Below are 57,671 nucleotides of genomic sequence, written 5' to 3'. Positions count from 1 at the left end.
ACAGCGGGGCGCGCTCAGGAAGAACCAGCACGGCGGCCCAAGCCAAGGCTGTAGCCAACGCAATCAGCAGGACCATGGCGGATCTTCGCATGGGATGTTTAGAGACGAACCGGCCAAAACCAGGGCCGGCAACGATCGCCGTCGCAACAAATAGTGCCATGAGCCCGGAGACGGTCCCTGCATCGAGCCCTTGGGCAGACAACAGGAAGGGATAGCCCCATGTCATGGCAAACAGGTTCCCGCTGAACTGCACTGTGAAGTGGCTCCAGAGGCCGAGCCGGGTGCCGGGCTGTTTCCACGCTCGGGACAGCGAGATACCGGTGGCGCGGAGGCCCTGGCCGGTGTCCCGGGGCGGGTGCCCGGGTGGTGCGTCCCGAAGCACTGCGAGCACGAGGACTACTGCCAGTACGGACATGGCTGCCAGGGTGAGGAACGCGGGTGTCCATCCGGCCGAGTGAAGAAGCAGCGCGAACGGAACAACGCTGAATAGTTGGCCGAGCTGGCCGCACATGCCAGTCAGTTGAGTGACCAGCGGAACCTTGGCAGGAGCGAACCACAACGGGACCAGGCGGATCACCGAAATGAAGGTCATCGCATCGCCGGCTCCCACCAGGACGCGGCCCAGGACGCCACCGGGCACACTGTCCGCAAAGGCCAACTGCAACTGCCCCAGTCCCATGAGCACGGCACCACCTGCCACCATGGCCCGCGAACCGAACCTGTCCACCAGAACACCGACGGGGATCTGCAGCCCTGCATAGACCAGGAGTTGAAGCACCGTGAAGAAGGAGATGGCAGCGGCGCTGGCGTGGAACCGCTCAGTAGCTTCCAGCCCTGCGACGCCAAACGAGGTTCTCTGCGCCACCGCCACCAGGTAGGCGAACACGCCGATCGTCCAGATGAGCCAGGCGCGGGGAGCATTCACCCAACAATTATGCCTGCCGGCAACTCAAAGCTGATTTATTGAGGCGAGTCTTTACGCGCCAAATAGGCCTCTACCGCAGCTCCAATATCCTCGGCGTTAGGCAGCTCATCATTCTCATCTGCCAGCAGCGAGCGGCGGACGACGCCCTCGGATTTCTCGTCATAGCGCGTCTCGAGATTTGTGACTACTGCCTGGACTTCTTCAGAAGCCTCGATCTGCTCCGCGATCTGGCGGCCCACTTCACGCCCGGCTTCCCGGAGCCTGTCCGTTGGCAGCATGAGGGAGGTTGCCGCCCCCAGGTATTCCAAGCCGGCGACGGCGGCCGGCGGGTACTCAGCTTCAGACAGGTAATGCGGGACATGGATGACGTAGCCGGCCACATTGCGTTCCGCTTCGGTGAGCCGGAGTTCCAGGATGTGTCCAATGGCAGCAGGAACATCCACCGTGGGCTTCCAACTTGAAATTCCCTCGATGAGCTCAGGCATGTTGCCATGAACCGTCACTCCAACGGGCCGCGTGTGCGGGACGGGCATGGGGATGGAATGGATCCAGGTCACCAAGTTGACGTCGAGCTCTTCAACTATTCCGACGACGGCCCTCGAGAAGCGCTCCCACTGCAGGTCAGGTTCGAAGCCGGCGAGCAGTAGGAACGGCTGGCCGAGGCCGTCGTTCAGCTTGTACAGGCCGAGCTTTGGCGCCTGGTAGTCCTGCAGGTGATCCTCCACGAAGCTGATGTGGGGCCGCCTCGAACGGTAGTCGATGAGCTGGTCGGCGTCGAACATGGCCACTACCTCGGCGCCCAGTTCGTCCAACAGTTCCGCGTTGATCTGCCGGACCACGTGACCGGCATCGGCAAAGCCCGTGAATCCCATGACCATGTTCAGCCCGCGAAGCCCGGGACTGTGGAAGGTCTCAATGTTTCGCGCGTACAGCGATTCGGGGTCCAGGAGAGAGCCGGATATCCGTTCAAACACGGCGTGTTCCTTTCGCAATGACAAAGTTAGGGGATGTCCCGGGCGCCAACCAGACGACCAGCGACATGACAACACCGGGCACCATTGATTGGCTGGGGGACTCTATTAATCCATACAACGCTCCACGCCATGTGGGCATTCCTGCCCCCGATGTGCCGCAGCTCTCATTTAATTGCCGTCCGTAGCGTTCAAGAGACTACGATCGAAGCGGGCCGGCGTCCTTTTGCGACGCTGGACCTGAAGACCAAGGCCGCCGTCGAAGGAAGACGTCGGGCGCGTACCGGGGCAGGCCGCCAAACATGCGGCCCCGCCATGCAATGCAGAGAGAAGTGAGGACACATCCTCGTGGTCAAGACTACTGACATCACCCTGGGCATCATCGCCAAGGACCTGAAAAAGTCCCCCAGCGACGCACTTGTGATTGGCGTTGCCCAAGGTGCGGACGGGCCCGTACTGCTGTCCAACCCGTTGAGCGCGAAAGCCGCCGAGTCCGTTGCGGGCTCCCTGCAGCTTTTGGGGATTACCGGCGCCGCGGACCAGGTTCACCGACTTCCGGGCCTGTCGGAAACAGGCTCGGGGATTCTTGTCCTTGCAGGCGTAGGCAAGCTGTCCGATGGCGGCCTCAACGAAGAAGCACTGCGGCGCGCCGCAGGATCCGCTGTTCGCCAGCTTGCCGGAGCCTCTTCAGTCACTTTGGCCTTCCCGACGGCGTCCCTCGCCGATGTTGCGGCGGTCGCCGAAGGAGCCGCCCTGGGCGCTTACTCCTACACGGAGCACCGATCCACCAAGGATGGGCTGAAGGCCCCAGTGGCCAAGGCCTTTATTTTCTCGGATGTCGACGCCAAGTCCGCCCAGCCCGCACTGGACCGGGCAATTGTGCTCGCCCGTGCGGTCAACGCGACCCGCACCTTGGTCAACCAGCCCCCGAGCCACCTGTACCCCGAATCGTTCGCTGAGTCCGCCAAGGAACTCGCCAAGGGCCTCCCTGTCAAAATCACGGTCTGGGATGAAAAGCGCCTGGAAAAGGAAGGCTTCGGAGGCATCCTCGGCGTCGGCAAGGGCTCTACCCGACAGCCCCGCCTCGTCAAGGTGGAATATGCTCCCACGAAGGCGACGAAGAAAATTGCCCTCGTTGGCAAAGGCATCACGTTCGACACCGGAGGCATCTCCATCAAGCCGGCCCTCGGCATGGGTGACATGAAGAGCGACATGGCGGGCGCCGCCGTCGTACTTAACACCGTTCTGGCCATCGCCTCACTCGGCCTGCCGCTCAAGGCCACCGCTTGGCTCTGCATCGCGGAGAACATGCCCTCGGGCGCCGCAGCGCGGCCTGCTGACGTGTTTACCATCTACGGCGGGAAGACCGTTGAGGTTCTGAACACGGACGCCGAGGGGCGCTTGGTGATGGCGGACGGCATCGTCGCTGCCAGCATGGAGAAACCGGATGCCATCATTGACGTCGCTACACTGACCGGCGCACAGCTGATAGCCCTGGGCCTGCGTACTGCCGGCGTCATGGGATCGGATTCAGTCACGGCAGCGCTGAAGTCGGCGGCCGACAGGGCGGGCGAGCTGGTTTGGCCAATGCCGCTGCCGGAAGAACTCCGCCCGAGCCTGGACTCGCAGGTGGCAGACCTCGCCAACATCGGTGAACGCAACGGTGGCATGATGACCGCAGCAGTCTTCCTTCGTGAGTTCGTGGGCAAGAACGGCGACGGCCAGCAGATCCCGTGGGCTCACGTGGACATCGCCGGTCCCTCGTTCAACAACGGCGCCCCGTATGGTTACACGCCCAAGCAGGGAACCGGATGCACCGTCCGCACCCTGGTTGCCTACGCCGAGGATCTCTTGGCGGTCTCCGCCTAGCACCACTCCCCCACGCCCTTCCGGGTTGCGCAGGGCCCTGACGATCGTCGCCCAGGGCCCGCGCAACCCCGGAATTATGCGGGGTGTAGCGCTGTGTCACAAGTGAACGTGAGTCTCGACACAAGCGCTCCACAAACGCCCGCAGAGGGTGGAGCATGGGTAGGTGGTTCGCTAAGGTGAACTCGATAGTCACAAATGCAAGAGAACTTAGGTGCTGGCATAATCACGGCAGAACAAGTTCCAAAGACCAGATGGCACGCAGTCCCGTGTCATCATTCACGCGAGGGAGCGTTTTAGTGGCCGATCAGGCAACTGCGCAAGAATTCGACATCCTGGTACTCGGTGGCGGCAGCGGCGGCTACGCCACTGCCCTGCGGGCCGTACAGCTTGGGTTCACCGTTGGCCTTGTGGAAAAGGCAAAGCTCGGCGGAACCTGCCTGCACAACGGCTGTATCCCCACCAAGGCACTCCTGCACTCGGCCGAACTGGCCGACCATGCACGCGATTCCGCCAAGTATGGCGTGAACGTCACGCTCGACAGCATCGACATGTCTGCCGTGAACGCGTACAAGGACGGCATCATCGCCGGTAAGTTCAAGGGCCTCCAGGGACTTATCAAGTCCAAGGGCATCACCGTCATCGAGGGTGAAGGCAAGCTCCAGGGCAACAACACTGTCGTCGTGAACGGCACCTCCTACACGGGCAAGAACATTGTCCTGGCCACGGGTTCCTACTCCCGTTCACTCCCCGGCCTGGAGATCGGCGGCAAGGTCATCACCTCGGACCAGGCCCTCACCATGGACTACATCCCCAAGAGCGCAATCGTCCTGGGCGGCGGCGTCATCGGCGTCGAGTTCGCTTCCGTCTGGAAGTCCTTCGGCGTGGACGTCACCATCATCGAAGGCCTCCCCTCCTTGGTTCCCAACGAGGACGCCTCAATCGTCAAGAACCTTGAGCGTGCCTTCAAGAAGCGCGGCATCAAGTTCACCACAGGCATCTTCTTCCAGGGCGTTGAGCAGAACGACGACGGCGTCAAGGTCACCTTGGTTGACGGCCAGACGTTCGAAGCCGACCTCCTGCTCGTAGCCGTTGGCCGCGGTCCAGTGACCGCCAACCTTGGCTACGAAGAAGCCGGCATCACCGTCGACCGCGGCTTCGTCATCACCAACGAACGCCTCCACACCGGCGTTGGCAACATCTACGCTGTTGGCGACATCGTCCCCGGCGTCCAGCTCGCTCACCGCGGCTACCAGCAGGGCATCTTCGTCGCCGAGGAAATCGCCGGCCTGAACCCGGCAATCGTCGAGGACATCAACATCCCCAAGGTCACCTACTGCGAGCCTGAAATCGCCACGGTCGGCTATACCGAAAAGGCCGCCAAGGAGAAGTTCGGCGACGACCAGGTGCAGACCCAGGAATACAACCTTGCCGGCAACGGCAAAAGCTCGATTCTTGGCACTGGTGGCCTCGTCAAGCTCGTTCGTCAGAAGGATGGCCCCGTGGTGGGCATCCACATGATCGGCTCCCGCATGGGCGAGCAGATCGGTGAGGCCCAGCTGATCGTGAACTGGGAAGCCTACCCGGAGGACGTGGCCCAGCTGGTCCACGCCCACCCCACCCAGAACGAAAGCCTGGGCGAAGCCCACCTTGCCCTCGCGGGCAAGGCCCTCCACGGCTAAGTCTTACCAAGACCCACGGATCGGGTGCATGCGGCGGAATATGCCGCATGCACCCGCTCCGGACCAGCAGAATTCATCCGCACAAAGATCAATAAGGAGAACGGGGACGACATGTCTGAATCCGTTAACTTGCCCGCCCTCGGTGAGAGTGTCACCGAAGGAACCGTCACCCGCTGGCTCAAGCAGGTTGGTGACCGGGTGGAGATCGACGAGCCGTTGCTCGAGGTTTCAACCGACAAAGTAGACACCGAAATCCCTTCTCCGATCTCAGGCGTCATCGAAGAAATCCTCGTCGCTGAAGACGAGACGGCCGAAGTCGGCGCCCCCTTGGTCAGGATCGGCGACGGTTCCGGCTCCGCCGCCCCGGCCGCTGAGTCCGCACCGGCCGAGGAAGCCCCCGCCGCAGCCCCGGCAGAGCAGGCCGCACCAGCCGAGGAAGCTCCTGCCGCACCCGCTGCTGAAGAAGCACCGGCAGCTGAAGCACCCGCCGCTTCGGGCGAAGGCCACGAAGTAACCCTCCCCGCATTGGGCGAGAGCGTCACCGAAGGTACGGTCACCCGCTGGCTCAAGGCTGTAGGCGACACCGTTGAGGTGGACGAACCCCTCCTCGAGGTTTCCACCGACAAGGTAGACACCGAAATTCCTTCCCCGGTTGCCGGCACCCTGCAGGAAATCCGCGTCAGCGAGGACGAAACAGCAGAGGTTGGCTCCGTTCTTGCCATCATCGGTTCCGGCGCAGCTGCTCCTGCATCGGCTCCCGCTCCTGCTGCAGCGCCTGCCACCGAGGCTCCGGCTGCTCCCGCTGCTGCTCCGGCACCCGAGGCTCCGGCACCCGCCGCTGCGCCTGCCGCTCCCGCTGCTGCCCCCGCGCCGGCATCGGCACCTGCACCCGCCGAAGCTCCAGCTGCTCCTGCCGGTGAAGGTTCTTCGGAATCCGGCTACGTCACTCCCTTGGTCCGCAAGCTTGCCAACCAGCACGGCGTAGACATTGCGTCGGTCTCCGGCACCGGCGTTGGTGGCCGCATCCGCAAGCAGGATGTTCTAGCCGCCGCAGAAGCAAAGCAGGCAGCCGAAGCCCCCGCTGCAGCCGCTCCGGCCGCAGCTCCTGCAGCCAAGGCCGCTGCCCCCGTGGTCGCATCATCCCTGCGTGGTACCACGGAGAAGGCCCCTCGGATCCGACAGGTCATTGCCCGCCGTATGCGCGAGTCCCTTGAGGTCTCCACTCAGCTGACCCAGGTGCACGAGGTCGACATGACCAAGGTTGCGAAGCTCCGCCTCAAGGCCAAGAACTCGTTCCAGGCCCAGAACGGCGTCAAGCTGACCTTCCTGCCGTTCATCGCCAAGGCCGTAGCCGAGGCCCTGAAGCAGCACCCCAAGCTGAATGCTGCTTACGATGAATCCAAGCAGGAAATCACGTACCACAACGCCGAGCACCTGGCGATCGCAGTGGATACTGACAAGGGCCTTCTTGTACCTGTCATTTCCGACGCCGGCAACCTTAACCTCGCCGGCTTGGCCAGCAAGATCGCCGATGTCGCAGGCCGTACCCGCGACGGCAAGATCGGCCCGGATGAACTGTCCGGTGGCACATTCAGCATCACCAACATCGGTTCCGTTGGTGCACTGTTTGATACCCCGATCATCAACCAGCCCCAGGTTGGCATCCTCGGAACCGGTGCCATCGTCAAGCGCGCTGTAGTGGTTGCCGACGAAAACGGCGACGATTCGATCGCTATCCGCTCCATGATGTACCTGTCCCTCACGTATGACCACCGCCTGGTGGATGGCGCGGATGCCGGCCGCTTCCTCCAGACCCTCAAGGCCCGCCTTGAAGAAGGCGCTTTCGAAGCAGACCTCGGTCTCTAGGACCCTGCTTCACTAAGCACGCTTGCAAAAGCACAAGGGCGGGTTACCGGGAAACCGGTAACCCGCCCTTCTGCTTTGCCTGCGGCAGGCATCCACGCACCTAACGGCGTCCGCGTGGCTTTGCTACGGGACGTAGAACGAACTGGATAAGCTTGGGCCATGAGTATTCTCTTCAACATTCTGGTGTTCTTGCACATCGTCGGCGCAGCCATGATTGTGGGCTACTGGATCGCCACCCTCAAGGAGCCAACCGTTCACCCGCGCCAGCGTGACGGTGCCTTCCTCCAGCTCCTCACGGGGATCGCCATGATGGGTGTGATCCCCTTGCTGCCCGACGCCGATCCCAACTATTTCAAGCTCGGCGTTAAGTTCGCCATCGGCGTGGCAGTTGCGGTTCTCGCAGTTATCGGCACACGCAAGGTGAAGAAAGGCGAGCCGGTCTCAACCGGCCTGGCCCACGGCGTTGGTGGCCTGGCTTTGATCAACATCGCCATCGCAACCCTCTGGAACTAATCCAGGCAACACGTCCCAATGACAAGTTCTTCGGTATCCGCTTCGCCGGACCAAGAGTCACAATCCACTGTCAGCGGAATGGCCGTGCGGTCCGGCAGGCAAATCCCTAGGATTGATCCCGATGGCACCTGCCGACGGCTGGTGCCGACTCACAACGACCCCAAGGAGTGGACATGGCAGCAACACGCACCGCACACACGGTTTGGAACGGCAACCTGATCGAAGGCGCCGGCAACACAACGCTGGACAGCTCAGGACTGGGCACGTTCGATGTCACCTGGAAGGCACGCACCGAGCAGTCCGGTGGCAAAACCAGCCCCGAAGAACTGATTGCTGCTGCCCACTCCGCTTGCTTCTCCATGGCATTCAGCCACGCTCTTGCCGGTGAAGGTTTCACCGCTGAAGAGGTCCAGACCAAGGCTGACGTTACCTTCGTTCCGGGCACAGGCATCACGGGCAGCCACCTGACCATGACCGCCAAAGTTCCGGGCCTGTCCGAAGAGGACTTCCGTCGTATTTCGGAAGATGCAAAGACGGGCTGCCCCGTTTCCGGTGCACTGGCCAGCATCGAAATCACCTTGGATGCCACCCTCGCGCAGTAATACCACCTTCAAAGCGCAAAAGAGCCCCGCCACTCCCCTCAGGGACGTGGCGGGGCTCTTCTGCACTCACCTGCTGTTAGCCCTTTTGGGGACGCGAGGGTAGTGGTGACGGCCGAACCTTGCGGTAGCCCTCACGCATTGGAGGGCGATCGGTGGGCAGCTCCTGGATCATTTCCTTGAGCGCACCAATTCCGTACTCCAGTTGCGGATCTGTCCCGGCTGCGTAGGCGTGCGGTGGGAACAGTACCTCGATGTCAGGCTCAACGCCACGGTTTTCCACATCCCAACCAATCCCGCCACTGAACCATGTGGCGTATCGAGGCTGAGTGACACCGGTGCCATCGGCTAGTGAGAAGCGGTTGTCTATGCCCACTACGCCACCCCAGGTCCGCGTACCGATGACAGGGCCAATGCCCCGCAACTTGGACACTTGGGTAATGATGTCGCCATCGGATCCCGCGAATTCATCCGCGAGGATGATCACGGGTCCACGTGGCGCGTGATGCGGGTATGTCCTCGGCTTTTCACCGCGAGGCATACTCCAACCTGTGACCTTGCGCCCGATCAGTTCGGCAACCAACTGGGATGTGTGTCCGCCACGGTTGCGCCGCACATCCACAATCAGGCCGTCCAGTGCAGTCTCAGTATCCAAGTCGCGGTGAAGCTGCGCCCAGCCGTTGGCCATCATGTCCGGGACGTGCAGGTAACCGAACTTGCCGTCAGAGGCCTCACGGACTGTACGTCGGTTAGCCCGGACCCAGTCCTGGTACCGCAGCCGCTCCTCATCACGAACGGGAACCACCGCAACGCGCCGTTGGATACCTTCAGCGCTCCCATGGCCATCGCCGTTCAAGAGCGTCAGCTCCACGGTCCTGCCTGCAGAACCCACCAGCTGCATTGCCGGCGTCAACACCGCGGAAAGCTCGACGCCGTCGATCGCCAAAAGCACGTCGCCCACCTTGGCGTCTGCGCCGGGACTGGTCAAGGGTGAAGTAGCCAGCGGATCGGAAGACTCGCCTGCAAGGATGCGAGTGATTTCCCAACCATTGGTGCCGAGCTGGAACTCAGCTCCGAGCCTGCCCTGGCCGTTTCGTCCGGGCTCCGTAACAGCCGCCGGCTTGACGTAGGCATGCGACGTTCCCAGCTCGCCGTGGATTTCCCACAGCAGATCAACCAGGTCATCGTGGGAACCGAGCCGGTTCACGATGGGACGGTAGCGCTTATACACGGAGTCCCAATCCTGTCCTGCCATGTCGGCGGTCCAGAAGAAGTCCCGCTGCAGCCTCCAGGCCTCGTCGAATGCCTGGCCCCAAGCGGCCACGGGATCCAAAATGACGCGGACCCTGTTGAGCTCCACCTTCACAAGTTCTGCAGAGTCCTCCTCCACTTTGTTGTCAGCGGGGACGGACGTGATTTGTTTGTCGTGCACGTAGATAATGCGGCTTAGGTCACCCGACAAACGGTAGCTGTCCACTGCTTTGACGAGGATGGCCTGCTTGCGCTTGGCAAGGTCATACCGGACCAAGGACGGTGCAGTCTTCTTGTCCTGAAGGGTGCCTCGCCCATCACCCATAACACCCGATAGTTCAGTATCGAGCCACAGCAGTGCACCATCGCCTACTGCAAGGTCTGAGTAGTTCCCCTGCGGTACGGGGACTGCGATAACCCTGTGGGCAAGCCCCTCGGGGTTAACGCGCACTGCTGGCGCTTCGCCGTCGTCGGACATTGTCCCGGTGGCCGATGCGTCCTCCAGCGTGTCCACGGAAGGGCCAAACGGCGAGGGTGTGTCCGCTGCCAAGGCAACCAAGTACGGCTTGATGGGGCTCGGGAAGGACAGATCTAACGAGTGACCGTCGTACACGGGGTCGAAGCTCCTGTTGGACAGGAATGCCAGGAATTTGCCGTCGGGAGTGAAGCGCGGCGACTCGTCGCAGAAGCGGCCATCGGTGACATCGATGATGACTGACTCAGGCTCTGCCGGGCGCGCGATCCTGAGCTTGCTTCGCGAGCCGAAGGACGTTACCGGCTCGGACCAGGCAAGCCACTGAGAGTCGCTGGACCACGACAACTGCTCTATGCTGCCTTCGCCCACGCTGACGAGCCGTGTCAGCGTACCGGCTGCGGTGTCGGCGACGAAGACGTCGCCGAAGGACGTGCCGACAGCAAGCCATCGACCATCCGGGCTGGCTTCCAACGCGCTTGTCCGGGTAGGGGCAGGAAATTCAAGGCGGAGATCAGCGGATTCTTCGGCTTGCGCGGGAACTGTGGTTGGCGTCGCGCCACCCGCGGTGTCTGCCGATGGCTCGGCATTGACCGTCTCCGCCGCCGTGGGCCGGGCTTCGTCTTCGGACGCCCGCGTGACACTGGTGCCCGCCTGCGCGGAAGCGGTTCCTTGTCCCAGCACGTTCGACGCCGAGACCGGCTTGGGAAGCGGAGCTGATTCTTCGGTGGCAGGGGCGGGTTCTTCAACAACAATTTTGGGAATCTCCACCACGGCCGAAAGGCGGGCAGCGATGCGCTTGATATACAGCGCTTCCACTCCGCCATGATCCGCGACGTAGGCTATCCGGCCGTCAGTAAGTGGTCGGGGCAGGCGGGCGCGGACGCCCGGTGTCGCTTCAACCACACGTGAAGGTCCATCCTTGTGCCGGAGCCAGTGGATAGTGCCGTGCGATTCCACTGCACTGGCCGTACCGGTGACGTTGGGGACGACATCCTCCAAATGGGCGGAAGCCTTAAGCGGTGCGGGGCGACGGCCCGGTGATGCCGACCCAAGAGTGATGTTCACTTTGATCGGCTCAGCATCTGCGTCAAGTGACGGGAGCATCCAGATCTCGCCTGCCGATTCAAAGACCACCCGTGTGCCATCCGTGCTTGCGTGCCGGACGTAGAAGTCCTCGTGGTCCGTGTGGCGGCGTAGTCCGGAACCATCAGGAAGCACGGAGTAAAGGTTGCCGTAGCCCTCGTGGTCCGACAGGAAGGCAATCCGTCCTTGAATCCACAGTGGGTCGGTAAGGTTTCCGTCGAGCTCCGCCACCAGCCGCTCGAACTCTCCGTTGCCGTCGGCGTCGATCCAAAGCTTCCCGGCGGTTCCGCCGCGGTAGCGCTTCCACCAGGCGGGCTCCCGGGAGAGGACGCTTGCCAGGACTACAGGCTTCTCGTCGCCAATTTCGGGACCAAAGGCAACTGCCTCCACCGGGCCGAACGGAAGTTCGACGGCGGCGCCACCGTCCAGCGGAAGGCTGTAGGCGTACGTGTGACGGCTTTCGGCTTGTTGGAAGGCGCTAGTTACAACCACGTTCCCTGACGGCGTGAAGCCTTTGACCTTAGTGGTGCTGTGCCCGAAGTAACTCAGCTGCCTGTACCCGCCGCCGTCGACGCCAGCCGTGACCACCTCCGGTGAGGTGCCCACCACCGCGGTCCACACCAGCCCCTTGCCGTCCGGGGTGAATCGTGGGTTCCTGGCCGGCAGGTGCTGGGAGGATACCCGCCAGGCGCGGCCTCCTGAAAGGGGCGCGATCCAGATGTCGTCTTCGGCCACAAAGGTGACCAGATCGCCATGCACATGCGGGAAACGGAGGTAGCTGGAGGAGGTCATTGTTCGATCATAGTCAAGAGGCACCCTGCAGTTGCGGCATCTGCTGTCGTTTCCACCACAAGCGTTCGCCATGGTGAGATGGGTCATGAGAATCGTGATGTCCGGAGCTTCGGGAATGATCGGGACAGCCCTGTCCGAGCAGCTGGTTGCTGACGGCAATGAGGTCATCCGGCTGGTGCGGCGACCAGCCACGTCGGCGCTTGAATGGACGTGGGACCCAACCAAGGGCGAGCTGGATGAGGCCGTCCTGGACGGTGCCGACGCCGTGGTCAACCTTTCGGGCGCAGGCATCGGCGACCGTGCATGGACAAAACGCCGGATCCAGGTGCTCACAGAATCCCGTCTCCGGACCACGCAAACGCTGACTGTTGCCATGGGACGACTCGGCAAACCGCCCGCCACCTTCATCAGCCAATCCGCTTCCGGCTACTACGGCGCCTCACGTGATGAGGCCCTGAGGGAGGACTCGAGTCCAGGCCACGGCGTGTTAGGGCGCCTGTCCGTTGAGTGGGAGCGCATGGCAAGGACTGCTCCGGCCGGCGTTCGGGTGGTGACGCCCCGGACAGGCGTCGTGCTCAGCGCATCAGGTGGCGCGCTCGGGCCACTGCTCCCCCTGTTGAAGCTCGGCCTGGGTGGACCTTTTGGGAACGGCCGCCAATACTGGCCGTGGATCACTTTGGCCGACGAAGCCAGCGCCCTCGCGTACCTCCTTACAGCACAAATTGACGGTCCGGTGAATGTCTGCGCCCCGGAGAGCGCGGATGTGAACACGATTGTCGCGGGCCTCGCCAAAGCATTCAACAGGCCGGCCTTCTTCCGTGTTCCCCGCCCCGCCCTGCGACTGGTTCTAGGTGGCTTGGCGGATGAACTAGTGATGGCCAACCAGCGAATGGTGCCCGCGCGGTTGCACGAAGCCGGCTTCCGTTGGCTGCACCCGTCCCTCCCTGATGCGATGGCATGGCTACGCCAGGAAAAGGCCGTCTGATAATGTGCCGGCCGCCATTGGCCATCACCCGGCCGCAGCGGCTCCGAGAATTCCGGAAATCCGCCAGCGCCCGTCCGAACGAACCAGGTCCAGTCGAAGCTGCTGCGGTGTCCCGGCAGCCACGGCCCCGACCACTGCCCCGGTTGTCAGGCGCTCCTGATAACCGGACGTGGTGGCTGTAACAGCAACCAGCACACGATCTGACTGCAGGGATGCTTCCACGGAGAGGGCAGTCAACTCGGTATGAAATCCATCAAATGCTGTTCCAGCGCCCCTGAGGTAATCGCTCAGTTCCTTGTCGGTGGCTTCGGCCGGCGAACCAGGCGTGTTGACCAAGTACAAAAGGTCGAGGCGCCGTTCCCCCAAGGCGATGTCACGCACGGCAGAGAGTGCAGGCACGGCTACTAAGGGATCCTCTGACTGAAGCTCCTCGGCTATTTCGTTCGGCAGATCCCGTACATCCGCTTGATCCAGGTTAGGTGGGAGTATCGCCGCCTCACCGGGGTCGGCAGCGCCGCTTTCGATCGCCGCCGGCTGGACCATCGCCGTCGTCGTACGGTTCTGCTGCCACAGAATCCATGATGCGGCACCAATCAGCGCGCCCAACACTGCCAAAAGGACCAGCCGGTGGGCAAGCCCGCCGCCGGACCTGCCGCGCCGGCGATGCCCACGGTTTGCTGTTGGAAGCGCCCGCCCAGGTAGGAACGGGGGCAATTTCCACCAACTTGCCAACCACCGGGTTACGCGGCTTAAGGAACGGGTTGCGCGGCGCGGTGAACGGCCCAGTATCTCGCGCCGGGTCAGCAATTCAGGAATAACGGAGGAATGCACGGCGCCCGATAAGTCCAAAGCCTCCGCAGCGGCACTCCTGAAGATCGCCGTACCAAGTTCCCTTGCCGGCGGTCGATGACGAGGATCCGCACTCAGCGCAGCTTCCAAGGCTGCGGCCAGGGCTTTAGGTACCTCCGGAACCAAAAGTGACAGCGGTGGACGGTCCTGTTCCTGCTCCGGCGTTGTCCCGGTCAGGCAGTACCAGCCCACCGCGCCGAGTGCATAAACGTCCCGCTGCGGTTGCAGGGTGTCCCGGGAAATAACGCCGTTCACCGTTGACTCAGATAAGGGTTCCATGAATCCGGGCGTTCCGACGCCAAGGCGTGGATTGTCGCCTACCTTGGCGGCGACGCCAAAGTCCGCCAGCAACGGCATCCCGACGGCTGTAAACAAGATGTTTCCAGGTGACACATCTCCGTGTTCCGTGCCGTTGACGTGCAAGTAGTCCAAGGCTTGGGCGATGGGAGTCAGAATAGTCACGACTTCTCCGACAGTGAGCTTCCCCCTCACGGATATCAGGTTGGCCAGGGAGCCTCCCGCCGCATAATCCATGACAATCCCCAGTGTTCCCTTGGCCGCACCACCCATGGGGAGGATCTCGTGAACACCTACGAGGTGCTTGTGCCTAAGCTCGAAAAGGATCCTCATCTCGCGGTTTGCGTCCTCGAGAACTTCGGCTTTGGCACATTTGACCGCGAACCTGGCACCGTCCTTGTCCCTCGTGGCAAGCCAAACGGTAGAACTACTGCCGTGGCCCAGTGGGCGGGATATCCCGTATCCCGGAAGGTGGGGAGCCACGGCGGCGGGAGTGTCCAGAGTTTCCATAAACAAGGTGTACCCGACTGCCGGATTTTCCGCAGAAGTTATCCACAGGCAGTGTCGGGATCACAACCGGATCCAAGGACCCGGGATGCGACTGAGAGCTTCACCACAAAACCATGGCCAGTCTCCTGCTGGGTCTAAGCTTGAACCCATGACTCTTGAGTTTTCACAACTGGGTCTTGCCCCGGATTTCGTTGATTACATGCAGGGCTGGGACCTGCAGCGCGAAATACACAACAAAGTTGTTGCGGGCGAGAAGAACAGCACCGTCTTGATCCTTGAGCACGCCGCCGTCTACACGGCCGGCAAACTCACTGAGGACCACGAGCGACCCTTTGACGGCACTCCCGTTGTTCCCGTGGACCGCGGCGGGAAACTGACGTGGCACGGCCCAGGGCAGCTCATCGCCTATCCCATCCTCAAACTCAAGAACCGTGCCGGTATCCGCGACTACGTGGAACGGCTTGAGGCCATCATGATCGCCGTCATGCAGGACTACGGCATCAAGGCCGTCACCGTGAAGGGCCGGGCCGGAGTCTGGATCCTTGCCGATGACAAAGGACCTGACCGCAAGATTGCCGCCATCGGCATTCGTGTCCTGGACGGCGTCACCATGCACGGCGTGGCCATCAACTGCAGCAATGACCTCGCGCCCTATGCGCAGATCATCGCCTGTGGCATCACCGACGCCAGCGTCACCACCATGTCGCTGGAAACCGGCCGGACCATCAACCCCGCCGACATCGTCGACCGCTTCGTTGAAGAATTCAGCAAGCACGAAGAAGCACTCGTTTCCACACCCGAAGGAGCACTCCAGTGACCTTGGCACCTGAAGGCCGTAAGTTGCTGCGCGTTGAGCAGCGTAACTCGGCGGTCCCGGTTGAACGTAAGCCTGAGTGGATCAAGGCCAAGGTCCAGATGGGGCCGGAGTTCGTCCAGCTCAAGAACCTGGTGAAGAAGGAAGGCCTGCACACGGTGTGTGAAGAGGCCGGTTGCCCGAACATTTTCGAGTGCTGGGAAGACAAGGAAGCGACGTTCCTGATCGGCGGGTCCGAGTGCACCCGTCGCTGTGATTTCTGCCAGATCGACACCGGCAAACCCTCCCCGGTGGACATGTTCGAACCCACCAAGGTGGCCCGCAGTGTGCAGGCGATGCAGCTGCGCTACGCGACCGTGACCGGGGTGGCCCGTGATGACCTGGCCGATGAGGGTGTGTGGTTGTACGCCGAAACGGTCCGGAAAATCCATGAACTGAACCCGGGCACCGGCGTGGAGTTGTTGATCCCTGATTTTTCCGGCAAGCCCGAGCACATCGCGGCGATCTGTGATTCCAAGCCCGAGGTGTTCGCGCACAACGTGGAGACCGTGCCGAGGATTTTCAAGCGGATCCGTCCGGCGTTCCGGTACGAGCGGTCCTTGGATGTGATCACCCAGGGCCGTGACCTTGGCATGGTGACCAAGTCCAACCTGATCCTGGGCATGGGCGAGACGCGCGAGGAAATCTCCGAGGCGTTGCGGGATCTGCATGCTGCCGGCTGTGATTTGATCACGATCACCCAGTACCTGCGCCCGTCCGAGCGGCATTTGCCGGTGGACCGGTGGGTCAAGCCGCAGGAGTTCGTGGACCTCCAGCACGAGGCCGAAGAGATCGGGTTCCTCGGTGTGATGTCGGGCCCGTTGGTGCGGTCCTCGTACCGGGCCGGGCGTCTGTGGGCCACCGCGATGCGGAAGAAGGGCTGGGAAATCCCGGCTGCCCTGGCCCACATCGAGTCCTCCGGCACCACCCGCCAGGAAGCCTCCACCATCCTCGCCGCCCACGGCTAAGCAGCCACGCACGGCATCACCAAGAAGCACCACCAATCAGTACTGAAGGACCGGATGCCAACTGCGTAACGGCGTCCGGTCCTTCTGCGTACATCACGTAGAATTAAGGCACTATGGCGAACTCCTCTGATTCCAGCAATTCGACCCCCTCGGCCGACGCACCCAAGCGTGGGCTGTTCCAGCGCAAGCCCAAGGAAGCCAAGGCCAAGAAGCCGAGCCAGTTGAAGCAGATCGCTGAAGTCTTCAAGATGACCCGGCGAAATGATCCGCAGGTTGTCTGGATCATGGTGCTGGCATTCCTTGCAGTGGTTGCCGTTGCCTTCCTCGTGGGCTTCTTGCTGGAGAACTGGGTTACGGGCCTGATCATTGGTATCCCGTTGGGCCTGCTCGCCGCCGTCTTTATTCTTTCCCGCAGAGCTGAAAAGGCTGCCTTCGCGCAAATTGAAAACCAGCCCGGTGCTTCCGGCGCGGCTCTTGGTACGCTCCGTCGCGGTTGGGTGACCCAGGATCAGCCTGTTGCCGTCAACCCCCGCACCCAGGACGCTGTGTTCATGGCCATTGGCCGCCCCGGCGTCGTCCTGGTCAGTGAAGGACCCACGCACCGCGTCAAGCCTCTGGTGGACGCCGAGCGCAAGCGCCTCGCGCGCATCCTGCCCAACGTAACCATCCACGTTCTCGAATCCGGTCGCGGCGAAGGCCAGGTGCCCCTGAACAAATTGGCAAAGACCATGGGCAAGTTGAAGAAGGAACTCACCAAGGTGGAGGTCAATGCGGTCTCCAAGCGCATTAACTCACTTGGAAGCCGGCTGCCGATCCCCAAGGGCATCGACCCCTACAAGGCCCGCCCGGACCGCAAGGCCGCACGCGGACGCTGATCCCGAATAGAGAACCGCCCCTGTCGCTTCTTAGTGACAGGGGCGGTTTTTTCTTAGGTTGCGCGAAGGGAGGGAAAGTCCTCAGTGAGAAGGTCAACTACATCCTGATGAGGATGGTGTTCATCGCTTTGTCGTGCAGGCCGCGCTGGTCGGGATCGAAGACGACCGCAGGGATGACCAGGCACAGAAGGAGCGTCCGCACCACGGCGGCCAACGGACCCGCGGGGCCGCCACCCAGTCGAACCACGTGGATTCCGGCGATCCTGTGACCGATGCTGTAACCCAGCGTTCCGATCAGCAGGATCTGCTCAACGGCAAAAATGGCCAACGTTGCCCAGGGATTGCCACCGAAGGCAAAATTGCTGATCACCAAGGCGATCGTCCAGTCCACCATGATGCCCAGGATGCGCCTTCCAGCCCGTGCCATGGAACCGGGGCCGGACTCGGGCAACCCGAGCCGTTCACCAGGATATTTGGAGATTCCGGAAGTGTCCGGGCCGCTCAGCCAAGAGCCAATGTCTTTACGATCTACCACTCTCCAAGCCTAACGGCTGGCATGCCGGCTGACCGACCGATATTGGCCGGGTAGCGCACGGATCTTCGCCCAGGTGTTCGCCCACCGGACCGACATGGACCGGACACCGGGAAGCCGACTACCGTTTACACGACAGATGATTCTGTAACCTGCCGGAAACAATACTGACACCCCCGGGAAATCCCATCTCCCTATGGTGGTATGAGTTGCCAGCCACCACGGCACGGGGAACTTTTTGTGTCTCCGGACCCTTGGAATGGGTTGCACCACGCGGCCTTCCGGGCCTGTTACTTGATATGCATAAGGAGCATAGATGTTCAAGACTGCGGACGAAGTCCTCAAGTTCATCAAAGACGAAGACGTCAAATTCGTCGATATCCGCTTCACCGACCTCCCTGGTGTCCAGCAGCACTTCAACGTGCCGGCCAAGAGTGTCGACCTCGATTTCTTCGTCCACGGCCAGCTCTTCGACGGATCTTCCATCCGCGGCTTCCAGGGCATCGCCGAGTCCGACATGCAGCTCATCCCGGATGTGACCTCGGCCTTCATCGATACCTTCCGCATCGAGAAGACCCTTGCGCTGAACTTCTCCATCGTGAACCCCCGCACGGGCGACCCCTACCACCGCGACCCCCGCGGCGTGGCAGAGAAGGCTGAAGCGTACCTGGCATCCACCGGCATCGCAGATACCGCCTTCTTCGCTCCCGAAGCCGAGTTCTTCGTCTTCGACAATGTCCAGTACGAGTCCTCCCCGCAGGGCAGCTTCTACAAGATCGACTCCGAGGAAGCACACTGGAACACCGGCCGCAAGGAAGAGGGCGGAAACCTCGGTTACAAGACCCCCGTCAAGGGCGGTTACTTCCCGGTCTCCCCCACCGACAAGCAGGCCGACCTGCGCGATGCCATGTGCGTCGAGCTGGACAAGGCAGGCCTTGAGGTCGAGCGCTCCCACCACGAAGTTGGATCCGCCGGCCAAGCCGAGATCAACTACAAGTTCACCACGCTCACCGCGGCTGCTGATGACCTGCAGAAGTTCAAGTACATCATCAAGAACACGGCAGATGCCTGGGGCAAGTCAGTTACCTTCATGCCGAAGCCCGTTTTCGGTGACAACGGCTCGGGCATGCACTGCCACCAGTCGCTGTGGAGCAATGGCGACCCCCTGTTCTACGACGAGAAGGGCTACGCAGGCCTCTCCGACACCGCGCGCTGGTACATCGGCGGCCTGCTGAAGCACTCTTCGGCAGTTCTGGCCTTCACCAACCCGACGGTCAACTCCTACCGCCGCTTGGTCAAGGGCTTCGAAGCTCCAGTGAACATGGTCTACTCGCAGGGCAACCGCTCCGCCGGTATCCGTATCCCGATCACGGGCACCAACCCGAAGGCCAAGCGCATCGAGTTCCGCGCTCCGGACCCCTCGTCCAACCCGTACCTGGCGTTCGCTGCACAGCTGATGGCCGGCATCGACGGCATCCGCAACCGCATCGAGCCCCCGGCTCCCATCGACAAGGACCTCTACGAGCTCCCGGCCGAGGAAGCCAAGGACATCCCCAAGGCTCCGGGCACCCTGGAAGAGGCTCTTGAGGCCCTGCGCGAGGACAACGAGTTCCTGCAGGCCGGCGGCGTCTTCACCCAGGACCTGATCGACACTTGGATTGATTACAAGTACGAGAATGAGATCCGTCCGCTGTCGCTGCGCCCGAACCCGTACGAGTTCGAGCTCTACTACGGCGTCTAATACCGACACATAAAGGGGGCCAGCCTCAGTCTTCAAAGACTGAGGTTGGCCCCCTTTTGCTGGTGCGAACTACTCGGACTTGCCTTGGTCACGATCTCTGAGGTTTTTTGTGACCTCATCGAGTTTGTCTTTGAAGAACGTGGCGGCCTCCGAAAGCCCCTTTTCCGCACTGCCCAGCGGGTCCAGCTGAAGGTACACGTTCTTATCGATGGGAAGGTCGTATTCTTCCTTCAGGTGGGTACCACCGGCTACCCCGTCGAGGGACAGGTAGACCAGGGCCTCCGTCCTTGCGATACCGGCAATCGTGCCGAACACGACAGTGAAATCATTGGGCTGAAAGCTCACAGAATGCCCCACGTGACGCCGGTCCAGTTCGCCGGCAGGAATCGACTTCTCAGTCGGACTTCCGTTGTATTCCATGTACTTCCCCTATGCCTTGAGAACAGTGACAGAAGAAGTCTATAAGGATACTTAGCTGTGGGTCATCCCAGCACTCATCGATCGCAGGCTGTGCCTGCGATCGGCCACCGCTCCGGAAGTCAGTGCCCGGTAGTGGGCGTTTGCCCCGGCCTCTCCGGCGCTGCGCAGTCAGCACAGAACAAGCGATCGGTTTCTTCCCCGCAGCACTGGCAGCGGTGGATCAGGGCCGCTGATTCAATCACGTACGTTGTCATACCGGATATATTGCAGGCTGATGCCACCCCGGGGCACGAGTAGTGTGTACTCGTCTCTTAGCTATTCAAGTGAACCGACTACTTGGATCCGCTACTGCTTTCCGTATTTTTTGTGCACCGCCTGCTTACTCACGCCCAAGCACAGCGCAATCGCTTCCCACGACAAGCCTGATTGCCGGGCGGCCCGCACCAGGGAGGCCTCTGTTCGGCCTACTTCCTTCTGCAGTTCCGCAACGGCGTAAAGTGCCTCAGCCGGGCCCATGCTGTCCATCGATCCCACGAGTGTCTTCATCCGATCCACCTCCATGGCGTCAACCATAGTTGACGCCCTGGAGGTCGTCAACCTTAATTGACGGAAGGGTGCTGATGGATACCTATGACGCGGTCAGCCGAAAGCCTTGTACATGGTCCGCTGGGGGCCCGCATTCCCGCCCAGGTAGCGCCCCGAGTCCACAAATCCCGCTTTCGAGTAGGCTGACAGCCCTGCCGGATTGCGTTCATTGACAGAAAGCACGACGCCGGCCTGCCCGCCACGCAGCCTGGCCGTCAGTCTTCGCGCTTCCTCCACTGCGGCCCGCGCCGCCAAGGTACCAAGGCCGCGCCCTTGGCTTCTTGAGTCGATAAGGAACCCTCTCAACAACCACACCGACTCGTCATCAGGCCAGCCTGCCAGCTGGGCAGCACCGGACTGGAGAGTCAAGACGCCAACAGCAATTCCCCCTGACTCAATAACGTAAGGGAGGCGTGATTCTTCTTCCAGGGAAATCAGCATCATGCGTAAGGGATCCCCAACGAAATCCCGCTGCTTGGCATCCACGGCCAGCTCCGCCACCGCACCAAGCTGAATGGCACGAGCATCGTCGTCGAGCATTTTAAGGGGAATCAGCCAGACATCGCCTCGCTCATGACGATCACCGTCGATAAATAATTCTTCTTCTGGTTCATATTCAAGCATTCCCGGAATCTCCCACGCTTCAGTTGCCGTAGAACACTTTCTCAAAAACGCCCCTGGCACGACGACTGAGCCGCAGGTAGTCCTCTTCGAACTGCCCCGCGTTCCCGGGCGCATATCCGCACCAGCGTGCCACGGCCTCAAGGTCTTTCCTCGACGATGGAAGAAGATCCGAGGCACGTCCCGTGACAATGACGTTTGCGGAGCGGATGCGGCTGGCGAGTCGCCAGGCCTCCCTCAGCAGGGCAGCATCGTCTTCGGCGATGAACTCCAATTTTTCCGCAGCGGCCAGAGCGTCCAGAGTCGACGTTGTCCGCAGCTCCGGGTGCTCTCCAGCGTGCTGGAGTTGCACCAACTGAACCAGCCATTCAACATCACTCAACCCACCCCGGCCAAGCTTGACGTGCCGGGCCGGGTCAGCGCCGCGAGGCAGGCGCTCCGACTCTACCCGGGCCTTAACGCGACGGATCTCCCGGACATCTTGCTCCGCAAGTTGCTCCGGGTAGCGAATGGGGTCAATGAGACGTACAAAGTCGGCCGCAAGCTCATCCGAGCCGGCCATCGGACGGGCGCGCAGAAGAGCCTGCGCCTCCCAAATCAGCGACCACCGCCGATAGTACTCCGCATACGACTCCAGCGACCGCACCATGGCACCGTTTTTGCCCTCCGGTCGGAGGTCGGCGTCCACCATGAGCACTCGTTCGGCCATGATCGCCGGCTTGAGGGGCTGGGTGAGGAAGCTGGAAACCTTGGCGACTATCGCCGTCGCCTGCTCTTGGGCTTCAGCGTCGGTGAAGCCGGAACGGGCACGGTGCACGTAGATGACGTCCGCGTCCGAGCCGTAGCCGATCTCGCGGCCGCCCTGCCGTCCCATTGCCACCACCAGCACATCGGTTTTCAATGGCCCCGACGCTGCCACCACGGACTCCGCTACGTGCAGCGCCCCGAGAACCGCTGCCCGGTCCGTCTCGGCCAGAGCCAGTCCGACGGCATCCTGGTCCAGCAGTCCGGAGCTATCCGCGATTGCGGTGCGCAGGATCTCACGACGCCGGATCAGCCTGATGAGCCTCATGGCACTCTCGGGATCTGCATGGCGCGAAAGCTTGGACCGAATTTCCTGCCACTGGGCTTCAAAGGGGACAGGCCTCAGGTCCTTGTCGCTGCCCAACCACGCAACGGACTCCGGAGAGACTTCCAATAGGTCCGAAATCAACCGGGAATTAGCCAGCACCTGGCAAAGTCGCTCGGCTGCCGCTTGGGAGTCCCGGAGCAGCCCCAGATACCAGTGAGTGGTTCCGAGGGCTTCGCTGACCCTGCGGAAGGCAAGCAGTCCGGCGTCGGGATCAACGCCCTCGGCGAGCCACCCCAGGAGAATCGGCAGGAGCTGCCTCTGCAGTGCGGCTCGTCGGCTGACGCCCGCAGTGAGCGCTTCGATATGCCGCATGGCGCCTTGGGGATCCAGATAACCAAGCGCGGCGAGGCGACCCTGGGCGGCCTCCGGGCTGAGCTTGGCGTCTTCGCTGCTCAGTTTCGCAGCAGTGTTGAGGAGGGGCCGGTAGAAGATCCGCTCGTGCAGTTCCCGAACAGCCTTCTTGGTCTTCTGCCAGGTTGCCATCAACTGGTCAGGATGCGGTCGCTCCAGGGCGAACGGACCCAGGACAGCCTTGGCGAGAAAGCGCTGGGCGTCCTCGGTCGCAGGCATGAGGTGGGTCCGACGCAACTGGAAAAGCTGAATTCTGTGTTCCAACAGGCGCAGGTAGCGGTAGGCGTTGTCGAAAGCCGCTGCGTCCGTGCGGCCGATATAGCCGCCGGCAGACAGCGCTGCGATTGCCGACGTCGTGTCCCTGCATCGGAGTGACTCGTCAGACTTTCCATGCACCAATTGCAGCAACTGCACCGTGAATTCAACATCGCGGAGCCCGCCGCGCCCCAGCTTGATTTGGCGCTGTTCCTCGGCGGCCGGGATGTAGTCGGTCACCCTGCGGCGCATGGCCTGGACCGACTCCACAAAACCTTCGCGTCCCGCGGATGCCCAGACAAGCGGTTCCACGGCCTTCTCGTAGCGCTGGCCCAGTTCCCGGTCGCCGGCAATGGTCCGTGCCTTCAGCAGTGCTTGGAATTCCCAGCTTTCGGCCCACCGGGCGTAATAGCTCAAATGTGAGGGGAGGGTACGAACCAAGGGGCCGGATTTACCCTCGGGACGGAGATTGGCATCAACTTCCCACAAACCCGGTTCTGGCGCGGACGAAGAGATCGCCCTGGAGATACCGGAGGCCAAAGCTGTGCCAATGGTGGAGGCGCGGGCGTCGTCCAACTCCCCCGCTTCGATGACATAGATGACATCGACGTCGGAAATATAGTTCAGCTCCCGGGCGCCACACTTCCCCATACCAATGACGGCAAGCCCGACATCGGCGATCTCCGCGGCGTCGAAGTGGGCTGCCGCTTCGGCCCGGGAGACCGCCAGGGCGGCCTCAATGGCCGCACCGGCGAGATCTGCCAACTCGGCGCCGACTGCAGGCATAAAGTCTGTTGGTGATGCCGCGCAGATGTCCTTGATGGCGAGCTCCGTCAAACCCCGACGGTAGGCGCTCCGCAAGGCCGCGTAGGCCGGCAGGCCCGTGATTCCTGCCACTGGGCGCTGCGCACCCGGTTCGGCTTTCACAGAGCGAAGCAGCAATGCCCGCAGGTCTTCGTTGGAAGCTTGGAGCGGCTCCGGACTGACCCGGACATTGAAGACATCCAGATGCTCCGGACGCCGCATGAGGAACTCCCCCAAGGCCTCCGAGGCTCCCAGGAGCCGGTACATGGGCTCGCTGGTGTCCGGGTCAGCCGCGGCCAGCTTCTTCAGCCCCGGGTTCTTCTCAATAAGCCGGACCAGTGACTGGAGAGCCGTGTCCGGGCTGGCCGACAAAGATAGCCCGGCGAACAGGGCGTCGTCGTCGATCCCGTCAAGTTCCGGAGCAGCAAGGAACCGTTCGCCCTTTTCGAGGTCACTGAATCCGGCTGAGATGAGCCGACGCGCAAGGCTCATGGGCCCGGCCTAGAGAATGCCGAGATTGCGCTGCAACTCATACGGGGTGACCTGGAGGCGGTAGTCCTGCCACTCTGCACGCTTGTTGCGCAGGAAGTGCTCGAACACCTGCTCCCCCAGGATCTGGGCTACCAGCTCGGATTCCTCCATGGCACGGATGGCATCGTGGAGGCTTGCCGGCAACGGCGCATGTCCCATCGCCCTGCGCTCCGCAGTGGTCAACGACCATACGTCGTCTTCGGCGGCGGCAGGAAGTTCGTAGCCTTCCTCGATGCCCTTCAAGCCGGCACCAAGCAGCACGGCGTAGGCCAGGTAGGGGTTGGTTGCGCTGTCAATGCCCCGGTACTCGATGCGCGCCGACTGGCCCTTGCCGGGCTTGTACAGCGGGACCCGGACCAAAGCTGAGCGGTTGTTGTGGCCCCAGCTCAAGTAGCTCGGGGCCTCGCCACCGCCCCAGAGGCGCTTGTAGGAGTTGACGAACTGGTTGGTGACGGCAGTGAACTCAGGAGCGTGCTTGAGGATTCCGGCAATGAACTGCCGCGCCGTCTTGGACAGCTGGAACTCGGCTCCGGCTTCGAAGAAGGCGTTGGTATCACCTTCGAAGAGCGAGAAGTGGGTATGCATGCCCGAACCGGGGTGGTCCGTGAACGGCTTGGGCATGAACGTCGCGTAAGTGCCCTGCTGGAGGGCAACTTCCTTGATGACCGTGCGGAACGTCATGATGTTATCCGCGGTTTGAAGGGCATCCGCATAACGGAGGTCAATCTCGTTTTGGCCCGGACCGCCCTCGTGATGGCTGAACTCCACCGAGATGCCGACGGATTCGAGCATGGTCACGGCGGTTCGGCGGAAGTCCTGCGCTACGCCGCCCGGTACGTGGTCAAAGTAACCGCCCTCGTCCACAGGAACCGGAGCGCCGTCCGGGCCCAGGTCCTTGGACTTCAGCAGGTAGAACTCGATCTCAGGGTGGGTGTAGCAGGTGAAGCCCATATCAGCAGCCTTCGCAAGCGTCCTCTTGAGCACGTTGCGGGGGTCCGCGGCAGACGGTTCGCCATCCGGAGTGAGGACGTCACAGAACATGCGGGACGTCTGCTCCGTCTCACCACGCCATGGCAGGATCTGGAAGGTGGAGGGGTCCGGCTGCGCGAGCATGTCCGACTCAAACACACGGGCAAGGCCCTCGATGGCTGAGCCGTCAAAGCCAAGGCCCTCTTCAAAGGCGCCCTCAACTTCGGCAGGCGCAAGCGCTACCGATTTGAGGGAACCCACTACGTCGGTGAACCACAAGCGTACGAAGCGCACGTCACGCTCTTCGATCGTCCGCAGAACGAACTCTTGCTGGCGGTCCATAGGGCCTCTTTTCCGATTCAGTGTCCATGCCGCTGGTTTCAATGGATAGAAGCCACGACAGCTCAGCCTTCACTCTACTAAGAGTTCCGTGCTAATGCCGCAGCAGTAGCTGCGCGTAACACAGCGTTTACATAAGGTGACGCCGGACACCCTGGTGGCAGCCGCCGTCGGCACCGCTTAGGCTCTATCCATGGCCCCGAGCAACCTTCCTGATTCCAGCACGCCCACCGAAGTTCCCGCACCATACGGCAGCGGCCCCGCGGCCGCGGGCCAAGCACAACCGGCGGCAGGCAGGAAGCCCATCAGCCGGGTCCGGATACACCACCTGCAGCAGGCCAAGGAAAACGGCGAGCACTTCGCGATGCTGACGGCATATGAGCAGTACACCGCCGAGATCTTTGACAAGGCGGGAATCGAAGTCCTCCTGGTGGGCGACTCCGCCTCCAACAACGTGTTCGGCAACGAGACGAGCCTTCCTGTCACCGTGGATGAGCTCCTTCCCCTGACGCGGGCAGTCAGCAGGGCCGCCAAGCGGGCGCTGATCGTGGCGGACCTGCCGTTCGGGAGCTATGAAGTTTCTCCCGGTCAGGCAGTCGCCACCGGCGTCCGATTCCTCAAGGAGGGACTGGCGCACGCCGTCAAGATCGAAGGAACCGCATATTACGCCGACACCGTCAAAGCCATGGTGCAGGCAGGCATCCCCGTCATGGCCCACATCGGATTTACCCCGCAAAGCGAACATTCCCTTGGCGGATACCGCGTGCAAGGCCGCGGCGATGACGCTCAACGGCTCGTGGACGACGCCGTAGCCCTGCAGGAAGCGGGCGCCTTCAGTGTCCTCATGGAAATGGTGCCCGCCGAGACCGCGGCCGTCGTCGACGCCGCCTTGCGGGTCCCGACCGTCGGTATCGGTGCTGGCAAGAGCACCACGGGACAAGTCCTTGTCTGGCAGGACATGGCAGGCTTGCGTGGCGGCAAAATGGCCAAATTCGTCAAGCAATACGCAGATCTTCGCACCACGCTGAGTGATGCAGCCGCCGCGTACGGGGAGGATGTCCGGTCCGGCCAGTTCCCCGGACCGGAACACTCCTTCTAAGCAACCATCTGGCTAATCGTCGTCCTGGGCATCCCAAGCGTCATTTCGCGCCTTGACCTTTTCCAAGGCGTGCTCGGCTTCTTCCCTGGTCTTATAGGGGCCAATGAGCTGGGTCCAATCGGACAACGCGTCCTCTTCGATCTCGTGCGTCTTGACGTTGTACCAGTACTCCGTCACGTCTCCTCCTCAGTCTTCGGGCCCTTCGACGCGTAACGTTGGCGGGGTCACAGGAACCCGGCCACGCTTTGTTACTTACGTCTCTTGTGTGCCTTATATGATCAATCTATGCCTTCTCTTGCTTCGACTGCACCCATTGGCGCCCTCACCCCGGGAACCATCAGCCCTGAACGACCCGTCCCGGCGTCGATTCCCAGGCCCGAGTATGTCGGCAAGAAGGCACCCGCCAAGTTCACGGGCTCCGAGGTGAAGTCAGCGGAGACCATCGAGAAGATCCGTATTGCCGGAAAGATCGCTGCGCAAGCGATCGTCGAGGTCGGCAAGCATATCCAGCCGGGCGTCACCACGGACCATCTGGACAAGGTAGGGCACGAGTTCCTTCTGGACCACAACGCGTACCCGTCCACCCTGGGCTACCGCGGCTTTCCCAAGTCCCTGTGTTCCTCCCTCAACGAGGTCATTTGCCACGGGATCCCGGACTCAACCGTGGTGCAGGATGGCGACATCGTGAACATTGACATCACTGCCTTCATCAACGGCGTGCATGGGGATACCAACTACACTTTCCTGGTTGGCGACGTGGACGAAGAATCCCGTCTGCTGGTTGAGCGTACGCAGGAGTCGCTCAACCGGGCCATCAAGGCCGTGGCTCCTGGCCGCGAAATCAACGTAATCGGCCGTGCCATCCAGTCCTACGCAAAACGCTTCGGCTATGGCGTAGTTCGGGATTTCACCGGCCACGGCGTGGGCGAGGCTTTTCACACCGGCCTCATCATTCCGCATTACGACGCAGCCCCGGCGTACAACACCGTGATCGAGGCAGGCATGGTCTTCACCATCGAACCCATGTTGACCCTCGGCACCATCGAATGGGATATGTGGGCCGACGACTGGACGGTCGTCACCAAGGACCGCAAACGCACGGCCCAATTCGAACACACCCTGCTGGTCACCGAGACCGGCGCGGAAATCCTTACCCTTCCCTGAGCTCTTCGGAAGGTCCACGCAGCCCGGGCGGCTGCGCTATGCCCATCCCCTCCTGCCATGATCGGAAATGCATTGTCCAAGAAGGATGAGAAGACCCACAAGAACGCCCCGTTGATCGGTATCGACATCGGTGGCACCGGCATCAAGGGCGGCATCGTCGACCTGAAGAAGGGCAAGCTGATCGGTGACCGCTTCCGCGTGCCCACTCCCCAGCCTGCAACTCCGGAGGCTGTCGCTGAGGTTGTCGCCCAGATTGTTGACGAACTGTCCAACCGCCCGGACGCGCCGGCGGCAGATTCGCCAGTGGGTGTTACGTTCCCGGGCATCATCCAGCATGGTGTGGTCCACTCAGCGGCCAACGTTGACAAGACCTGGCTCGGCGCTGACATCGACAAGAAGTTCACCGCACGGCTGGGGCGTCCCGTTGAAGTCATTAACGACGCTGACGCTGCCGGTCTCGCCGAAGCACGCTACGGCGCTGGCGAGGGCGTCGACGGCACGGTGCTGGTCATCACCCTGGGTACGGGGATCGGATCGGCATTTATCTTCAACGGCCAGCTGGTCCCCAACGCCGAGCTGGGCCATCTTGAGGTGGACGGGCACGACGCCGAGACCAAGGCCTCCGCGGTTGCGCGCGAACGCGACGGCCTGAGCTGGGACGAGTACGGGGTCCTGCTCAACCGCTACTTCCAGCATGTGGAGTTCTTGTTCTCTCCCGAGCTGTTCATTGTGGGTGGCGGCATTTCCAAACGCTCCGACGAGTACTTCCCGCACCTTGAGCTGCGAACCAAAATCGTCACGGCAAAGTTGAAGAACGACGCCGGCATTGTGGGCGCGGCACTCGAGGTTGCCTTGCACCACAAGCTTGCGAAGTAGTCACGGCATGACAGAGGCCAAAATCGCCGCTCAGCACGGTGACCCGGGAGTCGCGATCGTCACCGGCGCCAGTCGAGGAATCGGAGCCGCTGTGGCACTGGCCACGGCGGCTGCCGGGTATCAGGTGATGGTCAACTACTCCGAAGACGCTGAAGGGGCACGGATCGTGGTCAAAGACATCCTCGCCCAAGGCGGCGAGGCGCGCGCCGTGCAGGCCGATGTCAGCCAACCGGCCGACGTCGGGCGCCTATTCGACGAAGCCGCTGCTTGGGGCCCTTTGACCGCCGTCATCAACAACGCCGCGATCACGGGGAACCTGATCGGTCCCCTCGCGGAAGTGCCGGCGGAAACGGTTCAACGGGTTGTTGATGTCAACGTGGCCGGAATGATTTTCATGTGCCAGGAAGCAGTCCGTAGACTCTCGACGGACAACGGCGGCAGCGGCGGCTCCATCGTCAACATCTCCTCTACAGCCACAAAGGCAGGCTCTCCCGGAACCTGGGTCCACTACGCGGCCACGAAGGGGGCAGTGGATGTTTTGACTGTGGGCCTTGCCGCCGAAGTAGCCAAGCTGGGTATCCGCGTCAACGCGGTTGCCCCTGGTAGCACCAATACCGGCCTCCACGCAGCGGCTGGAATGCCGGACCGGGTGGAGAGGCTCAACCCAACCATTCCTATGGGCCGCGGAGCGGAGCCTGAGGAAGTGGCTGCCGCGGTGATGTGGCTGATGTCGGACGAGGCCGGCTACATCACCGGAGCAGTGCTCCCCGTGTCCGGGGGACGCTGATCCCTTTCCAGGATTAATGTCTGGTCCGGATTAATGTCTGGTCCGGATTGATGCCGGTGGCGGCTGCGGCTTCCCCTCCGCTGCCGCCACCGGAGCTACAGTTGGCTCTTTTCCGAGCCCGTGACTTCTTTGCCGCCGGCCTTGGCCGTTTCTGCCTCATGGCGTAGGAGCGAGATGGCTGACTCGAAGTCTTCCAGGGACTCGAACGCCTGATACACACTGGCAAAGCGAAGGTATGCCACTTCGTCAAGTTTCCGGAGCGGGCCCAAAATGGCCAGGCCTACCTCATGGGCATCGATCTCCGCTGCGCCCGAGGAACGAATATTCTCCTCGACTTCCTGGGCGAGCATTGCAAGATCGTCTTCCGTTACCGGACGTCCCTGGCATGCCTTGCGGACTCCGCTGATGACCTTGATGCGGCTGAATGGTTCGCCGACGCCGGACCTCTTGATTACGGACAGGCTGGTGGTTTCCACGGTGGTGAAGCGACGTCCACATTCCGGGCACTGGCGGCGGCGGCGGATGGAGGAGCCGTCGTCGGCCATTCGGCTGTCCACGACGCGGGAGTCGGGATTCCGGCAGAACGGACAATACACGCTGGGCCTCCCCTGACAGCTCCGGCACGGAATTCGTAGGCGGCAGGACGCCGGATACGCAAAGGTGCCGGAAGATTCACTTCCGGCACCAGTTTACGGGCCGCCACACGGTAATGACAAGCGTGTAATTACTACATGTAGTGGTGGCCACCCTTATATGTAGTGGTTAATGTCTTATGCGAAGCGAATTCGGACAGCATCTCCGTGGCCCGGAAGGTCCTCTGCACCCGCCAGGCTCACAATGTGACCACTGACTTGCTCCAGGGCAGAGCGGTCATAGTTGATGACTTGGACCGCGCGGAGGAACGTGGTGACGTTGAGACCGGACGAGAAAGCGGCCGTCCCGCTGGTGGGCAGCACGTGGTTGGAACCTGCGCAGTAGTCCCCCAGGCTTACCGGGCTGAAGTCGCCCACGAAGATGGCTCCCGCGTTACGAATCCGCGATGCAACCGTGGCGGCGTCCGCTGTCATGATTTCCAGGTGTTCAGCGGCGTAGGCGTTGCAAACGGCGATCCCCTGCTCAAGATCATCCACCAGCACCACACCGGACTGTGGTCCGGACAGCGCTTCAAGAACGCGGGCACTGTGCTTTGTGGCGGCGGCCTGCTGCGCAAGTTCAAGCACGACGGCGTCAGCCAGCTCGGCGGAGTCCGTCACCAGGACGGAAGCTGCTTTGGGATCGTGCTCCGCTTGGCTTATGAGGTCGGCGGCCACCAAGGGGGCCTGCGCCGTGGAGTCGGCAAGGATGGCGATCTCCGTGGTGCCGGCCTCGGAATCTATGCCCACCACACCCTTGACGAGGCGCTTGGCTGTGGCCACGAAAATGTTGCCCGGCCCCGTGACCACGTCTACAGGCTCAATGGGCAGTTCATCACCGGTTCCCGGGATACCGTAAGCAAACGAAACAATGGCCTGTGCACCACCGATGGCATACACCTCGTCAATGCCCAGCAGTTTCGCTGCGGCCAGGATGGTGGGGTGCGGGAGGCCGCCGAAGTCTTTCTGAGGCGGGGAGGCCAGTGCAATGGACTCGACGCCGGCGGCAACTGCGGGGACCACGTTCATGATGACTGATGACGCCAAGGGGGCGAGTCCACCGGGAACGTACAGCCCAACTCGCCCCACAGGAATCCAGTTTTGGCTGACAACGGCGCCGTCGCCAAGTTGTACATCTACATTGACAGGGCGCTGCTGGTCAGCAAACTGACGGGCGCGGTTGATGGACTCCTCCAAGGCCGAGCGGACCTTTGGGTCGAGTTCGGTCAGCGCTTGGGTGAGTGCCTCTGCCGGGACTCTGGGGTGCGACTGTTCCACGCCGTCGAATTTCCTGGCGAGTTCGCCGAGGGCGGCAAAGCCACGGGTACGGACGTCGGCAATGATGTCCAGGACCTTCTGTTCCGCGTCCGCCATCGTCTGATGCTGCGCCCGTGGCACAGCTGCGCGCAGTTCCGCCAAGGAAAGGCGGCGGCCCCGGAAATCGATGCTCCGGAAATTGAGGGCGTCAGTGGAGAGGGCAGAGGTATCCGAGGAAGTGGTCACTCCGCTATTTTACGGGCTTCTTCGACAGAACCCCGAACAGCGCCAGGACGAACGTGATAAACGCGATGGCAGCGGGCCACAGGACCAGCACGGCGTAGGAGCGCAGGGTAAAGCCAAACCCGGGGCCAAGTGCCGGATCCGGGGCTGGCCCCAGCAACTGGGCGGCAAGCAGCCCCACCAACCACGCGATAACCGCACCCAAAGCACCCCCAATGAGGGCGAAGGCCAAGCGCCGCGCGGCACCATCGCCCTGAAGCTTTCCGTCCAGCATGACGCCAGTGAGGCACCCGGCCAGCAGCATCAGAGCTGCGAGAACCAAGTCCCGCGGAAGCCAGGAATCAGGATTGGCCGCATTCGCCAAGTCCGGATTGCCCGACACCAGGTTCAGCCCACCCGGAGCAAGGAGCCACCAGAGGAGACCGGCCACCACACCCAAAGCCGAAGGAAGGACCAACCAAAGGACGTCCTTCGAGCGCCGCGGTTTGGAGGCAGAGGGCTGTTCTGCGACGGCAGGGACGTGCACGGTGGAATCGGTCATGCAACTCACATTAACAAAGGTTCACGCCGACCCGACAAAAATGTGGGGCTCGCAGTCCCGGAGGAATACTCTGAAGGAAAGATGCAAGGCCCCGATCCAGGAGAAAAACCGACGTGCCCAGCGAACCATCCGGCTTCGAGCAGACTTTCCGGGAGATGTTCCGTCGGCATGCCGCTGGAGTAGCCATCATCACGGCGAACCTCAACGGAAGCCCCTTCGGCTTCACCGCCACTTCTGTGGCCTCGCTGTCTGCCGAGCCGCCCCGCTTCACCTTCAACATGGCCAGGAGCTCCAGTTCCTGGCCCGCTGTGGCCAACGCGGAGTACATCGGAGTTCACATGCTGGGGCTGGACAACCAGGCACTCGCCAATCGCTTCGCTCGGACCCGCGATCGATTCGAAGGCGACCATTGGGAGCCGGGCCCCCACGACGTGCCTATTCTCAAGGATGTCAGCGGTTGGCTCGTGGGCAGGATCCAGATGCGGCTGTCCTTCGAGAACAACGCTGTGGTAGTGGTCGAGGTCATAGATGGCCAGGTGGGCGAGGACGGCACTCCCCTGCTTTACCACAGCGGCGGATACAGCAAGCCCGCGCCACTCGACTACGAAATCTGACCGAGCCGACGCGAGCCTGCTAGTTATCCAGGCAGGCAGGACCCAACAGGACCTTCAGGTCACCAAAAAGGGAAGGACTGGGGTTGACCCGCATGTGAACGGGCAGGCCCATGACCTCCACCTTCGTGTCACCCATCAGCTTGAGCCGGACTTCCGAATTTCCGCGGTGGGTGCGCAGCACATCACGCAGGTCAGTCACTACTGCCTCGGTGGCTTTGAATGTAGGAATGGTGATCACCACAGGACCATTCACGCTTTCACTGAGGTCCGGAACGGACAGCTCCATGCAGTTCAAAGTGACTGCTCCGTCATCACGGCGCTGCAGGCGGCCCTTGACCACCACGATCAAGTCTTCAGCCAGGACTGACGCGATGGGCCCGTACACCTGGCCAAAAAACATGACTTCCATGGAAGCGCCAAGATCTTCAATTTCCGCCCGGGCGTAGGCGTTGCCGCTGGCCTTGGCGATCCTGCGGCTCAAGGAGGTAATCATGCCCGCAATGGTGACTATTGCGCCGTCGTGAGGTCCATCCTCGGCGATGATCGACGTAATGGACTGCTCAGCGTGCTGGCTGAGAACACCTTCCAACCCCTGCAAGGGATGGTCTGAAACGTAAAGGCCCAACATGTCCCGTTCGAAGGACAGTTTGTCCTTCTTCTCCCATTCAGGGAGGTCCGGGATTTCGGTGGTCAGCGACGCTTCGGGCTCTTGGTCTTCGAAGCCTGCGAAGAGATCGAACTGGCCAATGGCCTCGTTGCGCTTGAGCGTGATGACAGAATCGATGGCTTCTTCATGGATCATCGCCAGCGCACGCCGATGGTGGCCGAGTGAATCGAACGCTCCGGCTTTGATCAGCGATTCGATGGTGCGCTTGTTGCACACCACGGCGGGCACCTTGAGGAGGAAGTCCTTGAAGGACGTGTACTTGCCTTCGGAAGTGCGGGCGGCCACCATTGCATCCACCACATTGACGCCGACATTGCGGATGGCGCCCATGCCGAAGCGGATGTCCGTTCCCACCGGGGTGAAGTTCAGCGAGGATTCGTTGACGTCCGGCGGGAGGACCGTAATGCCCATTCGACGGCACTCGTTGAGGTAGATGGCGGACTTGTCCTTGTCATCACCCACGGACGTCAGCAGGGCGGCCATGTATTCCGGCGCGTAGTGCGCTTTCAAGTAGGCCGTCCAGTAGGAGATCACGCCATACGCTGCCGAGTGGGCCTTGTTAAAGGCGTAGTCGGAGAACGGGAGCAGAATATCCCAGAGCGTCTTCACGGCGGCCATGGAGTAGCCGTTGTCCTGCATTCCTTGGGAGAAGCCGGCGAACTGCTTGTCCAGCTCGGACTTCTTCTTCTTACCCATGGCGCGCCGGAGGATGTCGGCTTGGCCGAGCGAGTAGCCAGCCAGTTTCTGGGCCACGGCCATGACCTGCTCCTGATACACGATCAGGCCGAACGTGCCGCCCAGGATTTCCTTGAGTGGTTCTTCCAGCTCGGGGTGGATGGGAATTACTTCCTGGATCCCGTTCTTGCGCAGGGCGTAGTCGGTGTGGGCGTTGGCGCCCATGGGGCCAGGCCGGTACAGCGCAAGAACAGCGGAGATGTCTTCGAAGTTGTCAGGCTTCATAAGCTTGAGCAGGGAACGCATTGGCCCGCCGTCGAGCTGGAACACACCCAAGGTGTCACCGCGTGCCAAAAGCTCGTAGGACGCAGCGTCGTCGAGTTCCAGGTTTTCCAGATCCAGGTCAACGCCGCGGTTCATCTTGATGTTTTCCAGGGCATCCGAAATGATCGTCAGGTTTCGGAGGCCCAGGAAGTCCATCTTGATCAGGCCGAGGCCTTCGGACGTCGGGTAATCGAACTGGGTGATGACCTGGCCGTCCTGGAAACGGCGCATGATGGGAATCACATCGATGATGGGGTCCGAGGACATGATGACACCGGCGGCGTGAACGCCCCACTGCCGCTTCAGTCCCTCGATGCCCAGCGCCGTCTCGAAAACCTTGGCGGCCTCGGGATCTGTGGCGATCAGCTGGCGGAAATCCCCTGCTTCCCCGTAACGCTTGGATTCCGGGTTCTGAATGTCCGCCAAGGGAATGTCCTTGGCCATGACGGCGGGCGGAAGCGCCTTGGTCAGCGTCTCGCCCATGCTGAACGGGTAGCCAAGCACTCGCGAGGAATCCTTGAGCGCCTGCTTGGTCTTGATGGTTCCGTACGTGACGATCATGGCCACACGCTCGTCGCCGTACTTTTTGGTGACGTAGTCAATCACCTCGGAGCGGCGACGATCATCGAAGTCGACGTCGAAGTCGGGCATGGAAACGCGGTCCGGGTTGAGGAAGCGTTCAAAGATCAGGCCGTGCTGCAGGGGGTCGAGATCGGTGATGCGCATGGCGTACGCCACCATGGAGCCAGCGCCGGATCCACGGCCGGGACCCACACGGATCCCGTTGTTCTTTGCCCAGTTGATGAAGTCGGCAACCACCAGGAAGTACCCGGGGAATCCCATGGACGTAATGACGCCGAGCTCGTAGTCCGCTTGCTTGCGGACCTTATCGGGAATGCCTTGGGGATACCGGTACTTCAGCCCGGCGTCTACTTCCTTGACCAGCCAGGAGGTCTCGTCCTCCCCGGGAGGGCAGGGGAAGCGGGGCATGTAATTGGCGCCGGTGTTGAAGGAAACTTCGCAGCGTTCGGCGATGAGTAGCGTGTTGTCGCAGGCCTCGGGGTGATCGCGGAAAAGCTCCCGCATTTCCTGCGGAGATTTCAGGTAGTAGCCACTGCCCGAGAACGCGAAGCGAGAGCCTCCATTGTCGTAGGTCGGTTCCAGGAGCGTGGAACCTGACTGGATGGCCAACAGGGCTTCGTGGGCCTTGGCATCATGTTCATGCGTGTAGTGGAGGTCGTTGGTGGCCACCAGCGGGAGGTTGAGCTCCTTGGCAAGGCGCAGGAGGTCGCCGGTGACGCGCCGTTCAATGTCCAGCCCGTGATCCATCAGTTCACAGAAGTAGTTCTCCGCTCCAAAAATATCGCGGAACTCCGCTGCGGCTTCCACAGCCTCACGGTAAAGACCGAGCCGCAACTTGGTCTGGACTTCTCCGGAAGGGCAACCCGTGGTGGCGATCAGGCCTTCGGAGTAGGTATTGAGTAGTTCCCGGTCCAACCGCGGCCACTTACCAAAGACGGAGTCCAAGGAAGCGATGGATGAAGCCCGGAACAAGTTCCTCATGCCCACGTTGTTGTAACTCAGGAGGGTCATGTGGGTATACGAGCCACCACCCGAGACGTCGTCCTTGCGTTGGCTTTCATCGCCCCAACGCACGCGCTCCTTGTCTCCGCGGGCGGTACCAGGCGTTACATAGGCTTCGACGCCGATGATCGGCTTGATGCCCTTGTCCGTGGCCTTGCGCCAAAAGTCGAAAGCGCCGAACAAATATCCATGGTCCGTGGTGGCCAGGGCGGGCATCCCCAGCCGTTCGGTTTCATCGAACAACTCACCGAGCCGGGCAGCTCCATCCAGCATGGAGTATTCGGTGTGGGTGTGCAGATGGACGAACGAATCATTGCTGGAAGTCACCACGACAGTCTACCTTCCTGGGTCCGACAGAAGTCGGACCCAGGCGGTGAAGTCCGTCTACGCGGAGCCTGTCGCGAGCAAGTCCAAGGCGTACTGGAGGTCCGCCGGGTAGTCGCTGCTGACTTCAACCCAATCGCCCGTGCGGGGGTGGGTGAAGCCCAGTTGTCGGGCGTGCAACCATTGCCGGGTGAGGCCGAGGTTCGCAGCGAGACGAGGGTCTGCTCCGTAGGTGAGATCTCCGGCACACGGATGCCGCAGCGCAGAGAAGTGGACGCGAATCTGGTGCGTACGGCCGGTTTCCAGGTGCACCTCCACCAGCGTAGCCTTGCCAAACGCTTCCAGGACCTCGTAGTGGGTCACGGACGGCCGCCCATCTTCGATGACCGCAAAGCGCCAGTCATGGCCCGGGTGACGCCCGATAGGAGCATCAATGGTGCCCTCCAACGGATCAGGCAGTCCCTGCACGACTGCGTGATATACCTTCTCCACGGTGCGTTCCTTGAACGCCCGCTTCAGGACCGTGTAGGCATGCTCCGTCTTGGCCACGACCATCACGCCGGAAGTACCGACGTCAAGCCTGTGAACGATTCCCGCCCGCTCAGGCGCCCCCGAGGTTGAAATACGGTATCCGGCGCCGGCGAGACCGCCCACTACAGTGGGACCCACCCAACCGGGCGAGGGATGGGCAGCGACCCCCACAGGTTTGTCGATGACAACGAATTCCTCGTCGTCCAACAGGATCTTCAGGCCTTCCACAACTTCCTCCACGACTTCCAAGGGATCCGGACGTTCGGGAACCGTGACATCAATCAACCCTCCGGCAACGAGCTTCGCTGATTTACCCAGTACCACTCCGCCGCTTGTGACGTTTCCCTCGGAAATCAGCAGCGCGGCCGCGGACCGGGAAATGTTCAGAAGCTGCGCCAGGCCTGCGTCAACACGAACGCCGGCCAGCTCTTCGGGGACCACAAGAGATTCACTCACCAGCAGGCTCCCCGGTGGTGCCACCGGCCGGCTTTGCATCTCTGTCAGGCTTGGGTGCCGCGACATGCCGCGTTCCGTCCATTCCGACGCCTCGCAGCGTCAGGAGGCAGATGATGACGACGCCGGACACCACCGCTGAGTCAGCGATGTTGAAGATGGCAAAGTTTGGCAATTGGATGAAGTCCACCACGTGTCCCATGGCAAAGGATGGCTCGCGGAACAAACGGTCGGTCAAATTGCCCAGAGCTCCTCCCAGCAGCAGCCCCAGGGAAAGAGCCCACCACGCAGAACCCAACTTTCGCAACTGAAAGAGGATTGCCACGGAAACAGCTGCCATGACGATCGTGAAGATCCACGTCACGTTCTCGCCGATGGAAAACGCCGCCCCGGAATTACGGATGTAGTACCAGTGAAGCAGCGGAGGCAGCACAGGAATGCGCTCACCCTCTGTCATGGTGCTGGTCACCCAGAGTTTGGTGAGCTGGTCAAAAACGTAGGCGAAGACGGCGAAGCCGGCAAAGAGCCAAAGCATGGCAGGACGCCACTTACGGCGCTCAGCAGGCGCCGGCTGTGCGGCGTCAGCGGTGAAGTCGTCGGTCATAGTGCTTTCATTCGGGAAGCGTGACGGGCTGCTGTCAGTCTTTAACAGCGAAAGCCGGTGGCCGAGGAGTCCTCAGCCACCGGCTTTCAGAATACTTGCTAAACGTCAGCGGTTGCTTCGCCAACCTCAGGGGCAGCGACGGAACCACGGGCGTCGAGGTCGCGGAGCTGACCCTCGATGTAAGCCTTCAGGCGTGAACGGTAGTCACGCTCGAAGCCACGGAGCTGCTCAACCTTGCGCTCAAGAACGGAACGCTGCTGCTCGAGTGCACCAAGGATCTTGCGGGACTTCTCCTGGGCGTCGTTGACGAGGCTGGAAGCCTCGATCTGAGCCTCGGCAATGATCTTTTCCTTCTGCTGCGCACCGTCTGAAACGTGCTTGTCGTGCATCTGCTGTGCCATGGCCAGCAGGCCTGCGGCAGACTCAGCGGAAGAGCTGACGCCGTTGCTTGCAGCGGGTGCCTTCGGCGCAGCAGCAGCGGCAGCAGCCTGCTCGGCTTCCTTCTTCTTGGCAGCTTCGGCGGCCTTGGCTTCGGACTCCGCCTTTGCCTCGGCTTCCTTGTCGACCTTGACCGGGGCCGGAACCTTCTCGACGACCGGGGCTGCAGCAGCTGCGGCGGGAACAGCCGATCCGGCCTCGCCGAGCTTCTTGCGAAGTTCGTCGTTCTCCTGGTTCAAGCGGCGAAGTTCCACCACGATCTCGTCGAGGAAGTCATCAACCTCGTCCTGGTCGTAGCCTTCGCGGAACTTGGTCGGCTGAAAGCGCTTGTTGACAACGTCTTCTGGCGTCAAAGCCATCTGGTCACCTCGTTGGTCTAGTTAGTCAGTAGGCCTTCCGGCCGTTCAAAACTACGGTACCTAAATATCATCTTGTTCCTCCAATTCAACACCATCGTGTTGATTTGGAGAATTTGCGGCCTATGGACCATCGGTGGCCCGGGTTCCGCGAAGCAGTTACGCCAGGCTGCTGGTCACTGCCATGGCAATGCTGACGGCAATAATCAGGATCAGGAAGCCCAAATCCAGCGATATTCCGCCCAGTTGGAGGGGTGGTATCAGTCTCCGGAGCCTGCCAAGGGGAGGATCCGTCACGGAGTACACCACATGGGCCGTAACCAACGCCACACCCCTTGGCCGCCACTGGCGGGCGAACATCTGGACCCATTCGAAGATGAGTCGGATGATCAGGGCAATGAAGAACAGCAACAACACAATATAGATAAGGCCGAAAACAATGCCCACGAGTTAGCTCAGATCTCCCACTTGTTCCGGAATGCGGATCGGTCCCTACTATTGCAACACAGATGCCAGGCAGGTTGACCCGCCTGGCATCCGCAAAAGACTGTTGTCAGCTCTGGTTGAAGAAACTGGCCTGCGTTTCGCTGGCCTTCTTGTCATCTCCGATGACCTCAACGTACGACGGCGACAACAGGAAGACTTTGTTGGTCACCCTCTCGATGCTGCCGTGCAGGCCAAAAACAAGGCCGGCAGAGAAGTCCACGAGTCGCTTGGCGTCGGCTTCACCCATGTCAGTGACGTTCATGATCACAGGAATGCCGTCCCTGAAACTCTCACCGATGATCTTGGCATCGTTGTATGAACGCGGGTGAACGGTGGTGATCTGCCTCAGGCCCGAGGCATCTTCGCGGCTGGACGCCGCACGCTTGATGGGTGTCACGGGTGCGCGGTATTCCTCTTCGGCATCAACAGTGGGCATTTCACGGACAACTTCCCGGACGGGAGCAGGCGCACGGCGCTCTTCCCGTTCCTGTGCCTGGGGGCGTTCTTCATCGTGGTGCGTGGCGACGGACTGCTCAGATTCGTAGTGTTCATCGCCGTCGGCGAGCCCAAGATAGATCATTGTCTTGCGCAGAGCGCCAGCCATGGTGCACTCCTATCATTTCTGCAGTAGGCGGGCCGCCATGACTTGACATTATTGGAACCCCGGCCCGTCATTCCAATACTTTGACGCTACCCCACGGCCGGACGGGAACCGAGAATATCGGAGCCAATTCTCAGGTGTGTCGCTCCGAACTTCACCGCTGCTTCCAGGTCCTGGCTCATCCCCGCAGAAATACCTGTTGCGTTGGGATGAACGGCTCGGAGTGCCTGGGAAATCCCGGCCAGATTCTCAAAGGCGGCGTTCGGATCGGCGCCCAGCGGCGCCACGGCCATCAGCCCGGCCAGCTGCAGCCCTTCCGCTGATTCTATTTTTTCTGCGAGGAGCTCAACGTCGGAAGGGTTGGCACCGCCGCGGTGCGCACCGGCATCGTCGTCCAAGCTGACTTGGATAAAGCAGTCGAGGTCGCCTCGCCCTGTGGCGTCCTTTTCACGAGCGATGGCCTTGGCCAAAGCGTCAACAACCGCCGCACGGTCTATGGACTGGACCGATGAGGCATACTTGGCCACGGACTTCGCCTTATTGCTCTGAAGCTGGCCAATGAAGTGCCATCTGACGTCGACGTTTGCGAGCTCAGCACTCTTGGCGGCGGCTTCTTGATCCCGGTTCTCGCCGACATCCGTAACGCCGAGGGCGGCCAAGCGACGGACGTCCGCCGCGGGATGGAACTTGGTGACCACAATCAGCCGCGGTGAATCAGTTCGCCCGGCAGCGTAGACGGCCGATTCCATCCGCTGCCGGACCAAGCCGAGCCGATCAGCAAGCTCTGCGGTACGGGCGTCGCCGCCCGAATCCTGCCGCTCTTCATCGTCATACCCAAGGCTAGTCATGAGTCCACACCAAACCTGCGAATCGGCCGGTTCGGGCGTCCCGCCGGTAGGAGAAAAGGGAGTCGTTCTCGAGGGTGCATTCTCCGTAATACTCCACGCTGACGTGAAGTGCAGCCAATTGGGCCCGGACACCGGCCGGCAGGTCCAGTGCCGGCGTTCCCCACGAGGTGGAAGACCAGGTTTCGGGAACTTTTGCTGCGACGTCGGCCCGCAGCTGTTCCGGGACCTCGTAACAGGATCCACAGATGGACGGGCCAAGCCAAGCGCTGATACGTGCAGCCCCCCGGCGTCGCATTTCGTCGATGGTGGCAGGCACCACGGCCGAAGCAACACCGGGACGCCCGGCGTGGGCTGCAGCTATGACCGGGTTGTCGTCGGCGTCACTCCCAACAAGCACAACGGGGACGCAGTCAGCCACCATGACAGCGAGAGGCTGTGGTGGCTGCGTGAATGCTGTGGGCGTTTTCGAGTTTAAGGACGCGCCCTTGGCAGCGGAGACCATCGCGTCGGCAGTAGGTCCGGGACCGTGGGCCGCAATGAACTCAACATGGTTGCCGTGGACTTGATCCATATATTGGAACTGTCCTGCAGCCGGACCGCTGGCGGCCAGTCCAATAGCCTGTTCCAACCGGGCACGACGGTCCATCACGTCCGAGGGATCGTCCCCCACGTGGAGAGCCAGGTTCCCGGCGCCTGCATCCGTAAAGGCTACAGAAACGCCGGGCCGTACTTCATTTCGCCACCAAAACACCTGGTACTGACTCTCCGAACGTGGCTTACTTCAGGAAGTCGGGAACGTCGAGGTCGTCCGAGCGGCTGCCCGAAAGGTCGGGTTCAACCACTGCGGGAAGGTCGACGTCGAAGCCGGAGTCTGCAGGCAGAGCGGAGGGGCGCTGCTGGCCCCAGTTGCTCAACCCTGCAGCGCCGATACCGGCCGTAGCGTGCTGCGGTGCAGCAGCGCTGGAAGGCGCGTTGCTCGGAGCAGCCGGGCGTTCCGAGGGCACGGGATTCTGCGCTGGCCGCGACTGGTCCATGGAGGGCGAAGTCGCCTTGACGTCATCGAATCCTGCAGCAATGACAGTCACGCGTGCTTCGTCACCCAGGGCGTCGTCAATGACGGCACCAAAGATGATGTTTGCCTCAGGGTGCGCCACTTCCTGAACCAGGCGGGCAGCCTCGTTGATTTCGAACAGCCCGAGATCCGAGCCGCCCTGGATGGAAAGAAGGACACCGTGGGCACCGTCGATGGACGCCTCCAGGAGCGGGGAGGCGATGGCCAGTTCGGCAGCCTTGACAGCCCGGTCTTCACCACGGGCGGAACCGATGCCCATGAGGGCCGATCCTGCGCCCTGCATAACGGACTTGACGTCAGCGAAGTCAAGGTTGATCAGGCCCGGGGTGGTAATGAGGTCCGTAATGCCCTGGACACCGGAAAGAAGCACCTGGTCCGCGGAGCGGAAGGCGTCCAGGACGGAGACGTTGCGATCACTAATGGACAGGAGGCGATCGTTGGGGATGACGATCAGGGTGTCGACTTCGTCGCGGAGAGCGTCAATGCCGGCCTCGGCAGAGCCTGCGCGGCGTCGGCCTTCGAAGGTGAACGGACGGGTCACGACGCCAATGGTCAGCGCACCGAGGGAGCGGGCGATGCGCGCGACCACGGGGGCACCACCGGTTCCGGTGCCACCACCCTCACCTGCAGTGACGAAGACCATGTCAGCACCGCGGAGAACTTCTTCGATCTCGTCGGCGTGGTCTTCTGCGGCCTGCTTGCCGACCTCGGGGTTTGCCCCGGCGCCGAGGCCACGGGTGAGTTCACGTCCGACGTCGAGCTTGACGTCGGCGTCGCTCATCAGCAGCGCCTGCGCGTCGGTATTGATGGCGATGAACTCGACACCCCGAAGGCCGACCTCGATCATGCGGTTGACTGCGTTCACGCCACCGCCGCCGATGCCGACGACCTTGATGACGGCCAAGTAATTCTGCGGTGCTGCCACGTTTCGTGCCCCTTGCTTGTGTCCTATAGCGAAACTGATCGAGTCCAACTTGAATCCTTGGACCTTAACCCTCTAGTTGAAGGTTATAGTTATGTCAAGTAACTCTACTGCGACGGTATTTCCTCTGGTTCCCACATGCAATCTCCGCTTGCGCGTGTCGTGTGATTGTCGCGAAATAAGGCCACCGCCGGCCGCAGGTTACGTTCTCAATGCTGCTTACTTTGTAAATGGGTGCCGGGGAACACTGACGTCGTAGACACTGACCGGAACCTTTGGGTCCGCCGGCATCCTCAGGAGCGCTTCAAGTGCCTTCGACTTTAGTTCCCGGTCCTCGGCATTGCCCCACACTACCGTTTTTCCGTCCACCAGTTTCAGCTCAACGGCATCCGCCGATGCCGCAGAGGCAGTGGACATCCTGGCCAGGATGTCTGCCGGCAAGGTGTCCAGCACAGCAGCAATCGCCTTGAACAACTCTGTGTTGGTTGTACCCACTCCGGCGTCGATCAGCGGCAACGCTACGGCGGACAAGTCCTTCGTTGCACCGAGCTGGACACCGTCCACATCCACCATGACGTAGGAGTCACCCTGCTTCAGCAGTGCCACTGGGACTCGTTCGTCCACGTGCACCAGCAACTCCGACGGCGGCCGCGCTTCCATAGTGGCCGAACGGACCTGGACCAACGGTTTCAGGAGCTCGTTGATTTCCTGCTCGCTGACCTGTGGCAACGGCTTCCCTTCGAGACCGGACAGTGCCTTCTGCACCGCGTCCGGCGTCAACAACGTTGTGCCATCCACGGTGATGGTCCGGACTGCAAGCACGGGCGAAAATATCGCCCCTGCGATCAAAGCACTGACCACAACGGCCACAATCGAAAGCGTCCAGAGCACGAGTCGCCGCTGGCGGCGCTTCTTCGGTTCAGGAAAGGCAATGACGTTGTCCGCCGGCAAAGTCTTGCCGTCTTTGGAGGCCCCGTCAGCCACCTTCGAGGCACCGCCTGCGGACTTGGCAGTGGTTGCCGGCTTCTCCGGGGTCGTCGCATCCGGTTCAACGGAACGCTGTGCAGTAATGACCTCCGCGGAGTCGCCCCGGGGACGGCCAGCCGGGCGTTGGCGTGGTTCCGTAGCCGGTTTGAAGGTGGGCTTGCGGGTGCTAGCCATCCAACGCCTCCACAATCGACGGCCCGTAGGCAGTCACGTCCCCGGCGCCCACCGTCAGGACCACGTCTCCTTCGCTTGCGACGGCTGCCACGGCAGCAATGGCTTCATCGGCGGAAACCAGGCGCCCGTTCACCAGATGCTCGGTAATCAGCGTGCTTGTCACACCAGGGATGGGGTCCTCGCGGGCCGGATAGATGTCCAGGACCAAGGCGGTGTCCGCCAGGTCCAGCGCGGCCGCGAACTCCTTTGAGAACTCACGGGTGCGCGAGAACAGATGCGGCTGGAAGAGGACGTGCACCTTGTGGCCGGCGGCTACGGAACGGGCCGCCGATAGAGCTGCGCGGACCTCCGTGGGATGGTGGGCGTAGTCGTCATAGACCCGTACTCCCCTGCGCTGACCCTTAAGCTCAAAGCGCCGGGACGCGCCTGTAAAGTGGCCCAGTGCCGCGGCTGCGGCACCCGGTTCCACACCGAGTTCGACGGCGACGGCGAACGCGGCTGCCGCGTTCAGGGCATTATGCCGCCCTGGTACCTGGAGTTCGAGCGTGTTGGCGCCACCGTCATAGGCGACCGACACATCGCCCGGGCCACCGTCGTGAAGTTGGATGTCCGCATCGTCCGACGTTCCGTATGTCAGCACCCGAGTGGTCCCCAGCGATGCTGTACGCTCCGCCAAGGCCCGGGCACCGGCGTCGTCGGCACATGCCAGCAGGACACCATCGGCGGGCAGGAGCGCAGCAAAAGCATCGAAGGAGGCGAAGACGGCTTCCGGCGTCCCATAGTGATCCAAGTGATCAGCCTCGACGTTGGTGACCACGGCAATCAAGGGCCGGTAGTTGAGGAATGACCCGTCCGATTCATCGGCCTCTGCCACGAAAATATCGGACGCACCATGCGCCGCATTAACGCCAAGTGCCGGCACGTTCGCGCCGATGGCGAAGGAGGGATCCAAGCCGGCTTCCTTGAGCAGGACGGCAACCATCGACGTGGTAGTGGATTTGCCGTGTGTACCCGCTACGGTGACCACCCGGTGGCCGGCCATGGTGGCAGCCAAAGCTTCCGAACGGTGCAGCACAGTCAGCCCGGCATCACGCGCCGCCACCAGCTCCGGGTTGTCCGCACGGATGGCTGAGCCCGCCACGATCGTCTGTGCGTCTCCCAGGTTTCCGGCGTCATAACCCACGGCAATTCGCGCACCTGCCGAGGAGAGGTCACGCATGACCGGCAAATCCTTGACATCCGTTCCGCTGACCGGAACACCCCGTGACACCATGATGCGTGCGACGGCGGACATGCCCACTCCCCCGACGCCGATGAAGTGAACGCGTCCAAGGGACTCTAGCCGGGCGATGCTGGTGGTCATGCGGATACCGCTTCCAAGACAAGATCAGCCATGCGCTGATCGGCGTTTCTGATACCAAGGGCCTCTGCTTTACGGGCCATGTCCTTGAGCCTGCTGCTATCTGTCAGAAGCGGAATCAATTCGCTTCGCAGCCATTCCGGACTGAGGTCCTTGTCGTCCACCAGCATCGCGCCACCGGCGGCAACCAAGGGAGCAGCATTGAGTGCCTGCTCTCCGTTGCCGATGGGCAAGGGCACAAAAACTGCTGGAACTCCCACCGCCGCTACTTCGCTGACGGTTCCGGCCCCGGCACGGGCAAGAAGGACATCGGCGGCGGCGTAGACGTTCTCCATACCGTCAACGTACTCAACCTGCCGATAGCCATCCGCCGTGAGAAGTCCGCCGTCGCTATTCTTGACGGCTTTGCCGATGCCCGTAATGTGAAGCGTCTCTACGCCGGCGGCCGCTAGCTCGGGAAGGGCTGCAGTGATGGCACGGTTGATGCTCAGCGCCCCTGACGAGCCGCCGGTGACGATCAGCGCAGGGCGGTGGGCATCCAAGCCGACTGCGGCCTTTGCCGCGGGAGCAGCAAGAGTCCTGTCCAATTGTGAGATGGCCCGGCGCATGGGCATGCCTACGTGGCGTGCGCCCCTCAACCGGGTACCGGCAAATGCCACGGCCACATGGTTGCTGAACCGGGCGCCAACGCGATTGGCCAGGCCAGCCTTCATGTTGGCCTCATGGATGACGATGGGAATCCTGAGTTTCCTGGCAGCAAGGTACATCGGTGTGCAGACGTACCCGCCCACCCCCACCAGGACGTCCGCGCGGGCCTCCTCCAAAATGCGCTTGGCCTGCCGAACCGCCCCGCTCAAACGACCGGGCAACTTAACGAGGTCAGCTGAGGGCCTACGCGGAAACGGAACACGGTCAATGGTTGCAAGTTCGTACCCGGCATCGGGAACTAGGCGGGTTTCCATGCCCGAGGTCGTACCAACAGCAAGGATGGCAGCCTCCGGACGCTTGTCCCGGATGGCGTCGGCTATGGCCAGCAACGGGCTGACGTGACCGGCAGTTCCGCCGCCGGCAAGGACAACGGACAAAGGCTTGGATGCGTTGGCGGAATCAGAAGTCATGAAGTGCTAGGTACGCTTTCGTGCTGTCTTGGACATGAGGCGCGGCAGGAATCCTGAACGCTGCTGCGCTGGCAGTTGGCCACGGGCCAAAGACAACACTACGCCCACGCCGCAAAGGGACATGATCAGCGCAGAGCCACCGTAGGAGATGAAAGGAAGCGGCACACCCACCACGGGAAGGAGCTGGGTCACCACGGCCATGTTCATACTTGCCTGGCCGAGCAGCCACACCATGATTCCACCCGCAAGGGTGCGCTGGAAAGGATCGGTCTGCCTGACCACCACACGGAAGATGGCAATACCCAGAATCGCGAACAGGACCAAGACCACGATGGTCCCTACGAGGCCCAGTTCCTCGCCGATAATGGCGAAAATGAAGTCATTGTGGGCTTCCGGAAGCCAGTTGTATTTCTGCCGGCTTTGTCCGAGGCCCAGCCCGGTCCAGCTCCCCTGCGCCAGGCCGTACATGCCGTTGGTGGATTGGAAATCGAAGTCGAACTGCTCGGTGCACTGCCGGGACGCCGTTCCCAACCACGACGTGATGCGGCAGATCCTGTTGGAGCTGCTGATGGTGCCCAGGACGGCGCCAACGGCACCGACTGCGCCGGCGATGGCCAGCATGCGGCCCGGAACGCCCGCAAAGTAGAGCCCGGCAGCGGTGATCGCCGCGATGACGATGACTGTTCCGAGGTCGTTCCCCAACATCACCAATGTAATCACCAGGCCTGCGCCTGGAACCACGGGAATGATGACGTGCATCCAGCGGTGAAGGAGCTTCTGCTTCCGGGCGAGGACAGCAGCGATCCAGACGCAGAGGATCAGCTTGGCCATCTCGGAGGGCTGGAGGGTGACACCGCCGATGTCGATCCAGTTCTTGTTGCCGTTGACGGTGTTGCCCATGACCTGCACCAAGGCAAGGAGGACAATCACGGCCCCCAGCGCCCACCAGGACAGTTTTTTCATCCAGTTCACGTTGGTCCGTGAGATGACGTACATCGCAATGAGTCCAACGACGCCGAAGACTGCCTGTTTGAGGGCATCGGCGTAGGGTGACTTGCCCTCGGAGATGGCTTCAACGCTGGAGGCTGACAACACCATCATGATGCCAATGGCCGTCAACGCAAGGGCACAGCCGAGGATCAGGTAATACGTGGAGCTGTTGGGGGCTTTGCCCTTGCCTTCAAGGCTCTCCCAGAAGCTGCGCAGGTGACCACGGAGCCCCTTGGACCGGCTGTCGCCAACAGGCGTGGCCTTGGACTTCCCGTCCCGGGGTTCTTTGCCGCGGGTGCGGGTGGGCGTGCTGACCATTGTTACTCCTCGGTGGTCGGTGCCTGCCCTTCCACAAGCTCGCGAACTGCCAGGACGAAAGCGTCGCCACGGTGAGCGTAGGAAGAGAACTGATCCATGGATGCAGCCGCTGGTGCCATCAGGACGGTATCGCCGGGCGCTGCCACTCCGCCGGCCGAAGCTACGGCCTGGGCCATGATGGTCTCACCGTAGATTGGCGAAGCGGCGTCTCCGGCTGCGATCTGCACCCCTTCAGTGTCGCCCTTGGGGGGCGCGATCACGGGGACATCCGGTGCGTGTCGCTGGAGGGCACCCTCCAACGCCTCTGTGTCAGTGCCAATGAGCACAACGGCTTTCAATCGGGGTGCATGCTCTTTGACGAGGTCATCGTAGTTGACGCCCTTGGAAAGGCCACCGGCGATCCAGACAACCCGCTGAAAAGCCGAAAGCGCGGCGGATGCCGCGTGTGGATTGGTTGCCTTGGAGTCATTGATCCACAGGACGTCGTTGTGATTGGCCACTAACTGGATGCGGTGCGCACCTGGCAGGAAGTTGGTCAGACCCTGTTTCACAGCGACTGGTTCGATACCGTAGGCACGGACGAGGGCCGCCGCTGCGAGGGCGTTGGCTACCATGTGGCGAGGTGCCACCGGACCAAGATCGGACATTGCAGCAAGTTCCGCCGCGGAATCCTTGCGCTCTGCTATGAAAGCCCGGTCAACAAGCAGGCCGTCCACCACACCGAGCATGCTCACTGCCGGTGTGTTCGTGGTGAAGCCGATGGCCCGGCACCCTTCCACGACGTCGGCGTTCTCTACCATTCGCTCGGTTTCGATTTGTTCCGCGTTGTAGATGGCGGCCTTCTGGGTGTTCTCGTACACCTTTGCTTTGTCCGCGAGGTACGAGGCATAGGAGCCGTGCCAATCAACGTGGTCCTCGGCAACATTCAGGCAGACACTTGCCACTGGAGACAACGAGTGGCTCCAGTGCAGCTGGAAACTGGACAGCTCAACAGCGAAAGCGTCATAGTCCACCGGATCCCGGAGCGCATCAAGAATAGGCGTGCCGACGTTTCCCACTGCAATCGCCTTAAGTCCGGCTGCTTGCAGCATGGATTCGGCCATCCCCACTGTGGTGGTCTTGCCGTTGGTGCCGGTGATTGTGAGCCAGTCAGCTGTCTTGCGCCCAGCGCGCTCCCTGAGGCGCCAGGCAAGCTCCACGTCCCCCCAGACAGCGATGTGCCTCCGCTTGGCAGCGGCGAGCAGTGCTTGGTCGGGGCGCCAACCCGGCGAGGTCACCACAAGCTCGGGCAACGTTCCGTCAATCAGCGGGAGTACCTTCACGGCTTCCTCCCCCAACAACACATCAACGGCACCCACAATTTTCAGGGTGTCGGCTTGGGCTTTGGCCTTTGCGCTGGTGGCGGCGTCAACCACTACAACCTTTGCGCCAAGTTCGATCAGGGTGTCTGCAGCTGAGAAGCCGGACACACCGATTCCGGTCACCACGACGCGCAGACCGGCCCAGTCAGCATCCCAGCTGGTGAGTTCGTTGAGCCTGTCCGCGTTCGACGGCGTCGTACCCGGGTTTTCGTTCACAGCAGCACCACCCATTCAGCATAGAAAATTCCAAGGCCGGCAGCCACGAAGAGCCCTGCGAGGATCCAGAACCGGACCACAACGGTAACTTCGTCCCAGCCCTTCAATTCAAAGTGGTGCTGTAACGGTGCCATCTTGAAAACGCGCTTTCCACCACTGAGCTTGAAGAAGCCCACTTGGATGATGACGGACAGAGTGATCAGGACAAAGAGGCCACCGATGAAGGCGAGCAGGAGTTCGGTGCGTGACAGGATGGCAAATGCCGCAACGGCACCACCAATGGCCAAGGATCCCGTGTCACCCATGAAGATCTTGGCGGGTGATGTATTCCACCACAGGAATCCAACCAGCGCAGCACTGAGGATGGCCGCCAGCAGGGCAAGGTCCATGGGGTCGCGAACCTGGTAGCAACCACTGCCGGCTTCCCGTGGTGAGCCGCAGGCCTGGTTGTTCTGCCAGATCCCCATGATGGTGTAGGCACCGAAGACCATGATGGAGGCTCCGGCAGCCAATCCATCCAGGCCGTCAGTCAAGTTCACCCCATTGGTAGCCGCGGTGATGATCAGGTTGGACCAGAGCACGAACAGGATGGCACCCACCACCGTGCCGCCGAACGCGAGGTCCAACCAGGGGATATCCCGGACCAGGGAAATCTGGGTAGATGCAGGACGCAGGCCGTCCTCATTGGGGAACTGGAGAACCAGGACCGCGAAGATGATGCCAACGGCAGCCTGGAGGATCAGCTTGGCCCGTGCATTGAGGCCCAGGCTGCGCTTGTTGGAGATCTTGATGAAGTCATCAAGGAAGCCTACAAAGCCCATTCCCACCATGAGGAACAGCAGAAGCAGCCCGGAGGCCGACGGCCCGGCAGAATTCGGGTTCATCATCCACATGATCAGGTGTGTCACGAAGTAGCTGATGAGTACCGCGGCCACCACCACGGTTCCACCCATGGTGGGGGTGCCGCGCTTGGTGTGATGGGAAGTGGGTCCGTCATCACGGATGAATTGTCCGTAGCTCTTGGCCACCAGGAACCTGATAAAGAGGGGCGTCCCTATCAGGGCCACCAGAAGGGCGACGCCGGCGCCGATCAAAAGTGCAATCACAGCAGCTCGTTCCCTTCGCTTGCGGCAGCTTCGGCCGCGTTGTCTCCGGTGGGCTCGGCCCGTGGAGGTAATGCTATCCGATCACCCAAATGCCGTAGTCCCACACCGTTGGAGGACTTGAAGAGCACCAGGTCTCCGGGTTTCAGCTCATTTTGAAGCAGCTCATAGGCTTCTTCCACAGTCTCCGTGAACGAGCACTCGTCACCCCAGGAACCCTCCTGGATAGCGGAGATGTAGAGGGCACGGGCTTCGCGTCCCACTACCACCAGCCTGGAAATATTCAACCGCACCACCTGGGTACCCACGGCGGTGTGCTCGCGGATGGAGTCCTCCCCCAGCTCGAGCATCGCGCCAAGAACCGCCCACGTCCTTCTGCCTTGTCCAAGGTCAGCCAGCGTCCGCAGGGCAGCCCGCATCGATTCCGGGTTGGCGTTGTAAGCGTCGTTGATGATGGTGACGCCGTCTTCACGTTCAGTACGCTCCATCCGCCAGCGGCTGGCTGCCGACTGGGAGCTGAGCGAAGAGGCAATATCAGCGGCCGGGATGCCGGCGGCGAACGCGGCTGCGGCTGCTGCCAGGAGATTGGTGAGGTGGTGGCCGCCGATCAGGCGGCTTCGCACCTCAACAGACGGGCCGCCGTCGGGAAGCACCAGATCAAACTCAGGGAAACCTTGCTCATTCACTACAAGGTTGCGGGCTTCCACCTCTTCGGTGGTAGCCGGCGAAGCCGAGAAGCCAAGGACCTTGGCTTTAGTCCTGGTGCGCATGGCGGCAACCCGGCCATCATCGAGGTTGATCACAGCTGTGCCATGCTCGCCAAGGGCTTCTACCAGTTCGCCTTTGGTCTTGGCGATGTTCTCCACACCACCGAACTCGCCCGCGTGAGCGGTGCCAACTACCAGGACCACGCCAATATCCGGCTTGACCATGTCTGCCAGGTACTTGATGTGGCCCAGACCGGTAGCGCCCATCTCGATCACCAGGAAGCGGGTGTTGGCATCCGCGGCAAATACCGTCAACGGGACGCCCACCTCGCCGTTGTAGGAGCCCCGGGGAGCCACAGTGGCGCCGGCGGTAGATAGAACACCGGCAAGGAGGTCCTTGGTGGTGGTTTTGCCCGCTGATCCCGTGATGCCGATGACCGTAAAGTCCTCGCCGCGGTTCTGGCGATCTGCACGGATGCGACGGACGGCCTCTGCCGCCAACGCGCCCATGGCCAAGACAGCATCCTCAACCACGACGGCGGGATGGGGGCGGCCGTCGGCATCGGTCACTTCGCGTTCGCCGAGAACCAGAACGGCACCTCGTTCGAAAGCGGCGTCGACGAAGTCGTGACCATCGGCGTGATCGCCGGGCTTGGCCACGTACAGCGATCCGGGCGTCGCTTCCCGTGAATCAGTGACGACGGAAGTGGGCACGATGTCCGGATCTCCGGTCAATCGGCCATGGGTGATGTCGGCGATCTCCGCCGCAGTAAGTGCAATCATCTCGGTTTAGGACTCTATCCGCTGGTCCGCTGAAACGCTGAATCCCTTGGATGTCAAGGCGGCCCGCAACTCCACCCTGTCGTCCAGGGCTAGATTCACTCCCTTGACCTCTTGCCACACCTCGTGTCCGCGCCCGGCGATGAGGATAGTGTCCTTGCTGGTCGCCATATCCACGGCCAGTCTGATGGCTGCATCCCTCGGGTAGGACTCGATGATTTCGCAGTTCAGGTTTTCGGAGTCCCGGGCCTCGTGCGCACCCTGCAGGACTTCGGCCCGGATCGCTGCTGCATCCTCGTCGTGGGGATCGTCATCGCTGATGATCACGATGTCGGCGAGGCGGGCGGCGATGGCTCCCATGGTGGGCCGCTTACCCTGGTCGCGCTGACCCGTTGCCCCGAAGACCACGATCACACGGGAGCCCTCGAGGGGTGAACGGACGGCTTCCAAGGCACGGGACAAAGCGTCAGGATTGTGGGCAAAATCAACAATGGAGGCGGGTTCTGCAGAGACAAGCTGCATGCGTCCGGGCACTGCCACGGTGAACGGATCAAGCGCATCCAAGGCAGCCTGGAGCGTGTTTTGGTCCACGCCGGATGCCAGGACCATGAGCGTGGCCAAGGCTGCATTTGCCACGTTGAAATCTCCCGGCAAGCCGGTGTGGACGCGCAGGCTTCGTCCGTCGACGTGCCTGACTTCAAATTCCGAGCCCAGACCGCGCGCCGTGATGGACGCCACGTTCCAGTCGGCGTTGACGTTGCCGGCAGCGAGGGGCTTGGTGGCGAGGGTTGTGACCGGTATGTCGGCCGAATCGGCCAGCTTGCGTCCCCAGTCGTCGTCCACCGTGACCACGGCGTGCCTGGCCCTGCCTGCAGTGAAAAGTTCAGCCTTGGTTCGGAAATACTCGTCCATGCTGCCATGCAGATCCAGGTGGTCCTGGGTCAGGTTGGTGAAACCTGCGACGTCGAACATCACTCCGTCCACGCGGTGGTAAGAGATGGCGTGGGACGAGACTTCCATGGATGCCGCGTCCAATCCCCGTTCACGCATCAGGGCAAGCAGCGCGTGGACATCGGTGGATTCCGGGGTCGTCAGGAGGCTGGGGATCGGCTCCCCGCCTGCAACGATTTCAATGGTTCCAATGAGGCCGGGCTTCTTACCCAAGGCGCGCATTAATGAGTTGATGAAGTACGTGGTGGTGGTCTTTCCGTTGGTGCCGGTGACACCGAAAAGCGTCGGGAAGCCGCTATCCGCGGGCTGGCTGCGGTAGATCAGTGCAGCCAAGCGCCCGACGGCGGTTCGCGGCTCGTGGACGATGAGTACGGGCACAGGCTGCTCACCCGCAAGCGCAAGCTGGCGCGCCCCGGCGTCGTCCGTGACCACCGCAACTGCCCCGGCCTCGACTGCCTGCGGTACGTAGTCGGCACCGTGGCGGGAAGCTCCGGGCAAGGCCATATAGAGATCGCCTTCTTCGACGGCCCTGGAGTTGAGGGTAACGCCTGTCACTGCCCTGTCCTGGCTGGCATCCGGAGCGCTGACACCCAGTGCGTCGGCGATGACTGCCAACGGCACTGCCGCCACGGATGCGGGACGAAAGCCGGTCTGGCCGGCATCCGGCGTTGTGGCGCTGATAGCTGCCTCATTGTGCTCTGACACGTGGTTCTCCGTTGGTGCTCGTGGAACGACCGGCTTGGGGCCAGCGGCACCCGGGCCGTAGTGGTGGATCGATTTTTGGCCGAACAGACGCCCAAAAAAGCTTACTTGACGAACTGGGGCAACCGCGCGGGCGTTCCGGTGGACGGCGCCACGTTGTAGGTCCGGAGGACCTGCGCCATCACTGAACGGAATACGGGTCCGTTCGTCACTCCGTAGATATTTCCCTTGGGGCGCTGAAGCACCACTTCCACGATGAACCTGGGGTCATCCATGGGTGCCATGCCCACCATTGAGGCAGTGAATCCGTCGAACCCCGGCAGTCCGTCCTCGCGTGGAGCTTGGGACGTACCCGTCTTTGCTCCGACGCGGTAGCCGTCAATGGCTGCATCCTTGATCTGCCCCTCGGTCACGGCGCTTTCCAGGATGTCCCGAACCTGTTGGGCAGTTTCTTTGGATACCACTTGGCGGGAGTCCTTGGCGGGAACCTTTTGTTCCTCACCATCCGGAGTGATGTAGCTGTCAATGAGCCTGGGCTGGAGCATTACGCCGTCGTTGGCAATGCTCTGGAAGGCGCGCACGGTCTGGAGCGTCGATTGTGAGACGCCTTGCCCAAACAGCACGGTGTACTGCTGGCGGTCGTCCCACTGCTCGGGCTTGGCCAGGATGCCTGTGGCTTCCGCGGGCAGGCCGATGTCGGTCTGCTCACCGATGCCGAACTTTCTCAACCAGTCGTACCGTTGTTCCTTGGTGAGCCGGCTGCCCGCCATCACCGTTCCGGTGTTCATGGACCAGCCGAGAATACCGGCGAGGGTGCGCTCTTCAGTGCCGTGCTCGAATGCGTCGGTGAAGGTCTGCCCATCGATGGTGTACGCAGCGGGGGTAGTGAAGTGGTCCAAGGGAAATGACTTCCCCTCCTCGATCACGGCTGCGGCAGTGATCATCTTCTGCACGGAACCGGGCTCATAGGCGGCCGTTACGGACCTGACACCGCGATCCTTGGCATCAACTTTCCCGGGGTCATTGGGGTCAGGAGAATTGGTATCGGCCAAGGCAATGAGATTACCAGTCTTGGTGTCGATCACAATGATGGAACCCCACTCGGCGTTCATCTTGTTGACTTGGCTTTGGATTGCCTGCTGCGCAAAATACTGGATGTCCGTGTTGATGGTCAGCTTGACGTCGCTGCCATCGACGGCAGGCGTGAGCTCATCTGTCGCCACCGGAATCCTGAGTCCATCAGCACCGATCTCAAAAACACGTTTACCTTCAACACCGCGAAGAATCTCGTCCTGGGTTTGTTCGATGCCGGCCTGCCCGTTGGTTCCGTCCTTGAGGAAACCAACCACGCCGCCGGCAACGCTGCCGTTGGGATAAACTCGCTTGCTGACACCCTCAGCGCTAAGACCCGGGATATACAGCTTGGAAATCCGGTTTTCCAGCTCCGGCTTCACATCTTTCGCCACCATGAAGTACTTCTTGTCCCCGGTAAGGGACTCCCGGATTGTGCTTTCATCCGCCCCCAGAAGCCCGGCCAGGTCAGAGATCCCCTGATCACGGGTGATCTCGTCCAGCTTCTCAGTCTTCTCATTGAAGCGATGGAAGGTCTCCGTGCCGGTATTGACCGTCTGGTCCACCACGATGTTGTACCGGATCACGCTGCTGGCCAGCACCGTCCCGTTGGCATCGACAATCTGCCCCCGCTCGGCAGGGAGTACTTGCGGAGTGAGGCGGCTTGCCAAGGCAGCTTCAGCCATCCCGCCCATATCCAGGCCTTGAACCATGAACAGCTTGCCACCCACCACCAGGAGCAAGGTCAGCATGATGCCGAGGCCAACGCGCAACCGCTTTCTTGCCACCGGCGTCTTCGTTTTCTTCGATGTGCCGGGGTTCTTTGCCACGTTGATTCCTTGCTGCTGGCCTAGCTTCGGTGGACTGACGGTCTACTGCCCTGGTGCCTTTTGCCGGGGAGCCGGCACCGATCCCCCGTGGAGCTCTACGGGCGGCGTCGCTGCGGGAGACGCCGGGGTTGCCGCAGGGGTCGGGGGCGTTGGAGTTGCATCCGACTTGCGGCTTTCCAACGGGTCCTTGGTAGTCACCGACGGAACAACATCAATCAACCCCTCCACAGCCGGAGCAGCAAGCAGGGCTCCGGGATTATCTCCCTTAACTGCCGGTGATGCCTTACCGGTCACAGCCATGGTGTTCAGATCGATCTGGCCCTTAACGGTGGAAGCAACCATTCCCAACTCTGCAGCCTTCGCAGCGAGGTTCTGTGGAGCTTCAAAGTTCTGCTTCTTCTGTGTCAGGTCCTGGTTCTCTTTGTTCAGCGTGGCAGCTTCGGCTTTCAGCTGCACCAACTGGTACTGCGCTGTGGACACGGAGATGTTCAGCACCAGGACAGTCAGGAGCGCGGCTGCCATCGCCACGAAGCACAGGACCACAAATGGTGTCCTGCGCTTACCCGGTGCACTGCGCACCACTGACAGAGGAGTGCGGGCCTTGCGGGCCGTGTCGGGCTTTCCCGCTGGGACCGGAAGCGCACGTGCCGTGCTGCCCACCGTGGAGGGCAAAGTCTTCGCTGCGGCGTTGCTCATGCGTCTCTCCTCTGTTTGATACGCTCCACTGCCCTCAACCGGGCAGACGCCGCGCGCGGGTTTTCAGCGATTTCTGCTGCCGTAGGTACTTCCGTACCCTTGGTGATGGTCTTCAGTTCTGGTTTGTGTTCTTCAAGTTCAACCGGGAAACCGAGTGGTGCCGACGATTTGGAACCGGCTTGGAAAACGGACTTCACGATCTTGTCCTCAAGGGAGTGATAGGACATGACCACAATCCGGCCCCCCATGGCCGTCGCGGCCACCGCTGCTGGAACTGCACGTTCCAGGACATCGAGTTCCTCGTTGACCTCAATCCTTAAAGCCTGGAACGTGCGTTTGGCTGGGTGACCGCCACTCTTCGCTGCAGCGGCCGGGACAACGCTGCGGATCTGCTCCACAAGTTCCCCAGTGGTGGCGAACGGCTTCTCCGCGCGAGCGTTAACGATCCGGTTGGCTATCCGCCCGGCAAACTTCTCCTCGCCCCATTTCCTGATGATGCGCACCAGTTCGTCTTCGCTGTAGTTGTTGACCACATCGGCTGCCGTTTGGCCGCGGCTGGTGTCCATCCGCATGTCCAGGGGAGCGTCGTAGGAATAAGCGAAACCACGCTCACGCTCATCCAACTGCAAGGACGAGACGCCGAGATCCATGAGAATGCCATGAACTTCCGGTATGCCAAGGTCCAGTAGTACGTCCTCAATCTCGTCGTACACGGCATGGACAAGATCGGTACGGTCGGAAAAGGGCTCCAAGCGTGCTCCGGCCAAGGCCAAGGCTTCCTCGTCGCGGTCGATACCGACGAGGTGGAGGTCGGGGAAACGCTGCAACATGGCTTCGGAGTGCCCTCCCATGCCCAGGGTTGCATCGATTGCGACAGGTCTTTCCCCACGTTTCCTGGCAGCCTCAAACCCAGGGGCGAGCAAGTTGATGCAGCGGTCTTTCAGGACGGGCACGTGGCGCTCCGATGTGGGCTTTGCCGCGTCCTGCTCTTCCACGCTGCCTCCTCTTTCCTCAATCGCTTGCATGCTGATTCTTGAATCGGATCCCCATCCGCGCCTATCGTTCGGCCGGCCTGGCTCAGGGGAAGGTGAGCCAGGAAGACAGTTCGATGGGCGGCTGGAGATCCCATTCAAGAAGCTGGACTGCGGCTTCCTCCATCCGGGGTCAGATGAACCCGGGCAGATTGTCGTCGTCCGTTTCCGAGAAGGCTGCTTCCTTCTCGTTGAGGTACTCGTTCCAAGCGTCGGCATCCCAGATCTCCGCCCGGGTACCGGCACCGATGACTGCCAGTTCCCGACCAAGCCCTGCGTAAGCCCGGAGCGCCGGCGGAATCGTCACGCGCCCCTGCTTGTCAGGCACCTCATCAGAGGCTCCGGACAGGAAAACCCGAATGTAGTCACGCGCCTGCTTGGAAGACAGTGGCGCCTCCCGCATTGACTCGTGAATGCTTTCGAATTCTTTCTGGCTGAAGACGTAGATGCAGCGTTCCTGGCCCCTAGTGAGAACCAACCCATCGGCAAGCTCCTCACGAAACTTGGCGGGGAGGATGATCCGGCCCTTTTCATCGAG

At 61.7% G+C, this 57,671-nt stretch carries 50 protein-coding genes (2 of these 50 cut by a window edge); 15 read left to right on the top strand and 35 right to left on the bottom strand.

The genetic code is table 11. The features are described 5' to 3' along the window. Positions 1 to 925, bottom strand: partial view of a nitrate/nitrite transporter gene (locus RIF72_RS08355; protein ID WP_091466699.1) — the 5' portion only. Its footprint begins 431 nt before the window's first position; only the first 925 of its 1,356 coding nucleotides appear in the window; it begins with the start codon at positions 923 to 925; the stop codon falls past the left edge of the window. A 35-nt stretch (positions 926 to 960) separates the two neighbouring features. Next, positions 961 to 1,899: a PAC2 family protein gene (locus RIF72_RS08350; RefSeq protein WP_309074359.1), complete on the bottom strand. Its 939-nt coding sequence runs from the start codon at positions 1,897 to 1,899 to the stop codon at positions 961 to 963. Positions 1,900 to 2,244: 345 nt separating this feature from the next. Between RIF72_RS08350 and RIF72_RS08345 the strand changes: the two genes are divergently transcribed. From RIF72_RS08345 to RIF72_RS08325, 5 genes are all read left to right on the top strand, one after another. After that, complete coding sequence (locus tag RIF72_RS08345) at positions 2,245 to 3,765, top strand: leucyl aminopeptidase (protein WP_309074358.1); 1,521 nt, start codon at positions 2,245 to 2,247, stop codon at positions 3,763 to 3,765. Between the two features lie 296 nt (positions 3,766 to 4,061). Then, a complete protein-coding gene (gene lpdA, locus RIF72_RS08340; RefSeq protein ID WP_309074357.1) occupies positions 4,062 to 5,444 on the top strand; it encodes a dihydrolipoyl dehydrogenase in 1,383 nt (460 codons plus the stop codon). Between the two features lie 111 nt (positions 5,445 to 5,555). Further along, positions 5,556 to 7,310, top strand: a complete 1,755-nt coding sequence (gene sucB / locus RIF72_RS08335; protein WP_309074356.1) for a 2-oxoglutarate dehydrogenase, E2 component, dihydrolipoamide succinyltransferase — start codon at positions 5,556 to 5,558, stop codon at positions 7,308 to 7,310. 159 nt (positions 7,311 to 7,469) lie between these two features. After that, positions 7,470 to 7,823 carry a hypothetical protein gene (locus tag RIF72_RS08330; RefSeq protein ID WP_017198875.1) on the top strand — a complete coding sequence of 118 codons (354 nt, stop codon included), beginning with the start codon at positions 7,470 to 7,472 and terminating at the stop codon, positions 7,821 to 7,823. A gap of 173 nt (positions 7,824 to 7,996) precedes the next feature. Beyond that, the gene (locus RIF72_RS08325) at positions 7,997 to 8,425 is read left to right on the top strand and encodes an OsmC family protein (RefSeq protein WP_026005506.1); all 429 of its coding nucleotides are present in this window, start codon (positions 7,997 to 7,999) and stop codon (positions 8,423 to 8,425) included. Positions 8,426 to 8,501: 76 nt separating this feature from the next. On the opposite strand, the gene RIF72_RS08320 is transcribed toward RIF72_RS08325, so the two are convergent. Continuing rightward, complete coding sequence (locus RIF72_RS08320; protein WP_309074355.1) at positions 8,502 to 12,023, bottom strand: S41 family peptidase; 3,522 nt, start codon at positions 12,021 to 12,023, stop codon at positions 8,502 to 8,504. 85 nt (positions 12,024 to 12,108) lie between these two features. Between RIF72_RS08320 and RIF72_RS08315 the strand changes: the two genes are divergently transcribed. Continuing rightward, a complete protein-coding gene (locus tag RIF72_RS08315; RefSeq protein ID WP_309074354.1) occupies positions 12,109 to 13,008 on the top strand; it encodes a TIGR01777 family oxidoreductase in 900 nt (299 codons plus the stop codon). A gap of 24 nt (positions 13,009 to 13,032) precedes the next feature. Here the strand turns inward: RIF72_RS08315 and RIF72_RS08310 are convergent, their stop codons facing one another. After that, positions 13,033 to 14,664 (bottom strand): serine/threonine-protein kinase, encoded by a 1,632-nt coding sequence (locus RIF72_RS08310; protein ID WP_309074353.1) that lies wholly within the window; start codon positions 14,662 to 14,664, stop codon positions 13,033 to 13,035. Positions 14,665 to 14,812: 148 nt separating this feature from the next. On the opposite strand from RIF72_RS08310, the gene lipB reads away from it, so the two are divergent. From lipB to RIF72_RS08295, 3 genes are all read left to right on the top strand, one after another. Further along, positions 14,813 to 15,481: a lipoyl(octanoyl) transferase LipB gene (lipB, locus tag RIF72_RS08305; protein WP_026005827.1), complete on the top strand. Its 669-nt coding sequence runs from the start codon at positions 14,813 to 14,815 to the stop codon at positions 15,479 to 15,481. Then, a complete protein-coding gene (gene lipA, locus RIF72_RS08300) occupies positions 15,478 to 16,485 on the top strand; it encodes a lipoyl synthase (RefSeq protein WP_011774451.1) in 1,008 nt (335 codons plus the stop codon). Before lipB ends, lipA begins: the two co-directional genes overlap by 4 nt. A gap of 113 nt (positions 16,486 to 16,598) precedes the next feature. Continuing rightward, entirely contained in the window at positions 16,599 to 17,360 is a 762-nt protein-coding gene (locus RIF72_RS08295) for a DUF4191 domain-containing protein (RefSeq protein ID WP_309074352.1), read from the top strand. Between the two features lie 97 nt (positions 17,361 to 17,457). Here the strand turns inward: RIF72_RS08295 and RIF72_RS08290 are convergent, their stop codons facing one another. Then, a complete protein-coding gene (locus RIF72_RS08290; RefSeq protein WP_091466684.1) occupies positions 17,458 to 17,895 on the bottom strand; it encodes an RDD family protein in 438 nt (145 codons plus the stop codon). A gap of 313 nt (positions 17,896 to 18,208) precedes the next feature. Between RIF72_RS08290 and glnA (RIF72_RS08285) the strand changes: the two genes are divergently transcribed. Beyond that, the gene (glnA, locus tag RIF72_RS08285) at positions 18,209 to 19,633 is read left to right on the top strand and encodes a type I glutamate--ammonia ligase (protein WP_309074351.1); all 1,425 of its coding nucleotides are present in this window, start codon (positions 18,209 to 18,211) and stop codon (positions 19,631 to 19,633) included. A gap of 69 nt (positions 19,634 to 19,702) precedes the next feature. On the opposite strand, the gene RIF72_RS08280 is transcribed toward glnA (RIF72_RS08285), so the two are convergent. The 5 genes from RIF72_RS08280 to glnA (RIF72_RS08260) all read right to left on the bottom strand — a co-directional run bounded on the left by RIF72_RS08280 (position 19,703) and on the right by glnA (RIF72_RS08260) (position 25,643). Continuing rightward, positions 19,703 to 20,053 (bottom strand): hypothetical protein, encoded by a 351-nt coding sequence (locus RIF72_RS08280; protein ID WP_309074350.1) that lies wholly within the window; start codon positions 20,051 to 20,053, stop codon positions 19,703 to 19,705. Between the two features lie 345 nt (positions 20,054 to 20,398). Next, positions 20,399 to 20,614, bottom strand: coding sequence for a transcriptional regulator (locus tag RIF72_RS08275; RefSeq protein ID WP_091467641.1), 216 nt, complete (start codon positions 20,612 to 20,614; stop codon positions 20,399 to 20,401). Between the two features lie 78 nt (positions 20,615 to 20,692). Next, a complete protein-coding gene (locus tag RIF72_RS08270) occupies positions 20,693 to 21,262 on the bottom strand; it encodes a GNAT family N-acetyltransferase (protein ID WP_309074349.1) in 570 nt (189 codons plus the stop codon). Positions 21,263 to 21,281: 19 nt separating this feature from the next. Beyond that, on the bottom strand, positions 21,282 to 24,293 hold the full coding sequence (locus RIF72_RS08265) for a bifunctional [glutamine synthetase] adenylyltransferase/[glutamine synthetase]-adenylyl-L-tyrosine phosphorylase (protein WP_309074348.1): 3,012 nt from the start codon (positions 24,291 to 24,293) through the stop codon (positions 21,282 to 21,284). Positions 24,294 to 24,302: 9 nt separating this feature from the next. Next, complete coding sequence (gene glnA, locus RIF72_RS08260) at positions 24,303 to 25,643, bottom strand: type I glutamate--ammonia ligase (protein ID WP_309074347.1); 1,341 nt, start codon at positions 25,641 to 25,643, stop codon at positions 24,303 to 24,305. Between the two features lie 190 nt (positions 25,644 to 25,833). On the opposite strand from glnA (RIF72_RS08260), the gene panB reads away from it, so the two are divergent. Continuing rightward, on the top strand, positions 25,834 to 26,739 hold the full coding sequence (panB, locus tag RIF72_RS08255; RefSeq protein ID WP_309074346.1) for a 3-methyl-2-oxobutanoate hydroxymethyltransferase: 906 nt from the start codon (positions 25,834 to 25,836) through the stop codon (positions 26,737 to 26,739). A gap of 12 nt (positions 26,740 to 26,751) precedes the next feature. On the opposite strand, the gene RIF72_RS08250 is transcribed toward panB, so the two are convergent. Beyond that, a complete protein-coding gene (locus RIF72_RS08250; protein ID WP_017200863.1) occupies positions 26,752 to 26,916 on the bottom strand; it encodes an SPOR domain-containing protein in 165 nt (54 codons plus the stop codon). Between the two features lie 108 nt (positions 26,917 to 27,024). Here RIF72_RS08250 and map point away from each other — a divergent pair, with 108 nt between their 5' ends. The 3 genes from map to RIF72_RS08235 all read left to right on the top strand — a co-directional run bounded on the left by map (position 27,025) and on the right by RIF72_RS08235 (position 29,566). Next, positions 27,025 to 27,903: a type I methionyl aminopeptidase gene (gene map / locus RIF72_RS08245; RefSeq protein ID WP_309074345.1), complete on the top strand. Its 879-nt coding sequence runs from the start codon at positions 27,025 to 27,027 to the stop codon at positions 27,901 to 27,903. Between the two features lie 72 nt (positions 27,904 to 27,975). Further along, positions 27,976 to 28,779, top strand: a complete 804-nt coding sequence (gene ppgK, locus RIF72_RS08240; protein WP_309074392.1) for a polyphosphate--glucose phosphotransferase — start codon at positions 27,976 to 27,978, stop codon at positions 28,777 to 28,779. Between the two features lie 7 nt (positions 28,780 to 28,786). Further along, positions 28,787 to 29,566 carry an SDR family oxidoreductase gene (locus RIF72_RS08235; RefSeq protein WP_309074344.1) on the top strand — a complete coding sequence of 260 codons (780 nt, stop codon included), beginning with the start codon at positions 28,787 to 28,789 and terminating at the stop codon, positions 29,564 to 29,566. A 95-nt stretch (positions 29,567 to 29,661) separates the two neighbouring features. Here RIF72_RS08235 and nrdR read toward each other — a convergent pair whose 3' ends face one another. From nrdR to RIF72_RS08220, 3 genes are all read right to left on the bottom strand, one after another. Beyond that, entirely contained in the window at positions 29,662 to 30,162 is a 501-nt protein-coding gene (gene nrdR, locus RIF72_RS08230) for a transcriptional regulator NrdR (RefSeq protein WP_309074343.1), read from the bottom strand. Positions 30,163 to 30,336: 174 nt separating this feature from the next. Next, positions 30,337 to 31,701 carry a histidinol dehydrogenase gene (gene hisD, locus RIF72_RS08225; protein ID WP_309074342.1) on the bottom strand — a complete coding sequence of 455 codons (1,365 nt, stop codon included), beginning with the start codon at positions 31,699 to 31,701 and terminating at the stop codon, positions 30,337 to 30,339. Positions 31,702 to 31,705: 4 nt separating this feature from the next. Beyond that, the gene (locus RIF72_RS08220; protein ID WP_309074341.1) at positions 31,706 to 32,239 is read right to left on the bottom strand and encodes a hypothetical protein; all 534 of its coding nucleotides are present in this window, start codon (positions 32,237 to 32,239) and stop codon (positions 31,706 to 31,708) included. A 113-nt stretch (positions 32,240 to 32,352) separates the two neighbouring features. Between RIF72_RS08220 and RIF72_RS08215 the strand changes: the two genes are divergently transcribed. Beyond that, positions 32,353 to 32,853 carry a flavin reductase family protein gene (locus tag RIF72_RS08215; protein ID WP_309074340.1) on the top strand — a complete coding sequence of 167 codons (501 nt, stop codon included), beginning with the start codon at positions 32,353 to 32,355 and terminating at the stop codon, positions 32,851 to 32,853. Positions 32,854 to 32,872: 19 nt separating this feature from the next. Here RIF72_RS08215 and dnaE read toward each other — a convergent pair whose 3' ends face one another. The 21 genes from dnaE to mraZ all read right to left on the bottom strand — a co-directional run. Then, positions 32,873 to 36,430: a DNA polymerase III subunit alpha gene (gene dnaE / locus RIF72_RS08210; RefSeq protein ID WP_309074339.1), complete on the bottom strand. Its 3,558-nt coding sequence runs from the start codon at positions 36,428 to 36,430 to the stop codon at positions 32,873 to 32,875. A gap of 57 nt (positions 36,431 to 36,487) precedes the next feature. Continuing rightward, a complete protein-coding gene (locus RIF72_RS08205) occupies positions 36,488 to 37,414 on the bottom strand; it encodes an RluA family pseudouridine synthase (RefSeq protein WP_309074338.1) in 927 nt (308 codons plus the stop codon). Beyond that, a complete protein-coding gene (gene lspA, locus RIF72_RS08200) occupies positions 37,407 to 38,015 on the bottom strand; it encodes a signal peptidase II (RefSeq protein WP_309074337.1) in 609 nt (202 codons plus the stop codon). Before lspA ends, RIF72_RS08205 begins: the two co-directional genes overlap by 8 nt. Before the next feature lie 98 nt (positions 38,016 to 38,113). Next, positions 38,114 to 38,812 (bottom strand): DivIVA domain-containing protein, encoded by a 699-nt coding sequence (locus RIF72_RS08195; protein WP_309074336.1) that lies wholly within the window; start codon positions 38,810 to 38,812, stop codon positions 38,114 to 38,116. A 156-nt stretch (positions 38,813 to 38,968) separates the two neighbouring features. After that, complete coding sequence (locus RIF72_RS08190) at positions 38,969 to 39,256, bottom strand: YggT family protein (protein ID WP_017200850.1); 288 nt, start codon at positions 39,254 to 39,256, stop codon at positions 38,969 to 38,971. A 106-nt stretch (positions 39,257 to 39,362) separates the two neighbouring features. Next, a complete protein-coding gene (locus RIF72_RS08185; protein WP_309074335.1) occupies positions 39,363 to 39,899 on the bottom strand; it encodes a cell division protein SepF in 537 nt (178 codons plus the stop codon). A gap of 86 nt (positions 39,900 to 39,985) precedes the next feature. Then, entirely contained in the window at positions 39,986 to 40,744 is a 759-nt protein-coding gene (locus tag RIF72_RS08180; protein ID WP_309074334.1) for a YggS family pyridoxal phosphate-dependent enzyme, read from the bottom strand. Further along, entirely contained in the window at positions 40,737 to 41,495 is a 759-nt protein-coding gene (locus RIF72_RS08175) for a polyphenol oxidase family protein (RefSeq protein ID WP_309074333.1), read from the bottom strand. The genes RIF72_RS08180 and RIF72_RS08175 overlap by 8 nt, the downstream gene beginning before the upstream one ends. A gap of 25 nt (positions 41,496 to 41,520) precedes the next feature. Next, the gene (gene ftsZ, locus RIF72_RS08170; RefSeq protein WP_309074332.1) at positions 41,521 to 42,741 is read right to left on the bottom strand and encodes a cell division protein FtsZ; all 1,221 of its coding nucleotides are present in this window, start codon (positions 42,739 to 42,741) and stop codon (positions 41,521 to 41,523) included. A 216-nt stretch (positions 42,742 to 42,957) separates the two neighbouring features. Next, positions 42,958 to 43,899 (bottom strand): FtsQ-type POTRA domain-containing protein, encoded by a 942-nt coding sequence (locus RIF72_RS08165; RefSeq protein WP_309074331.1) that lies wholly within the window; start codon positions 43,897 to 43,899, stop codon positions 42,958 to 42,960. Continuing rightward, positions 43,892 to 45,262 carry a UDP-N-acetylmuramate--L-alanine ligase gene (gene murC, locus RIF72_RS08160; protein ID WP_309074330.1) on the bottom strand — a complete coding sequence of 457 codons (1,371 nt, stop codon included), beginning with the start codon at positions 45,260 to 45,262 and terminating at the stop codon, positions 43,892 to 43,894. The genes RIF72_RS08165 and murC overlap by 8 nt, the downstream gene beginning before the upstream one ends. Then, positions 45,259 to 46,377 carry an undecaprenyldiphospho-muramoylpentapeptide beta-N-acetylglucosaminyltransferase gene (murG, locus tag RIF72_RS08155; RefSeq protein WP_309074329.1) on the bottom strand — a complete coding sequence of 373 codons (1,119 nt, stop codon included), beginning with the start codon at positions 46,375 to 46,377 and terminating at the stop codon, positions 45,259 to 45,261. Before murG ends, murC begins: the two co-directional genes overlap by 4 nt. Positions 46,378 to 46,383: 6 nt before the next feature. Next, positions 46,384 to 47,685 (bottom strand): putative lipid II flippase FtsW, encoded by a 1,302-nt coding sequence (gene ftsW, locus RIF72_RS08150; RefSeq protein WP_309074328.1) that lies wholly within the window; start codon positions 47,683 to 47,685, stop codon positions 46,384 to 46,386. Between the two features lie 2 nt (positions 47,686 to 47,687). Continuing rightward, positions 47,688 to 49,277, bottom strand: a complete 1,590-nt coding sequence (gene murD, locus RIF72_RS08145; RefSeq protein WP_309074327.1) for a UDP-N-acetylmuramoyl-L-alanine--D-glutamate ligase — start codon at positions 49,275 to 49,277, stop codon at positions 47,688 to 47,690. Further along, positions 49,259 to 50,368, bottom strand: coding sequence for a phospho-N-acetylmuramoyl-pentapeptide-transferase (gene mraY / locus RIF72_RS08140; RefSeq protein WP_309074326.1), 1,110 nt, complete (start codon positions 50,366 to 50,368; stop codon positions 49,259 to 49,261). Before mraY ends, murD begins: the two co-directional genes overlap by 19 nt. Continuing rightward, the gene (gene murF / locus RIF72_RS08135) at positions 50,365 to 51,855 is read right to left on the bottom strand and encodes a UDP-N-acetylmuramoyl-tripeptide--D-alanyl-D-alanine ligase (RefSeq protein ID WP_309074325.1); all 1,491 of its coding nucleotides are present in this window, start codon (positions 51,853 to 51,855) and stop codon (positions 50,365 to 50,367) included. Before murF ends, mraY begins: the two co-directional genes overlap by 4 nt. A 6-nt stretch (positions 51,856 to 51,861) precedes the next feature. Next, entirely contained in the window at positions 51,862 to 53,508 is a 1,647-nt protein-coding gene (locus RIF72_RS08130) for a UDP-N-acetylmuramoyl-L-alanyl-D-glutamate--2,6-diaminopimelate ligase (protein ID WP_309074324.1), read from the bottom strand. A gap of 101 nt (positions 53,509 to 53,609) precedes the next feature. Continuing rightward, positions 53,610 to 55,406, bottom strand: coding sequence for a penicillin-binding protein 2 (locus RIF72_RS08125; RefSeq protein WP_309074323.1), 1,797 nt, complete (start codon positions 55,404 to 55,406; stop codon positions 53,610 to 53,612). A 42-nt stretch (positions 55,407 to 55,448) separates the two neighbouring features. Further along, positions 55,449 to 56,102 carry a hypothetical protein gene (locus tag RIF72_RS08120; protein ID WP_309074322.1) on the bottom strand — a complete coding sequence of 218 codons (654 nt, stop codon included), beginning with the start codon at positions 56,100 to 56,102 and terminating at the stop codon, positions 55,449 to 55,451. Beyond that, positions 56,099 to 57,127: a 16S rRNA (cytosine(1402)-N(4))-methyltransferase RsmH gene (gene rsmH, locus RIF72_RS08115; protein ID WP_309074321.1), complete on the bottom strand. Its 1,029-nt coding sequence runs from the start codon at positions 57,125 to 57,127 to the stop codon at positions 56,099 to 56,101. Before rsmH ends, RIF72_RS08120 begins: the two co-directional genes overlap by 4 nt. Positions 57,128 to 57,266: 139 nt before the next feature. Beyond that, a protein-coding gene (gene mraZ, locus RIF72_RS08110) for a division/cell wall cluster transcriptional repressor MraZ (protein WP_309074320.1) crosses the window boundary here: on the bottom strand, positions 57,267 to 57,671 show its 3' portion. It continues 27 nt past the right edge of the window; only the last 405 of its 432 coding nucleotides appear in the window; the start codon falls outside the window, past its right edge — the gene reads right to left on this strand; its stop codon occupies positions 57,267 to 57,269.

Source organism: Paenarthrobacter sp., assembly GCF_031180005.1.
GTDB lineage: Bacteria > Actinomycetota > Actinomycetes > Actinomycetales > Micrococcaceae > Arthrobacter.
The sequence above is the reverse complement of the archived record's forward strand: the minus strand, read 5'-3'. Positions and strand labels throughout refer to the sequence as shown.

What these genes read in the sequence shown, in the direction of transcription:
- RIF72_RS08165 (WP_309074331.1), bottom strand. Translation starts at nt 43,899, where the DNA reads ATGGCTAGCACCCGCAAGCCCACCTTCAAACCGGCTACGGAACCACGC.
- murC (WP_309074330.1), bottom strand. Translation starts at nt 45,262, where the DNA reads ATGACCACCAGCATCGCCCGGCTAGAGTCCCTTGGACGCGTTCACTTC.
- murG (WP_309074329.1), bottom strand. Translation starts at nt 46,377, where the DNA reads ATGACTTCTGATTCCGCCAACGCATCCAAGCCTTTGTCCGTTGTCCTT.
- glnA (WP_309074347.1), bottom strand. Translation starts at nt 25,643, where the DNA reads ATGGACCGCCAGCAAGAGTTCGTTCTGCGGACGATCGAAGAGCGTGAC.
- RIF72_RS08270 (WP_309074349.1), bottom strand. Translation starts at nt 21,262, where the DNA reads ATGCTTGAATATGAACCAGAAGAAGAATTATTTATCGACGGTGATCGT.
- RIF72_RS08280 (WP_309074350.1), bottom strand. Translation starts at nt 20,053, where the DNA reads ATGGAATACAACGGAAGTCCGACTGAGAAGTCGATTCCTGCCGGCGAA.
- panB (WP_309074346.1), top strand. Translation starts at nt 25,834, where the DNA reads ATGGCCCCGAGCAACCTTCCTGATTCCAGCACGCCCACCGAAGTTCCC.
- RIF72_RS08195 (WP_309074336.1), bottom strand. Translation starts at nt 38,812, where the DNA reads ATGGCTTTGACGCCAGAAGACGTTGTCAACAAGCGCTTTCAGCCGACC.
- lipB (WP_026005827.1), top strand. Translation starts at nt 14,813, where the DNA reads ATGACTCTTGAGTTTTCACAACTGGGTCTTGCCCCGGATTTCGTTGAT.
- RIF72_RS08180 (WP_309074334.1), bottom strand. Translation starts at nt 40,744, where the DNA reads ATGACTAGCCTTGGGTATGACGATGAAGAGCGGCAGGATTCGGGCGGC.
- sucB (WP_309074356.1), top strand. Translation starts at nt 5,556, where the DNA reads ATGTCTGAATCCGTTAACTTGCCCGCCCTCGGTGAGAGTGTCACCGAA.
- RIF72_RS08320 (WP_309074355.1), bottom strand. Translation starts at nt 12,023, where the DNA reads ATGACCTCCTCCAGCTACCTCCGTTTCCCGCATGTGCATGGCGATCTG.
- RIF72_RS08325 (WP_026005506.1), top strand. Translation starts at nt 7,997, where the DNA reads ATGGCAGCAACACGCACCGCACACACGGTTTGGAACGGCAACCTGATC.
- RIF72_RS08275 (WP_091467641.1), bottom strand. Translation starts at nt 20,614, where the DNA reads ATGGAGGTGGATCGGATGAAGACACTCGTGGGATCGATGGACAGCATG.
- RIF72_RS08220 (WP_309074341.1), bottom strand. Translation starts at nt 32,239, where the DNA reads ATGACCGATTCCACCGTGCACGTCCCTGCCGTCGCAGAACAGCCCTCT.
- murF (WP_309074325.1), bottom strand. Translation starts at nt 51,855, where the DNA reads ATGATTGCACTTACTGCGGCGGAGATCGCCGACATCACCCATGGCCGA.
- murD (WP_309074327.1), bottom strand. Translation starts at nt 49,277, where the DNA reads ATGGGTGGTGCTGCTGTGAACGAAAACCCGGGTACGACGCCGTCGAAC.
- RIF72_RS08185 (WP_309074335.1), bottom strand. Translation starts at nt 39,899, where the DNA reads ATGGCTGGCGCTCTGCGCAAGACAATGATCTATCTTGGGCTCGCCGAC.
- map (WP_309074345.1), top strand. Translation starts at nt 27,025, where the DNA reads ATGCCTTCTCTTGCTTCGACTGCACCCATTGGCGCCCTCACCCCGGGA.
- lspA (WP_309074337.1), bottom strand. Translation starts at nt 38,015, where the DNA reads ATGACCGACGACTTCACCGCTGACGCCGCACAGCCGGCGCCTGCTGAG.
- RIF72_RS08265 (WP_309074348.1), bottom strand. Translation starts at nt 24,293, where the DNA reads ATGAGCCTTGCGCGTCGGCTCATCTCAGCCGGATTCAGTGACCTCGAA.
- RIF72_RS08315 (WP_309074354.1), top strand. Translation starts at nt 12,109, where the DNA reads ATGAGAATCGTGATGTCCGGAGCTTCGGGAATGATCGGGACAGCCCTG.
- RIF72_RS08235 (WP_309074344.1), top strand. Translation starts at nt 28,787, where the DNA reads ATGACAGAGGCCAAAATCGCCGCTCAGCACGGTGACCCGGGAGTCGCG.
- rsmH (WP_309074321.1), bottom strand. Translation starts at nt 57,127, where the DNA reads ATGCAAGCGATTGAGGAAAGAGGAGGCAGCGTGGAAGAGCAGGACGCG.
- ftsW (WP_309074328.1), bottom strand. Translation starts at nt 47,685, where the DNA reads ATGGTCAGCACGCCCACCCGCACCCGCGGCAAAGAACCCCGGGACGGG.
- glnA (WP_309074351.1), top strand. Translation starts at nt 18,209, where the DNA reads ATGTTCAAGACTGCGGACGAAGTCCTCAAGTTCATCAAAGACGAAGAC.
- RIF72_RS08310 (WP_309074353.1), bottom strand. Translation starts at nt 14,664, where the DNA reads ATGGAAACTCTGGACACTCCCGCCGCCGTGGCTCCCCACCTTCCGGGA.
- RIF72_RS08120 (WP_309074322.1), bottom strand. Translation starts at nt 56,102, where the DNA reads ATGAGCAACGCCGCAGCGAAGACTTTGCCCTCCACGGTGGGCAGCACG.
- RIF72_RS08330 (WP_017198875.1), top strand. Translation starts at nt 7,470, where the DNA reads ATGAGTATTCTCTTCAACATTCTGGTGTTCTTGCACATCGTCGGCGCA.
- RIF72_RS08295 (WP_309074352.1), top strand. Translation starts at nt 16,599, where the DNA reads ATGGCGAACTCCTCTGATTCCAGCAATTCGACCCCCTCGGCCGACGCA.